This is a genomic window from Sphingobacterium sp. BIGb0116, from assembly GCF_024808035.1.
In the GTDB taxonomy this organism is placed as follows: Bacteria; Bacteroidota; Bacteroidia; order Sphingobacteriales; family Sphingobacteriaceae; genus Sphingobacterium; species Sphingobacterium paramultivorum.
Genome location: NZ_JANUDT010000002.1, coordinates 1 through 57,671 on the forward strand (window position 1 = coordinate 1; position 57,671 = coordinate 57,671).

The window sequence follows — 57,671 nt, forward strand, 5'->3', positions numbered from 1 at the left end:
AATGGTCAAGTTGAAGGCCAGGTAAACCGAATAAAAAACATCAAAAGGAAAATGTATGGGAAGGCAGGCTTTGAGTTATTAAGAAAAATGGTTCTTGCTAAATCAGCCTAATTCACCAAAATTGATGAAGAACCGCCGGATGGTGCCAGCTATTACGGTTCAAATGATGCCACTTTAGTGGTTTAATTTTCGCTCATCCATCCGTGTTTTTTACGGTTTGAATTGTGCCACTTTAAAAAGATCAAGAAAGAATTACCTTGTCGCTTTAAATACAGCGATATGGCCAACAGACTTGATCCGATAGACTGAAAACAAATACTCACGTTACATCTGGACGGTTACTGTAACCGTAAAATAGGTTCGGTTCTCGGTATTTCCCGCAATACAGTCAATACCTATATGCAGCTGTTTGCAGGCTGCGGCTACTCATTCAAGGAGCTTCTGGGTTTTGATACCGCTGTTTTATCCGAACTGTTTTCATTCCATACGACACTGGACGCTATCCGCCACAATGAACTCATGCTTTACTTTGAGGGGGGCAACAAGGCCCGGAATCATCCCGGCTTTACCTTTCTGTATCATTATCAGCAATATGTTGAGCTGGCGCAGAGCCATCTAGCTAAACGCAGTTTCTCGAACATTATCGTCGTAAGTATCCAAAAGAAAAAGCTTCAATGAAACTTCAAAATATTGCGGACGAAGAAATGTTCGTAGACTTTGTCGGGAAGACGCTGCAGATCATCGATAAACACACGGGAAAAGCTATTGCCGTAGAAGTATTTGTGGCCATAATGCCGTGCAGCCAGTACACCTATATCCAGGCATGCAGGAGCCAGAAGCGCGAAGATATGAGATCCTGTTGCACAGCTGCACTTCGTTTTTATGGTGGCTCACCCAAAGCGATAGTGTCCGACAATCTAAAGTCTGCAGTCAATAGATCGAGCAGATACGAAGCGGACATCAACCGTAGCTTCAAGGACTTTGCCCGCCATTATAACAGTGTCATCAATCCAACGCGTAGTTACTCTCCACAGGACAATGCGCTGGTTGAGCATGCGGTGCATCCCAATAGCATTAACAGAATCCGAGTTATTCAATTAATTCAGCATCATCATGAGTGAAGGAAATTTTACACGGAAGGTTATCTTATTGAATCAACTTCGGGAATATTTTATTAGGACAGTTTAAATTTAGAGCCTGTTTAAATTTTATTCAATTATCATTTTATGGCGGAGAATGTGACCATATTGAAAATATTAAAGGATGTTTAAGTTCGTTGAGTTTTAATTCTTTTTAAGTCCGGCAATCCCTATAATTTTCAAATGAAATAGAGGGTAGGAATTCAATAATGAAATAAATTTTTATATTAGTGACTAGCATGGCTTTACGAAATTATTAGGGAGTGGATTGACGTATTGCGTAAAGTTGGAACTTATGGACTATTTTATAAAAATTCTGCATACATTACGATGATCTTAAATATTACAACTAATTATAGAATTTTAAAAGAAAATTTAGGTATTGAACTTCCGGACTTTGTTGTCCTAACTGGTAGCAATGGCGCTGGAAAAACACAGCTATTAAGTCATATTTACGAAAATTCAGGTGGCTATTGGGAAAAATATGAAAATGAAAGAATGTCATCTATGAATCCTGATGATGTTCAAATGTTACATCCTTTAATAGATAGAAAAGGAAATATCTTAAATAATATAGTTTATTCGTATCCAGGTTTAAGAAATTATGAAAACTATTTCCAAAGTGAAGAGCCTCTTATCAATCAAATAAAGCAAGAATGGACTCAATTGGAACCATTATGCATCGGTTATCGCACTATTCGAAATAAATCTTTCGAAAGCGATGAACATGAACTTACCGAGTTAAATAATTCTATAGTTTCACTCGTAAAAAGTTTACAAACTGATAGTTCAAGATTTTCAGAGAGTAGTTTAAAAAAGGCACAATTATATCAGATTAAAGCGCTTAAAGAAGTTAGTTCAAAATCAGGAAAAGAAATATCTGAAATTAATTATATAGATTTTTTAATATTTTATAATATACCGACCAATATCTTTTCATCAGCTCTTGATTTACTATTTCATCAATTTTATCTTAAACAAAAATATTATCCGCTTTTAACCGAAAGTATTACAGCCCCTTGGGACACATTTAATCAAATTCTTGGTGAATCAAACTTTAAGTATAAAGTAGAATTCGTTCCATCCACTAATGAGGAATATCCGAGTTCAATCAAGTTGGTTGACAATCAATTAGGAGTGACTAGTGCTAATTTAGATGGGTTATCATCAGGTGAAAAAACAATCATAGCATTGATATTTGTATTATATCATGCATCCAGAAATGGTCAATTTCCACAGGTAATTTTATTTGATGAACCAGATGCCCATTTACATCCGTCATTAACGCAGCTTTTTCTAGATGTTATACAAAAAGTTTTAGTCGAAGAACAAAAAGTAAAAGTTATAATTACAACCCATTCACCTTCAACTATTGCATTAGCCCCAAATGATTCTATTTATAAAATGGACCGAATTTTAGGTTATCCAATTAAAGAAGATAGAAAATCTGCCATTGAAGAGTTGACAAATGGAATCACTTCTGTAACGGTTGAGGAGAGTAGTCTTGGGATTATCTATAATATTAAAAACGCAGATAATCATATTTTATTCACGGAAGGAATTACCGATAAAATAATTTTAGAAACTGCTTGGGAAAAATTATATCCAACAAAAGATAGAAATTTTTACATTCAGGATTGTTTCTCCGCAAATTTTCTAGGCGCACTATTTAATCAAGGTGACGAGTTGCCTGACGGAATTTTTCATCAATTTCCTCATAAAACGTTAATTGCGCTATTTGATTTTGATGAAAGTGGTTATGCAAACTGGAACCGTAAAAAATTTGCTAATTTGATAGAAGAAGATCCAGCGAAGTGTCTTACAAGACATAATAATGCGAATGGTTATTTAGTTCTTTTACCTACAACTAATAAAAAGTTAATCATGGATTTAGTTATTAAAGGCGGAAATGACACCTTTAAAAATGAATCTAAATTAACAATAGAATCTCTTTTTTTGAACTTTGAATTGCTTAGAGAGAAGTTCTTTACTGAGCAAAGAGTACTGGGGGGAGGAAGTTATTACACTTTCAACGGAAAAAAAAGGGAGTTTTCCCAATATATACGTTCTTTAGAACCTTGCTATTTTGAAGAGTTTATACCACTATTTGAAAAAGTAAATGTATTATTAAAGTGTTATTGACTACAATAAGACATTCTAAAAATGTTTGATAGAAGGAACAGTACTGCTCAACTCGATCCGAAAGATGAATCAGGGTATTTGGAGCCGGCTTTTCCTTCAGTGCCATTTGCAGAGCTTTAATTGCTCCTTTAGCCGAGAGCTGAGGGTGAAGTCAGTAGCCCATCATTTTTCTGAAATAAGCATCGGTAATGATTGAAAGATAATTGAAATCATAGCCTACTGAAATATACGTAATATCTGAAACCATAATTCATTATTACGCGTAGGTGCAGTTTATTTGCAGCGGTTCGCCGACAGCGGATTCAGTATTTCGGAACTGCTCCTTTTTTCCGATGCCGAGCTGGAGGCCTATCTTAATGCAGGCAAAGCGGAACAGGTAGAAAAAGGCCCCGCCGGATATTTCTTGTTATTGCTCATATTTTGTAAATGACTTTAAAAATTCAAAAAAATCTTTTGGTTCGATTTCTCCTTTTAGTATTCCGTTAAGATAGTTCTTTGATTCTCGGTCAAACTTCTTTGAGTTATAAGGTGAACCCTTAGCCGCAATAATAAAATTATATTTTGAAAGGTATCGTACACGTAATTTTGCGTTTTGAGCATTTCTTACCTCTCCACGAATTACTGTTGCTCCGTCATCATAATCCTCTCTTCTTATAGGAGTTGTCCAACCCAATCGATTTCTTATTAATCCATATTCTTCCGAGCTATATCCAAAACTATCTATATGCCGTTGTATGTCCTCTTTTGAAAAATTATATAAGCCTGTCTGATTTTCAGCTTCTACTTCTACGTAAACAAAATCCTTAAAATATGATTCTCCCTGATAAGCTGCAATTCTTTTAATGCTTAATTGATCAATATTTATTAACACTTTTTTCGATGCTAAACATTCAAATTTCTCAATGAACATCGCACTGCCCCCTCTAAACCACCAAATAGGATCACCTTCGGCTTCTATTGCACCATTACTATACATTAATGGCTTTTTTAGAAGGATCGATAATCTTTTCGTTGCTATCTTTGCATTGTCAAACCATTGAATTCCTCTAACACCAGGAAATGCTCCTGCCATTCTTATATGAAACAAAGAGGTAGAATGATCCGTAGCTCTTGGGAGCTCTTGAAAAGTTTCACCTGTTTCCTTTTTAGGACTTTTAAATTTTGAAGCTATTTGATTTAAAAATGTGATTATTGGTTTGAAAATTAGAATTAAATAGGCAAATACTAATATCATTAATATCCAAATTTTTATGCTTATGTCACTAATAAAGAAATCATATACTTGACTAAATACATTTTCAATTGAAAGTCCTGAAATTAGCGATTTTATTAGTGAGTACAAAGTAGTTAAAATAAAAGTCCCAATTGCAATAATTACTGCAGCGATTACTTTGCTCCACACAGGGTCTTTCCAATTTTCTTTAATAGTAAGTATTATTCTTTTCATTTGTAATTATCCCTAAAAGGTTAACTTAAAACATAAACTATTTTTTGTCATTATGCAGGATTAGAAAATGAGTTAAGGTTTACTAATCAAACTTGAAATATTAGGCATAGTGGGAGATGACTCTTCTTTTAACAAACCTGTATCGGACCTGCTGAAAAGAGATTGTAGAATGATTTTCCGTTCTTCTTTATCAAGAGCTCCATTCTCGATCATTGATAAATATAAGTATGTGAGTTTTTCTCTTTCTTCCGCATCGCGGGCTAGGTGATAATTGCTGAACATAAATTTTAATAATGCCCGTGCCACTACAAAAAATATAGACACGAAAATCACGAAAATTATAGACCAACGTACTGCAGCACCTTTGTCTCCATTGAATATAGATATCATAAGATCAGCTGGCGTGTGCCACAATAATAAGTATACAGCAAAAGCAAAAACTAATGAAACGGAAAGAATTCCCATTAACAACCAATTACCTTTTACTCTCAATTCTCTAGCACGTTTGGTCCAGTGTTTTATAGGCTCGTCTAATTCGACCTTACTCCGATAACTCGCCTGGATATTATCAATGTTATCTTGAGATTCTTTTCTAAATTTTTCAATAGCTCCTTTTTCACTAATAAACCAGTCCGCAACTGATTTCTCTTTTGACGTTTTAAATTCGTCAAGTTCATCAGTATGGACTTTAAAATCCTGTTTCAATTTGGAAATATGGGCTGTTAGCTCATTTTCATAATTATTAGACAATCCTTCAAATCTAGAGCGCAATCTATCGAAGGAGGTTTTCTCTTTAACTCGTCGATTGAAGATGTTAGAATTGTCTTGGTTACGAAATTCATAAGCCATAATCGTACCTTCAAGCGCATGAGTAGAATTAATAGATTGATTGCTACCAATGAAATAGTAGTATGCCGCGTCAACACGGTTTGAATTTGTCGAATTAAGAGATATTAAAAAGTCGACTTCAGGTGAATCAAATGGAAAGGGCGTGGTATTCCTAAGATTTTTAATACTACCTAGTATATCCCTATTAAACAATAAAATTATTGAACTTTCCGATTGGTTTTGGTTTTGAAGTTCTACCTTTATAAAATTCTGTAAGGAGACTAGTCTATCTTTGAAATAGTTGTAGCTACTATTAAGTAATATATTTGGACTTGTTGTTTTTATTTTTTCCCATCCTACAAACTGATCATAAAAATACTTATATATATTATAAAATCCTTTTAATTCAAATTGAATATTTAGATAAGGATAAGAAATTGTACAATTTAGATCATTTAGTCTCGCTAAAAAAACGGAATTACTTATTAAATCTCTAGCTTCTTGAAGAGGTAAGGCCATAAAAAAGTTTTTTGGTTAATATCATTGGTATTACTTTATAAATTTAATGAAAGCATCTATCTAAAACAAATTGATCATTTAGCCTGTATGACAATTTCGAACCGTTTGTTCCTCAACTCTTTTCATTATGTAAATAATGCCAGAAGTTCCGCCCGAGCCGTTATAGTTATCCGTTAAATCGAATGTATTTACTAATTCATAACCAATTTTAGACATATAGTTCAATATGGAGGCATAAGATTTTTTATTGGTCAATATTTCGGATAGCTTTTTACCTTCCGAGATCTGTTCATCTGAATCTCCTAGGTCAACTTTCACCTTTAGTTTTTTCGATAGGAATTTACCTTCCGCCCGGATATAAGTATAGGAAAAGGTTGTTTGTAGCTCGGTTTGAGAGTCTATTTTATAATGTGCCTAGCTTTTTCCAAGACAGCAGGTAAACAAAAATATGGTTAATAATAATTTATGCATGATAACTTTAATTAAAAAATCGCCATAAACTGTGGAGTCAATTACTTTTCTTATTTGTGCCTACCGTATAGATTTCCTGTTTTAGCGTTCTTATAGGTTCCTCCTTTATGAGAGCTGCCCTTACCACCTTTATATGTTCCACCATGACTAGTCGTATGTCTTTTCCCAGGATATTTTGTTCGAGCACTTAAATCTTGAAAAGATAAGGCGAGCACGATGAGTGTGCATATAGCAATTACTTTTTTCATTTATTTAATGGTTTCAAAATGAATATTAGTTATTAATACAATAAAAATACATGATTACTCAATTAATAGCACTATTCTGTCCTTTTCTCTTCCCCAGGAGACCTGCCACATTCTACCGTCTATTTGATCGAGAAGAATAAAATTAAAAATATTAGTAGTTGGATAAAGAAAAAATCTGCCATTCTTTTCTTCATCCTTATCTACTAAAAGTGTATCTGATAATGTACTTACAGATCTGTTTTTATTGCTTGTATCCCATTGAACTTGCCACATTTGTCCATTTCTTGTATTCAATTTGATAAATGTAAACATATTTTGTGTAGGGAAAAGCTTGTATCCAACTGTACTATCCGTAGAATTAATTTGAATAGGTGGACTAGATGTATTTTGTGCAAAAGATTTCGCTATATACAACAGCAAGAATAGTGTGATAAATCTTGTCTTCATAATGATTATATAATTATTTTCTCAATTTGACGAATAAGTAATTTCGCTTCTGACAGGGAACCATTATCTATTAATCTCTCCATTAGTCTATCGCCAGTTTAGAGAAGCTAGATCCTTTATTACTACTGCGAAAAGTAATATCATTAACGTACAAAAGAAAAGATGTCCCATTAAGAACATTGTCTGCTTTTTTCTGGGCTCTTCTTTGCCTTTAAAGGCCCTGCAACTGTAATATAAGCCAAGTGGGGCTAAAACTAAAGTAATGAGATATGGTATTGCTACGAGCGCTTCATAAACTATTTTAAAATTCTCATTTACTGATCTTAATAACGTTACTGTGAGGATTGAAATCAACAGTCCTATTCCATAGAATCTGAATATTTTTATTGATTTTTTTAGGTAATGTGTTTTCGCCACTTCAAACATATAATTTCTTTTTCGTTAAGCTCTGTAAAATCGAGATGCGCCGTATATATCTACACTGGGGATTTCGAATTTACTCAATCTTGATGCTGTTATCCAACTAGATATTAATAGGCTTTTCAGGCATAAAATCTTTTAGGCTATATTCTAATCCCGTTGCAGGTTATAATTTCTCGTTCCTATAATCAGCAACAAACTTTTGAAGAGCTCTTACAAATTCAGGATTATTAATCTCTTTTAAATCTCCATTGTCATCGGGAGATTGAATTTTGATAGACATACCGCTTTTGAGCAATCTTTTATACTCATTCTGTAGAGCTTGAGCTAATCCAGTAGAATTTCTTGGAATGGATTCAATTAGTTCAACGTTATCTACTTCTAGAATTTCACCTACTTCGTCCAATCTTTTTAAACTTGGTTGAGCAGTATTTGAATTCCATTTGCTTATTGTCGTGTCATCCACGTCAAGGTATAGAGCTAATGCTACTACTTGGAGTGGAGAATCTTTGATAGCTTTCTTTATATTATTGATTTTCTTCGACATATTTTAACCTAAAAAACTTGCATAATATTCCAGTTATTTGTATTTTTGTTTTAGCGATATGAAGATCACGGCAATTAGCCATGATTAACGATGTTTTTCTCTATCTGTAAACGACTAAATTACCCAGAGAGAACCGTGATATCGCCCCATGCTCAAAAAGTTTGTTACTTTTGTAATACTTTTATAATGCATGTGGGTGATTCGCGTTTACTTTAGAGGGTAGAGTCAAGTGTCTCGTGTAGACATAGACAATAAAGGCTAGTCACCTTCAGATCTAAAGTGCGGTCACCCCTTGCTTTTTTTATTCTCCGCAATAATAGAGTAACATCGTTCGACATAAAACCAAAAACGATTATGAGAACGAAACGAACAAACACCATCCAATACCCTCAATCGATCCAAGTTAGATTGACTAGGTATTGCCGCAAATCACTTTTAAAGAACATATTCCGCGCACCCGAATAGGTTGCGCTCAATCTAAAACAGGCTGTAAAAGAGCAATTAAAAGGGGAGGTGTTGACTTTCCTTAAAATGAAAAGACAGCTGAACCCTGTTCAGTTTATTTTCCCTCTTTATACGCCTGTCACCGACCTATTTATCAATATAATTGTATTAAAAGGTAATATTGGCCAATGATACAGCTTGATTTATTATTTGCACCTTAAAATTAAGCAAATTTTCATTCAGTCCAAACTTTTTACCTATAGTTTTTATTGCAATCCAATAGTGTTGTAGGTCGGTAATTACTTCTTTCCGGCAGGGAGCGCCATAATGAACCCTAATTTATGCCTTGAAATTGTATCTCGGCGCTTTTCGGACTTTTAATCTTATTTGTCCATTTCGTATAGGTCGCATTTGACCTGTGCAATGACAAGCTTTTTTAACGCGAAAAAATCGCGATGGGGGATGCTATGGCCTTATTTCAGCTAGCACCTCAGGGCTTGTCATACTTGATGAAACTAAATTATGAACCAAAAATCAAACAACCTGCTACCCTTTGAGCTAGCATGTTATGAAATATACGACAATGGATACGATCCATTAAATGCCATTCGGGAGTTCTGGTCCCAACATACAATCACCGACTGTCAGGAAAACCTATGGGCACTCTTTCAAAACTATAGAAAGTGTGCGGTACAGGAAGATGCTATGGATGCGAAGCAGATGCATGCTTTTTTGATGAAGCTGTGCCGGGTGCTAATGGCTTATTTCCTGGTACACTTCCGTAAAATCGAAATCGATGCGGTAGCATTTGCCTTTGCAGAATCTGCAGAAGCGATAATCGCAGATCTGGAAGCCAAGCAAAGGATCCATAGTTTCTTTAATAGAATTACTGAATAATACCTAATCCATAAGCAGATGATAAAAATATCAAAATCATTTTCGGCCTTATTGGATAAGGTAGTGAATATTCCAGTTATACAGATTACACTACTTGTAATCTTATTCATACTAGTTTCTATGTTTAGTTTATCGGCTCAGACGCCCCGCAAGGACAGCGGGGCGAAAGGGCTCAATGGACTAACCGCACTCAATCCAGGTGAGCCTATACCTGATGCTGTGTGGGATATGCCATTGGAACTTAATTATTTTGACGGCAAGAAAAAGACAGTAAAGCTGGCTGATTATAGAAATAAGCTGATCATACTGGATTTTTGGTCCACCGGCTGCGCTTCCTGTATCGAAGGAATCCCCAAAATGGAGCTCTATCAGCAACGCTTTAAAGATGATGTGATCGTTTTACTGGTGAATAGCAAGCGAAATAAAGATACAGCAAAGCGTATAAAAACAAGATTTGAAAAATACAGACTTGATTTTAACTATACGCCGATCTTGCCGACCATACTAGATGATACGGTGTTTACCACACTGATTGAACACAATACATTGCCACGCATAGCCATCATCAACAAGGCTGGTATATTTATAGGGACCAATTCCTCAGCGAGCCTGTCCGAACAGCATATAAAAACTATGCTCAAGACGGGAAAGCTGCCCTACGAAAGCGAAAAGAATATTCTTAATAAGGTGATCGACCATGTCGATATGCCCTTATTGATCGATACAGTAGGACTGAGCTATACCTCCACAATAGCGCGATATAAAGTAAACTACAACGGCATATATCCGAATGTTCACTATAAGAACGGGCAGACATTATTGCAAACGGGAAACGCTAGTGTAAGATCCATGTATCAAAATGCTTTCTCGGATGTGTTCAAAGATAAAATATATGGTACCTACGTCTTCCACAGTTCGGTGCCGCCCGAATTTAAAAAGCTGCTGAACGATCCGAATACCTATTTCTGGTATCAGTATTTTAACAAGGATTCGGTAGACAACTACAGCATCAACCAGGCCTTTCGCCGTGCATTGATCGATAACTTTGGCGTGGATATTAAACTGAAATTTGGTTTTCAGGATGTCTATATCCTAAAAATTGATCCCTCCAATAAAAATATTTTGTCCAAAGGCGGTATGCGAATTCATTCTATCGAAGAGGGGAGCTCTGCGCTGATCATGCAGAATGCAGGTCTCGTTGGCGTCGCTAATTTCCTCCGTACAACATTGGATAGGCCTGTCTTGGTGGAGGGAAAAAATTCTCCTAAAGTGGATCTCATGCTGCCTTCAAATTTTTATGACTTGGATAACGAAAGCAAGATCAGTCTCCTGGCGGAGAAAGGGCTTATACTTAGCAAAAGTAAAAACCTGCTCGAATATCCATTTTTTTATAAACCTATTGAATAAACGATAATGTTAAAATATATGATATCGGTTTTGTTATCCTTTTTATTGATCGGCATAGCAAAACCACAGCAAAAAGTTTGGGTAAAGGGCACCATTCTCTCCGAACGGGATAAATCGCCTATTGTGGGGGCCACCATCAAAGAACAGCGGAGGAACAATCAGGCTGCGAGTTCGGTTGGCGGAAAATTTTCTATGCAAGTGAATACTGAAGCAGATTCATTAATCATTAGCTACCTAGGCTATCAGACCCTTACTATAGCCACCAAGCAGCTTCTAACCCAACAGGTCATCCTATTGGCGCAACAGGACAATTATCTGGAAGAAGCCACGGTTAATACGGGTTATCAGGTGCTGAAACCCAATGAAATAACGGGAGCGGTAGATGTCGTCTCCAATAAGACCTTGAACGAACAGACGGGGACAAATATCCTGCAGCGGCTGCGCAATGTGGTACCTGCATTTCGCTACGACAATAATCCCGTCAAAAATGCGGACCTCAATAAATTGAACATTTCGATCCGGGGATTGAGCACGATCAACGGAAATCTCGATCCACTCATCGTATTGGATGGATTTATCTATGAGGGTGATATGGCCAATATCGATCCGAATAGCATCGAACAGGTCTCTATTTTGAAAGATGCAGCAGCCTCGGCCATTTGGGGTGCACGTGCAGGCAATGGAGTTATTGTGATAACATCCAAAAAAGGGCGGCTTAACGAAAGTGCCCGTGTATCTTTTAATTCCACCTTCATGCTGCAGGAAAAGTCGCCTTATACGGATCTATATAAAATGGACAATGGCACTTTCATGGATATTGAAAAGATGCTGTACGATAAAGGATATTTCAATTTTAACATCAATACTTTGAAATATGTTGCCATGACACCCTTTGTCGATCTTTTGGACAAGCGGGCGAAAGGTTTGATTTCCGTAGCGGATTCGACAAAATGGGACAATTTTTACAGAAGACAAAATGGAGCTCAAAATTATATGGACAATTTTGTGTCCAATGCGGTCACTCAGCAGTATGCTTTAAATATCAGTGGGGGTGGACAAAGCAATTCGTATAATTTTGGTGTGGGCTATACGCATGCAAGTACCGAATTGGCAGCAAAGACGAGAAAGCTAAACCTACAGCTCAACAATAGTTTTAGACCGACAGAGAAGATACAGATAGATCTCTCGGTATTATTTACCGATCAGTTGATGCGATCGGGCAAACCGGCATTCAGCTCCTTTGTCAATTCAGGTAAAGCAGTTCCCTACCTGAGCTTCTATGGACCGGATGGGGAACAAATTCCTTTTGAAAGGGAATATCGTAAGCTGTATCTCGATCAAAATTATTCAAATGGTTTTCTCGACTGGAATTATTACCCTTTGTCCGACTATAGAAATTCGCAGACCACAAATAAATTGCGTGAGCTGTATAGCAACCTCGCTTTGAATTATAAATTGACCTCTTACCTGACAGCCTCTTTGGCTGGACAGTATCAAAATCAACAGGTCATTGCCGAAGGACTGGATAATAGCGACAGCTATATCGCACGAAGAACGATCAACCAGTACATGCAGGTAGATAAGAATACCGGATCAGTGAAATATAATGTGCCTAAAGGGGGCATATTGCGCACAAACAATGGGACGGGATCGTCCTATACATTAAGAGGGCAGCTGAACCTGAATAAATCATGGCCGGAGCATCGTGTACTCGGCGTAATCGGTGCTGAAATGCGCGAGCGCTTGTACAAGGAGAACAGCCAAACGGCCTATGGGTATACGGAAGACCCTCTATTGACTGTACCCGTAGACTATGTCAATACTTATCCCATCAACCCTACAAACATCAATATGAACTTGGTCGGAGCGCCTTCTTTTCTCAAGCAGGTAAACCGCTTTGTTTCGCAATATGCGAATCTAAGTTATATCTGGCGGGATAGGTATGGGGTATCGGGTTCGTTTCGGAAAGACGGTGCCAATGTTTTTGGGGCCACCACCAATGACAAATGGTCGCCACTTTGGTCTACGGGACTATTTTGGGAATTGGGTAAGGAAAAGTTTCTTCAAGCACATCTAATCGATCAGCTGAAATTGCGCGCTACCTACGGCTATAGTGGTAATGTGGATCTCCGCAAGACCAAAGATCCCGTGGGCGGTGTATCGGTGGATCGAAACTCAAATCTGCCGATAATCATTATCTCTTCATTAAACGACCCCTCGCTCCGTTGGGAGAAAATAGGTACACTAAACATCGGGCTGGATTACGCGCTTTTTAATCGCCGCATATCGGGCTCAATCGACTGGTACAATAAAAATGGAGGGGATTTATATGGTTTATCTAATTATGATTATACATCATGGGGATACCAAGGTACGATCACTAAAAATATTGCTGCCATGAATGGCCGTGGTCTGGATCTATCCCTGAACACGGTAAACCTTGATGGTGTGATCCAATGGAAATCACGGCTGACCCTGAGTTTCAACAAAAATAAAACAACAAAGTATTACTCGACCACACCAAATACACTAAATACATTCATCAGCAATGGTTACGGAATCACGCCAATGGAAGGCTATCCGCTCAATGGTCTTTCGGCCTATAAATGGATGGGTGTAGATAGCAAGGGGCAGGGCTTGGGACTACTGGACGGCCAACCGTCGGCAAACTATAGTGCGATCCGTGCCAGTATTGCAAAGAATCCACTGAATTCGGAAAGTATGGCCTTTATCGGGTCGTCAAAACCACAGGTGTTTGGTAACCTCGCAAACACTTTTGCTTGGCGTTCTTTTGATCTTTCGTTTAATATCAGCTACGCTGGAGATTATTATTTCCGCAAACCCGTTACTTCTTATACGACTTTATTTTCCACGGGCACAGCTTATCCCGACTTTGAGCGTCGATGGCAAAAGCAGGGTGATGAGCTGACGACTGCTGTACCAGCCTTGTTTTATCCGGTCATATCCACCGCGGACAGTTTCTATGGCAGTGCGGATATCAACGTGCTCAAAGCTGATCATATCCGTTTAGAATATATCAATTTCTCCTGGCGGAATTCCCTAAAAATAAATAACAAGACCGTGCAGCTACAGATTTACGGCAATGTATCTAACCTGGGTATTTTATGGCGAGCAAACAAGGAACATATTGATCCGGAGTTTCCGTATCGCATAGCACCCACAAAAAATTACGCACTGGGATTAAAACTAGATTATTAAACGATTAGCGATGAAAAAGATAAAATATTATGTGTTTTTACTGGGACTGATGACGATCATGATAACCTCATCCTGTAACAAATTTCTGGAAGAAAAAGCAAACGCTTCAATGGTGGTGCCACGTACCTTAGAAGATTTACAACGTATATTGGACAATGCACAGAGTATGAATGCCAGTCTCTCCTCAATGAGCGAGGCGGCTTCTGACAACTACGCACTCACGGAGACACAGTTCAACAGTCTGCAAGAACAATACAGACGAAACTATATTTGGGACAATTACGAATACTATTATGACAACGACTGGGCAAAAGGGTATACGGTCGTTTACAACAGTAATCTTGTGCTTGATTTATTGAAGAAAATTGGCCGTACCGCGGAAAATGCCCAGCAATATGATCAGGTATTGGGATCGGCATTGTTCTTCCGTGCGAGCCAATATTTGAATTTACTCTGGACATACGCCAAAGCCTTTAATGAATCCACTGCAGATTCCGATTTGGGCATCGTGCTTCGTGAATCGGCAGACTTTAACAAAAAGTCCGTCCGTAGCTCCGTTAAACAATGTTATGAAAGGGTAGAAGCCGACCTATTGCAAGCTGCAGAGCTATTGCCTAGCATAGCAATACATGTTAACAGACCTGGGAAATCAAGTGCTTATGGTATGCTTGCCCGTTATTTTCTGTCGAAACGCAATTATGTGATGGTCGGTAAGTACAGTAAGCTTTTCTTGGAACACCGAAGTGAGCTGATAGACTTCAATGATAGTGACCAGGTAAATCAGAGTGCTACCTATCCATTTCCAAAATTCAATAAGGAAATTGACTTCTACCAGGAGTTGAGTGTAAGCTATTTGGCTTCCGCACGGGCGTTTGTAGATCCAGCTGTATACAAGACCTATGATGGGAATGATCTGCGAAAAGTGTTGTATTTTAAGGATAATGGAGCCGGAGTAATCAACTTCAAGGGGAATTACAACCCGGCAGAAATACTTTTTGCTGGTATTGCTACCGATGAGGTATTACTGATGCAGGCAGAAAGTCTTGTACGGTCGGGGCGAGTGAATGATGGCATCGCGTTGCTGAACAGGCTGTTGTTGACACGATATAAGACTGGCAGTTTCAAATCTTATGAGCTTAGCGACCCGAAGAGTGCTTTGGAGCTGGTGCTGAATGAGCGGCGGAAGGAACTCCTATTTAGGGGACTGCGCTGGATGGATATCAAGCGGCTGAACCTAGAGCAATCAAATATTTCAATCGTACGCAGTTTAGCCGGACAGGAATATACACTCAAACCCAACGAAAATCGTTTTGCCCTACCATTACCCTATGATATTATACTGGAAACGGGTATGCCGCAGAATCCGAAATAACCAATACGGCCCCGAAATGGGGCCGTTCAATGTGAAAATATTTGCAAATCAGAAATTAATCTCTGTTGATCGGATTAAATGGTGTCGTGCTACTACCACCAGTTCTGGTCGGAATATATTCGTTGGAAGAAGGACTGCTTTCTTGTGCACCAAGTTGAATTTTGGCAGGGTCCAATTGTCCGGTAGATGTTAAATCACTGGAATCGACCTCTTGCGCACAAGCTTTACTGTCCCCATTACAATCTTGACCGTTAGGTGTAGTTGTCCAATTGGACTCATCCTGTACTTGTGACGGATCCGAAGAATCACCATGGAAGTAAAGCATCACGCTGGCAAACGATTTGCTGGATAATTTTTCAACAGCTTTTGCGCCATTGAAACATACTGCGAAGGCTATCGCTAACATCATGTAGCCTTTGCGATTGAAGATACTAGTCATATGACTATCCTCCTTTCTGTACAGCAGACCGCTGTTATTTTTCTTTTTTAAATACTTTTTGGTCTGCGACAATTTGTGTTTATAATTTACCATAGCTTTTTTCTGAAACTACGGTCTGGTTATCCTATGCTGTAGCCGAATTACTGTAACCCCTCTACAAGCTCGCTCGGGAACGGGGCGCCCTGCATCGGGTAGTCGAAAGCATTCTTCGACTTTCCTCTCAACAGCGCTTGGACATGACCAATGACGATAACAATAAAAAATAGGAGGAACAGATTTATTCTGTTTTTATGTTGCTTATTTTGAGTGTTTTGAGCTATTTTGTGTGACGGTTTACTGCTGAGAAAAAATCCTACAAGGGATAGCATAAATAACAGCGCGTTTATCCAGAGGTGTGTGATCCGATTGACGTTGGTCAAAAAGCTGCTGCACATGCAAGGCGCATCTTTTAGTACGCCGAATACACCCAAGGCGATATAGATGCTGAAAATAAGAATCAAAAGAAGGGATACTGACCAGCCTAGATATTCCAGTTTCTTAAGCGGCATAAAAAGTAAGATGGCCAAAGAGATTTCCAGCATAGGCATCAACCAGGAAAGGACAGGCGCAAAGACGCCGATAATTGGTTGATGAACCAGCGAGAGCTCAAATGCATCATGGATCCATATCTTGTCCATGCCAACATAGAGCCAGAAGAAGATCATTCCGCATCTTAATAGTTGATAAGTCCAATGGTATATTTCAGCTCTTTTCATGTTATTAACGATTTATCTACCGCGACTATTTCCTTGCCCGCTCTTGCTTCCGTTTTCCGCGATCATCTTGTACCAAAGTTCGCGAGTAAAAAGCAGGTCAACTTGACTGAATCTGGAGAGTAGTATATACAGGTTTGGAATAATGAAAGGGTATAGCAATAAAAAATCCCCTCGGGAGGGGATGCTACGGTTAAATTTTCAAAGGTATTGTGGTGGCTTCTTGGATAATCTCGTCAATGAATGCCAGATATTCGTTTTCGCTTTTAAAATTTGGCGTAATTTTCCGGTCTACCCTGTAAAGAATATGATGGCGTATAAAGGCTTCTTCAAAAACAGAACAGATAATTACATATTTATGTGTCAGGTCAATCTTCGAAAGAAGATGATTTACTTCAAGATAATCACCGCCGCTGCTCAAGATCAGTATCTCGGCTTTAGCAGCAGACAGTTCCAGCGTTTCCTCACGAATTTCTATTAAACGTGGGTGTTTGGTGAGGGTTGTCACAATATCCACTTTTGATAGATTGATCATCTGCCAGGCCACATAGCTATAGCTCGTTTTAATGGGTAATGGCTGCCGTGGTGCCGCTATCTTTCTCGCATGGGACAACAGATAATAAAGCATAGCCTTTGGAGAATAAATGTTGCCAGCAGCATTTGCTGCCTTGAGTACCTCTTCATCAAGCTGATAATTTTCAGGGAAATAGGAGGCGGCCATCTCGATACAAATACGTAGCGGGCCATATTTCCAGGCTCTATATTTTCCACAGACTTTTCTCGCAATAATCATGCTTTTGTCAGCTGGCTCAGCTACAAAAAGTTGTCCGATCGCTCTGAAGAATTTTCCGGTTTTTTGAATGATTTGTTTCATGTTTTTAGGTTACTAGGTTAATTTAATAATAAATTTTATAAATAGTCTTGGGTATACCGCTTAAAAAACTCCTTCGCGGTCATGCCCGTTTTCTTTTTAAAAAAGCGTGCAAAACTGCTTGGTGACGCATAGCCCAGTTCATAGGCGATTTCATCGGTACGCATACCGTCTACAATATATTTCTTGGCGAGATCCAGCATAAATTCTACCTTCAGCTCTTGGGGACTCTGTCCATAGTAAAGTTGTATAAGCTGATGCAGATAGTCCATACTGATCCCGAGCTGCCAGGCAATATCTTCTAGTTTAAAATCCTGGCCATGCTCGGCTACTGCCTGCTTAATGGCTGCATGGGCTTCTTTGGATTTGATTTGGGATTCCGAAATCTTGTCATATTCTTCAAAGATCTTTTCCTTCGATAGCTGGATCAGTTTTTTGATACCCCAGAGGATATTGACCTCACTGTCGAGGTCGCCTTTCTTGATTTTTGACGCAATGGTTTTCATCAGTGAAATAGTCCTGATGCCAGCACGGAAATCGATGCTGCACCATGAATTCGGATCTTGTTTTCGATAGGCATGGATCAAGGGGTGAAGAAACTGGAAGGGACGCTCGTTGCCATCGCGGAAAATACTGCCGCGGAAATAAAAGTTAACGAGGGTATACCTTCCGGCAGGAACACGGATTTCATAATCACTTCTGGTTAAGTAGAAGTAGCGGCCGCGATTGCAAGAGATGCTGTAACTGATCCGCTTCTGGACATCCCTGATCTGAATAGCACGATCTTCTGTGAAGAGATAAAAGATATGCATATCCAAACGCGTCACTTGTACAGGAATGACAATATCGGCAGGCAGGTGCAGATCCAATATATTGATGTAGCCGAGCATGCCGTCAAACTGCTGCAGGCAGGCCTGCCCATTTCGGTTTTCGTAATGTTGATACTCTGCATTGGACATGCTTATTCGCGGCTTGAGCGAATCAGTTCTTGGACTGTGTGGATCGCCAAATACCTTTGCGAGATCGATCTGTAATATTTTCTTCATAATGGGGTATAGGTCAATATAATCCCCCCGGTCAGGATTTCGGTATGATCGGGGGAAATGGTTTTTGGATAACGTAGGGTTGGATTACTGCTGCGGACCGGTGTAGGAAATCCGGATAAACAGGGGAGTGAACATCATTGTCGCCACACCATCCTGCCATTCATCGAGGCCGTGAACCATGAGCTCCTTAAATTCTGGATCATCATCATCACCCTTGTCTTCTTTTTGAAATTGAAGTACGTTGCCCTGCATGAGATAATTACTGATAGCCGTGCCAAGTTGTTTCCGAAACCCATTGGGAAAATTGTAGAGCTGTATTACCTGATGGGGATCGAGGTTAAAATTTTGTTCCATCCAGGCTGCAAAATCGTCTTTTAGAAGTTGCATCTCTAGCGCGCGCTCCGCTAAGGGTAGCGCAAGAAGCGTGGCTACTTTTTGCGCCACACCTGCATTGTCAAAGTTCTCTTTCATACAAATTGTGTTTCTGCAAATATTTATTTAAATAGATCAAATTAGCAACCGCCCTGTCCTAACCTCCGGTATTTTGGAGGATAATCTTCTTTTGGACGATTGAATTTTGCTTAATATTTGATTTTATTTAGTAAATTGGGTGTGTAAACCAGTATAAACCTGAGCCATTTAAGAGAGCTTGACGTAGCATATGAAAGTATTAAAACTAACGGTGGAGAGTTTACTCATCTCCATGCTTTTTAATTTAATCGGAAATCACGGTATTTATTTGAATCGATTTTGGACACACACCTATTGGATGTGGACAGTGGCATTTGCTATTGCGATTGGTATTGCGGTAGTGTTCACGCAAATGTTTCTTAAAGCCTTTTGGACTTATTGGCAGAAGCAGTATCCTGATCTGATACTCATGAGCAAGGGGAGGATCATGACCAAGAGTATACCCAAAGGTCAACTCTTCTGTGCAATTCTTGCTACAACTATACCGATTTTATCGATCTATCTCTACATTATCTATTGTATCGCTTCGGTGCGCAGCGAAGATACGTACAGCTTGTTAAGAAGCTATCTCTTGCATTATATGCCTTTTATTGGTACAGGTTGTGTAGCCTACGTGATCTATGTTTTCCGTAACGGCAAATTATGGTGGTTAACAACTGAAAATGTGATGGCCTTGTTAGGAAAAGAGGTTATGTCGCAGGAAAACACAACAGATAGAGTGGGAACTATAGCGCCTCCAAGTGCAATGGATAGGACTATCGTAATCGGATCACTCTATGATGTGCTGTACAACCATTCGCCATTCAATCTTAATACCTTGCAGATGGATGCTGTACGTATGTTTGATGTTCCCTTTTATTTTTCCCAAAAAAGAAAAAAGGAAGTCATCCTGATCAATGGTACCCGTATGGAAGCCCATCATTTCATGCAGGAGCTGGAAGCTAGGGGGCTTGATAAATGGTATTTTCGCATCAATAAAACCTGTAGGGTAAATATGATGCTCGTCCGTCAACCGATATTGCCTAATGCCACTTACCTGGAGTTTCGCAAGGAAGTTTTTGACAGCCTCAAGTTGAATATGACGGAATTGGAGATCAGCAACCTGCTGCAGATAACCGAATGGATGCGCAAAGAAAAAAAACTAAAGGATTTTTTGGATAACGTCAATAACCTGGAGCATGAGGGATGGGATAACCTTATTCGGCTCAATTGAATCATCCCATTTTATAAACTTAGATAGACCGAGCGCAGTAGACAACAGGTCTGCTGCTGAGCTGGATTTCGGCGGTTAGTCGAGCTAACCTTACCCGTTTATGTTTTTTGTAAAAGGATCTCCTGATCAACAGGAGATCACGCCTCGTTTTGTGTCCAATGCGACAGGTATTCACCTAAAAATCCACTATTCTTTTCAATTAAAACCAGGCATCGGATATACGCCCTTAGAGGCTAAGCTGGACCGTATCCTAGACCTGCTGCAGGAACAGCACTATACGGAGCTCCACAAGCTGACAGGTACGATGACCATCCACGAAGTCGCCTATTTTTTGAGCAAAAGTGTGCGCACTATCGAGCGGCGTATTGCCAAGGGCCTGCTCAAGGCCACCTATAAAGAGGGCAATGCGGATCTCTTTCTCAAAAAAGATGTGGTGCAGCTGTATGTGACTGAATATAAAAAATGACCGCGGCAAATGCCTTAAATCCCTACACTATTCGTACCTGCTTCGTATTGTCTTCGGGGCTGCATGTAAAAGCAGCCACCGTTAATCCGTTGCTGAACAGTATTTCCCTGTTCGGAGACTGGTGAAGGTCTGTCGAGCATCTGTACAAGATCTATTGCTGATCCGAAGCAGGTACGGAGCTGGTCCGAAGCAAAGGCACGAGACTGCTGCTCAAACCCGTATTTTTTGAAGTGCCAGACGACGGTGTGCATGGAATATGTCCGATTGCAGGGGCTTGTTTTATAGCGGCTATCGTATAGTCTCCGACAGGTCTCCGGCAAAATCCGGGCTACCGCCGACGAGTCTCCGCCAAGCTGCTTTGTGCTATTGACAAGGGGCTATGTGATGTAGTATGTTTGTCGAAGTAAAGCAATACATACCGGTATAAATGAAAGCTTTATGGGATTTAACTTTTTAAAAAAATAACAACATGGCAACAATCAACAATGGTGTAATCGGAAGAGCAAGTGGTAAAGTGGGCGCGGTGATCGCCTCGTCCTGGAAATCCATCAACTACCTGAAAGGCCTGCCCAAAAAGCGGACGAAAGGGATGTCCGAAGAACAGCTGATCCAACAGGACCGTTTCCTGAAAATATCTAAATTTCTGATGCCGATTACGCCGATTCTGCAGGTGGGGTTTGGGCTCTCCAAAACCGAAAAGATGACGCCCACAAACGTGGCACTGCAGCTCAATATCGCACAGGCGGTAAGCGGTACTTATCCAAACTTTAGCTTGGATTACAGCAAGATCGAAATCAGTACGGGCTCTTACCTCAACGGCGGCGGCATGGAGGCTGCTGTGGATAATGGAATTCTTTCTATCTACTGGGATACCATCCTCAACAGCCTGTACAAGACCAAGGCCGATGATCAGGTCATTATCTTGGTCTATTCACCTGAAAAAGATGAATTTATGACAGCACCTACACCGCCGACCCGTGCTGCCGGTACGATAGATATCCAGATTCCGGCCCACCTGCTCGGTGGCAAGGGGCATGTCTGGATCTTCTTTACAGACCGCAAGGCCGAAAAGGTATCCAAAAGTACGTATTTGGGCGAATTTGACCTGGCTTAGTCGCTGAAGAATTAATTGAACGGGAGGAGCATGTGGCTCCTCCTGATTTTTGAACACAAAACGATAAGACATGCTGGTGATTTCTGAGTTTAAAAAGCAGGTTACAGATCCGACACGTAGGGAGGCTGCGCAGGAGCGTTTTCGGCTGGCACGCCGGTTTTTAAATCCGCTGTACCCGCTCATCCGCAAAGGTTTTGCCCACAGCAAGTGCACGGTGCAGGCGGCTTTTGGCCGCGCCATGTCGCATACGCTGACGAATGTGATACAGGGCGAATATCCGGATTTTGAGTTAGTGCCCGCCCTCGCAAAAATCAGCAATGGCATGCTGTCTCCGCTCGCGGTGAATACCTGTGTACGTACGTCCAATACGATTCAGCTGAGCTGGGATGTAACCGAATCCAACATCAAAGATTATAACCAATGGGATGACCAGGTCATACTCTGTGCTTATGATATTATTGGCGAGCAGGCAGCCATCAATGAACAACAGGTGCTGCGGAAGGATCTCCAAATGACGATCGAGCTGCCATCCATCCTGCATGATCGGCCGGTGCACCTGTACCTTTTCCTACATGATCGTGATGAAAACCTGTATTCCAGAAGTCAGTACCTCGGTCTTTTCTAATGAATAGCTAGCGTATGAAATCAACGATAAAAGTTCTCCGCACAAAACAGGGCAAGCATAGCACGTTGTCCGAGATCTACCTGAACAATCAGTTTGTCTGCTACGGACTGGAGAATATTCCGCGCCCCGTGAAAATAAGGGGCGAAACCGCTATACCTATCGGGCATTACCCACTGGGTTTTAATCGCGAGGGGGCAATGAATGGCCATTACTACGACGCTTACCCAAAAATGCACCGCGGTATGCTGGAGATTGGAGCTATACCCAACTTTAGCTATGTCTACTTCCATAAAGGAAATAGCTACAAAGAGACCGCCGGCTGCATTCTGGTAGGCGCACAATATGTACTGGAGGATGGTGATTATCGCCTGCTAGCCTCGGGCGTCGCCTACAAAAAGTTCTATCCGCTAGTGGTCGAACTGCTGCTGCAGGGACTGGTCGAAGTACAGGTCGAATGAGCAGAGGTTTCTGCTATAAAACTGATCATCCTTAAAAAAGTAAACATGAAAAAGATCTTTAATAAAGTAGGACAGGTGCTGCAGCTGCTATTGGCGGCACCTGTAAAGCTGCCGGGTAAGGTGGAGAATGTATTAAAATACCTGGCTTTGGGGCTTGGTATCGTAGAAACGGTATTGGATGAGGCTAAGCCGCAGCCAGAGGTGGATGATGGCAAGGAGCTGCAGGAAGGGAAAGACACTCCGGACGATGGCGAAAGGAATCAGGTGGCAATGGATGATACGATGTCGGCAGCTGAATCGCCTACCGATAAGGATGCTTCGGTGGGCGTCAGGGAGTATAAGTCCGTTAAAAATGGAAGCGAAGATACCGTAGAAAGGAGCGCGATGGATGAAAGTGAATGATATCCGCGTCTCGGCCATCGGCGGTACCATCTGTTCCATTTGGGCCAGTATCTCGCTGGGGGATGTATTGCAGACCGCCCTGACGGCAGCCTTGGGTACCTTGGTCAGTTTCGCTACAAGTAGGTTATTGGCGAAATTGGGTAAACGGAACAGATGAGTAGAACAACAAGGCGCACGAGATTGTGCGCCTTGTTGTAAAGCAACATCTTCATTTGTAAGGCAAAATCCTCAATTTTTATTTTCTCTTCATTTCCGAAAATAGCCGATCCACATCTTTCTTGGCGAATAGCCCAGTCCCTTCGGCCATCGTCGTGGCCGAGCCACAGGCGATTCCCATTTGAAGGACATGCTCCAGATCTCCCTGTTGGGCTAAAACAGACACCATTCCGGCAACCATACTGTCACCTGCGCCCACCGTACTGCGTACCTTTACCAGTGGGGAAGGTAGCTGGATTCTTTCTGTTTCTGAATACAATATAGCGCCCTGGGCACCCAGAGAAACCACGATTAGCGTAGCCTTCCCCTGCGAAATTAGCTGCTGGGCGGCCATATCCAGATCGGAATGCCCCAATTCCTCTTTTCCCACAAGCGCAGCAAGCTCTCCGGCATTCGGTTTGATTAAAAAAACACCTTCCTCCAATGCAAGGCGAAGTGCATCGCCAGATGTATCAATTAGTATTTTACTACCCTTCGTTTTGTACGTATTGATCAGTGATCGTATAAATTCGGGTGGCACCCCAGTCGGAATACTACCGCTGATAACGACAAAATCCGGAATATACGTTAGTTCCTCAATCGAAGTCCTAATCCCCTCCAGCTCGTTGGATTCAAACTGTTCTCCTGGAAACCCGAACCGATATTGCTGATTGGTTGCGCTGTCAACCACAATAAAATTTTCGCGGGTCTCGCCATTCACCCGGATTGGATCTATAGCAATATCTTCCAGCTTCAATAAGCTTTCGAGCATACTGCCTGTCTTTCCCCCGGAAGTAAAAAGAGCAGTTGAAGCCAGACCAAGTCTTTTCAGGGCACGAGATACGTTGATTCCTCCGCCACCAGGCTGGTATATAGGCTTTTCACAGCGTAATTTCTTTTCAGGAACGATATGTTGTACGCTCGTACTCTTGTCTACGGATGGATTCAGGGTGATTGTTAAAATAGATTTTGCCATTTGTTTACATTATAACTGTAGTATATTCACTTTACTGCCTGCTGAATACTACCAATTATATAAAAAATAGTTGATATTATATAACCTATAATGGATTATAAATCAGAACTTTGTTTATACTATTCGATCACTTCGAAGGTTTAGCCATCCTAACACAAATTCGGAGATAGGGGTGGGTGGATGTCGAAATTTTAAACAAAAAATTAGATATCATGAAAGCGGTTAAGTATTTTGTAGTTATTTTTTTCTCTATTTTCTGCACTGCGATCTGCGCACAGAATGTCAACATAGGTGCAGAAATTACTGCAGCACTAGAGAACAATACATATCTTTCCAAGCTGAATTATCCAAAATCGGTTTTCAGGTTCTATACGGATAATTATTCAGGATATCATTGGACAGATAGTCGGCAAAGGCAAGAACAATCGAAAATAGCGCTCTTACTGCTGACGAAGGCTGATCACTATGGCCTCTCACTGTCCGATTACCATCTAGAAGCACTTTCTTTGGAAAAATTAGAACAATGGGCAGATTTTCCCTCCGAAAAAAATCAGAAGGAAAGAACGCTCTTTGATATACTGCTCACAGATGGCCTAATTACCTTTATTAATGACCTTCACTTTGGAAAATATAATCCATTATACCAAAAAACTCAGATTGATACCAGCAGGATCAATGGATTTTGTGCAGATGAAATATTATCGACAGCGCGAATGCACACGGATTTCCAAGGAGCAATACTTAAGGCCCAGCCTAGTTTAAAAGCCTATAGTGATCTTCAGACTTATCTAGATCGTTCACACACGGCAAATGATCGTATTGTTTCTCAAACCGAAATGGGTAAGATCATCATAAATATGGAACGCCTGAGATGGATCAATACGCAAAGCGCCTACTATATTATGGTCAATATCCCTTCATATACATTGGAGCTTCATCAGGGCGACGAGATGTTCGGCTTTAAGATTGTGGTAGGAAAGTCAACAACAAAAACACCTGTTTTGGAAAGTGAAATCAGTTATTTTTCAACGGCACCAGACTGGCGAGTTCCGCAAAGTATTTTCCGTAAGGAAATGCTACCCGAAATGATGAAAGATAGGAGCTACCTAGCTGATCATAATTATTCGATCTATGACGGATCAGGTAATAAAGTCACCGTAAATGCATCAAAATTGAGACAGATCAACAACAGTCCTAATAATTATAGTGTAAGGCAATCCTCGGGTCAGGACAACGCATTGGGTGCCGTTGTCTTTAGATTTGAAAATCCCTATGCCGTATACCTGCATGATACCGCTCAGAAACAATTTTTTGATCGCGAGAAAAGGGCGCTCAGCCATGGCTGTGTACGTGTGGAAAATGCGGATCGTCTTGCCGCCATGCTATTGGCTTACGATGGTTCAGAATATAAAGTTTCAGAGCTGGAAAACGCGATACTATCTTACGAAAAGAGAGATTTTGTGCTGAGTGAGCCCGTGCCTATTATAATTACATACCTGACCTGCCTTATAGAAAACGGAAAGCTTATTTTGTACACAGATATTTACCAATTTGACAGATCGCTGGAAGGCAAATTTAATCAAAATAGATAACGGAATGAGGACAGCATAACATCGCAGCTTATATGAGCTATGTCTAAAATAAAAAGATTACTGCTTAGTCAAAAATAATAATGATCGTCGTAAAAGACATCAAAATCCGATGAATTAAACTGATTGATATAGAAACACATGAGTATTTATTCTTTTAAGGTACCTATTTTCTGATTTTTTGGAATATCTTAAAATATTGGAGAAGGGTACCAAAAGTTAGTCGATGTTTGTCTCATAAATATTTTGAAACAAATTGCCAGGCAAACATGTTTGTTTTATAGCTACTTTGTTTTTGTGATAGATAATTTAGCCTATTTATTATTTGTCCTATTGGACCAACAGACATGAAGATTATCATTCAAAATATGGTGAGCCGTCGTTGTAAAATGATGGTAAAATCCGAACTTGACAAATTGGGGATAGTCTATACATCAATTGAATTGGGCGAAGTCAGATTAGCACAGCCTATTTCTGAGAATATCAAACTAAAGCTCCAGGAAGCATTGCATCGATCGGGGCTGGAATTGCTCTACGACAAGAGAGCCGAATTGATCGAACGGATAATCAGTATTATTGTCGAAATGATCCATTATTCCAAAGAAGTCCCGGAAGTTAATTTTTCGACTTTATTGAGTGACAGGCTAAAAAAAAACTATCATTATCTGGCTGAGATATTCTCCAAAACAAAGGGGATCACGATCGAACATTTTATCATACTGCATAAAGTAGAAAAAATTAAGGAATTGATCCTTTACGGGGAATTGAACCTCACAGAAATATCATACCAGCTTCATTATTCGAGTGTATCGCATCTCTCCAGGCAGTTTAAGCAGGTCACGGGGCTGACACCTACATTTTTCAAAAAGCTTCCACTAAGAAAGCGAACAAACCTAGAAGATCTTTAATACTCCTCAGTCTACCTACCAATTATACAACAATCCATGCGAATTGTATAACCTATATTGTTTTATTAATCAGAACTTTATTAGGAAGCAATAATCTAGTTGTTTCGTAAATTTTAAGCTGATGAAAACAGATGCAGAATTGCAGAGAGATGTCGAGCGGGCAATCCAATGGGAACCCCAGTTGCATTTGGCGGAAATCGCTGTTACGGTTGATGAGGGAATTGTTTCTCTCGCTGGTTATGTGGACAGTTATGCAAAAAAACTGGAAGCTGAAAATGCCGCAAAAAGAGTTCATGGCGTGCGGGCATTGATTGAAAATATTGAAGTTCAATTTCCAACTAACTGGGCAAAAACGGATGCTGAAATCGCAAATGAGGTGTTGGCTTCTTTGCGGACTGCCTGGCTAGTTCCGAAAGACAAAATCGGGATTAAAATTGAAAATGGATGGGTCACATTGGATGGTGAACTGCAATGGAATTATCAACGGGAAGCGGCTAAACATGCTGTAATTTACCTTATGGGTATCAAAGGAGTAACCAATAATATAAAGGTTAAATCCGATACGAACAGCGCGATTGAGAAAAAAGATATTGAAGATGCTTTAAAAAGAAGCGCTATTGACGGTAGTAATCTCCTTGTGATGGTTTCAGGCAGCACGGTAACCTTAAGTGGAAAAGTAAATTCCTGGTATCAAAAAGAAGAGGCAGAACGGATCGCATGGAACACCCCTGGTATATGGGAAGTGAATAACGAGCTATCTATTGATTATGAATATGCCTTTAGTTAATAAGAGATTGTTTATAAGAACAATCCAATAGAAAAGAGCCACCATATATACATAATACTAAATTCAACTATATTTAAGAGCATCCGTAAGCGAGATGCTTTTAAGTATATTGTTCAACAACTGTTAACTTGATCTTTCATGCTATCCATTAGTGTTTTTGAACTACTTTACTAAAAGTGCGGCACTCATCCTATCTCTTGTCTACGATATTCTTTTATGATCGGTAAAGGAAACACCTCTAATGGTATCATGCCGTTTTTTTATTTGAGCTGTGTACGCTATTAAATCCTTTGCAAAAATTATTCTATTTAAGAAAATGAAAACTTTAACACTAGTTCTGATTGCCATAATGACCTTATTGGGGTGCAATCAGTCCGCCGACAGGCGAGCCACAATGGTAAAACAAGAAACCAAAGATATCGAGACTGGCTCCGATACGGTTAAAACAAAAAGAATAGCAGTCTGGCACCGATTTAAACTGGAGTCTGACAGTGCTATTGCGAAAATGGACAATGACCTTTTGAATCTACAGGCTAAGTTGGCCAAGGCAAATTCGAAAGATAGGGCTAAGCTCGATGACGATTATAACAAATTAAAAATTGAAATCGCAAGATTGAAGGAGAAAATTCGCCAAAAGAATGTAGCATTCGACAACGATATGCAACATGCTAAAGATATGACATTACAAGAAAATGAACAGTTTAAAAAAGATGTGAAAAATGATATTGATAAACTCGGAAAATCTGTCGATCAGCTTTTTAAAGATGACAAAAAATAAGCATTATTACTAGATGCTGATGCACTGAATATGATAGCAAGTAATAAAAAGCTATTGGACGAAATTTCTCCAGAGACAATTATTACACCTCATATCGACAGAGTTTGACAGGTTGTTTGGTGAACATCAGAATAACGATGAACGAATAAACACGGCCCTAGAGAAATCAAAAGAATCGATGATCATTACGGATATTATTAAAAATTTTGGAAATGGATTTAAGAAAATAAGAACGTAAATTATTTACAACCATTCCCGAAGATTTTGTCGGAAAATTACAGATATAGAAAATTATAAAATAAGATGGAAACCAGCCATATAAGTAAAAAGGAAATTTTACCTGGCGAAGAAATACAATGTAAGGACATCAGAACAGGTATTTTGAGTTTGCTGAAATCGGATTTTCCGGATATGTATAACGATGATTATATTTCTATAGATGAATTAAATCAATATAGAAGGCTTTATCTTACTTCGCTTGTTGTTCAGGAACGAGGAGAACTGGCGATTATAGATAAGGATGTAATAACAGCGATCCGAAACAATTCGATTCTCTCCGAAGATATACAAGAAGAGTTGGAGGCACAGCTAACTGTAGGTCAAAAACTTGCTGATAGCGTTGCAAGATTTGGAGGAAGTTGGATATTCATCATTACCTTTTTTTCATTTATCCTTGTATGGATGATTGCTAATATTATTGTTCTAAGCAGGCAACCCTTTGATCCGTTTCCTTTCATTTTGCTCAATCTCCTGCTTTCCTGTTTAGCAGCAATTCAGGCTCCGATCATTATGATGAGCCAGAATAGGCAGGAGCAAAAAGATCGTGTCAGGGGCGAACATGATTATAAGATAAATCTAAAAGCAGAACTGGAGATAAAACTGCTCAGTGAAAAAATAGACCATCTGCTCATTCATCAAAGCAAAAAACTGTTGGAGATACAAGAGGTACAAACAGATTATTTGGAAGATGTACTAAAAGAGCTAAAGAAAAAATAGCTGTAATCGTCGCGCACCCCGACGATGAGAACTTATACCACTGAACTGATAAATCCCGTTATGATAAAGATCAAACCTCTACAATACAAAAACGTTGCATCATTTCTCTGACCGACTATGTACCTTTTGTGGGACCTGAGCTTTTTTGCAAAGTATAATTGAGCTTTTTTACCAAGTTGAATAAAAAGGGTACCGCTAAATTTGTGCTATAAATAATAACAAAATGAAAACAGTCAATACGATTTATAGCAACGGGGAATTTGTAAGCCCGCACGGAACGGAAATTTATGACCTCATCAATCCGTCTACGAATCAAAAGATTGGTGAAGTCACTTTAGCAGATGTAACCGACACAAAAAATGCCATTGCAGCAGCAAAAGCTGCCTTCCAGACATTTTCAAAATCCACCGTTTCGGAACGTATCGGTTATTTAACAAAACTGAAAACTGCGATTGAAAAGAGAAGGCAGGATTTTATAGATGCGATGATTGAAGAGTACGGCGGAACACATCAATTTGTCACCATGAGCAACGCACATACCGGAGCCTGGTTTGACAGCATGATCGAAGTGCTTAACACCTTTGAATTTGAACGGACAATTAACGCCGCATCGGTGCGATTTCAGCCTGTCGGTGTTGTCGCGATTATTACGCCCTGGAATGCCAGTAACAGTTCGGTGGCCAGTAAAGTCGCTACCGCAATCGCAGCAGGATGTACCGTAGTCGTCAAACCCAGTGAAATGAGTGCTTTGCAGACGAATGTGCTCATGGAAGCTTTTCACGAAGCCGGTTTACCAAAAGGTGTTATCAATGTGGTAACAGGTCTCGGAAATGTAGTGGGCACGGAACTTACCGAGAATCCCGGAATTGCCAAAATTTCATTTACAGGTTCTACAGCCGTAGGAAAATCCATCGCTAAACGGGCGGTCGATACCATGAAACGCATTACGCTCGAACTGGGTGGAAAATCGCCGAATATTATACTGGATGATGCAGACCTCGATAAAGCAATTCCGATGGCCGTATACGGCGCTTATATGAACAGCGGGCAGGCCTGTATAGCGCCGACAAGACTCCTGGTGCCGCAACATAAGCTCGATCGGGTAAATGCCCTAGCAAAGGCCACTGCAGAAAGTATGGTTGTCGGCCTGCCACAAAATGTAGATACCAATATCGGACCGATGGTTAGCGTGAAGCAGTTTGATAAAGTACAGCAGTATATAAAAACGGGAATTGAGGAAGGGGCAACCTTGTTGACCGGCGGATTGGGAAAACCTGAAGGCCTGGAGGAGGGTAATTTTGTGAAAGCCACCATTTTTACAAATGTCAGCAATGCGATGACCATTGCGCGGGAAGAAATTTTCGGTCCCGTTTTGTGTATTATTACTTATCAAACCGAAGCGGAAGCCATAGAAATTGCCAATGATACGCCTTATGGACTAGCTGCCTACATCTCATCGGCGGATAGTGAAAGGGCAAAACGTGTGGCCGCAGAGATCGATGCTGGGCGGATCTGTATCAATGGATTCAGTCACGACCCATTGGTTCCGTTTGGCGGATTCAAGCAGTCGGGCATTGGACGGGAATATGGTGTATATGGTTTGCAACCTTACCTTGAAATCAAAGCCGTACTAAGCTAAATTTTTATACATTTGACAAAGCGTTGTCGTACGCACGGCGCTTTGTCTTGATCGATAGTCTTATGATAGAAAATTCGGATATTGTCTATTCCTGTTACCACCAGGTGAGCAGAAAAGGGGAAAATTTTGTGGCTCAGCATACGATTTCATATCAGCTGTCGGGAAGTTTTATATTGTCCGACAATAAAGACAAGCATACTGCGCATCCGGGCGATTTTCATCTCATCAGAAAAAACCAGCTGGTGAAATTTGCAAAGATTCCACCACCAAACGGCGCCTGTGAAAGTCTGAATATCTACCTGAGTGACGAAACGCTAAAGAATTTTGCGAATGAGTATCAGCTGAGATCCGAACATTCAACCGTAACGGAAGCGCTGGTTAAAATTGATGTCAATGCGGTTCTCGAAAATTTTATCGTGTCGCTGAAGGCCCTTCTTCAAAGTAATTTGAATAATAAATCACTCACCGACCTCAAAATCAAGGAACTTTTACTAATCCTCCTTCAGACGAAACCAGCGCTCAAAAATATCCTGTTTGATTTTTCTGAACCGCATAAAATAGACCTTGAGGCCTTTATGAATCAGAACTACAGGTATAACGTCAATTTAGAGCGTTTTGCCCGTCTAACAGGTCGGAGCCTTGCTACTTTCAAACGCGATTTTGAGAAAGTTTTTCAAACCTCGCCGCACCAGTGGATTCTGAAAAAAAGACTGGATGAGGCACATTATCTGCTAAAGGAAGAAAAGCGGTCTGCTTCTGATATCTTTGTTGATCTGGGCTTTGAAGATCTGTCGCATTTTTCCCATGCTTTTAAGAAACAGTTTGGCTACAGTCCGAAAAGCCTACCTAATACCGAAAAGCCTACCTAATATTTAGAGAACTAAGCGGCGTTCTGAACTTCTTTCTTTATTGATATACCCCTTAAATTGGCTCCGTCACTTGGTTTAATTTTGAAATACTCGATCAAGGATAGCAGTGATAAGACAGCAATTAACTGCAATGCCAAACTAAAATCCCGCATCTGATAAACCGTATCCTGATAATAACTGCTTGCCAGGTGTAGCGTCACTGCACCTAGGGCGATACCCATACCAAGTGCCATTTGTTGTGCCGTATTATACAGTGTATTTGCATTGCTCATCTGTTCGTTTGGCACGTCTGCGTAGGCCAGGGTATTTAGACTTGTAAATTGGAGCGAGCGTGTAAGGCCCGAGAAAAAGAATACAATTGCCACAAGCCAGATCGGCGTTTGTATGGAAAGCAGGGAAAGTCCGGCGGTTACCAGTGTTAAAATAATCCCGTTGCCGATCAGGACCTTGCGGAAATCATACCGCCGTGTTATCCACATGGCTACCGGTTTCATACTCATACTACCGAACATGTTGGCCATATAGAGGAGTCCGGCGTGAAAAGGGCTCAGTCCAAAACCCAGCTGTAACATAAGGGGCAATATAAAAGGAGCAACATTGATCACCATACGGGTAATGGAGCCTGAATATACCGTAATCCGGAAGGTTTTTACGTTCAGAATACTATAATCAATCAACGGATACTTGATCCGTTTGGAGTGCCAGATCGAAACGGCCATCAGCGCAAAGCTCGCCACAATTGTCGCAACTGGTTTTGTATAATCGCCTTTGGCTGCGCCGATCATTTCAGTTCCCAGCATAATTCCGGCAAGACCGATACCGCTGATAAAAAAACCGATAATATCAAGGGGACGGTTATTTTCGGAATCCATCGCTGGAATAAATTGATGCACTGCCCACAGCGCAAATACACCGACGGGTATATTGATAAAGAAAATCCAGTGCCAGCTAAAATAGGTTGTAAAAAATCCACCCAGCACTGGGCCGATAATAGGGCCTAATAACCCAGCCCAGGCAATATAACCGATCGCTTCAACCAGATCTTTCTTTTCGGTGTGCTTGAGTACAATAAGACGTCCCACCGGTACCATGAGGGCTCCGGCAGTACCCTGGCAAATACGTGCAATGACGAAAGATGTTAGGTTGGTACTCAGTCCACATGCGATTGAAGAAAGTATAAATCCGATAATCGCCAAATTGAAAACTTTTTTTGCGCCGTAGCGGTCGGCAATCCAGCCGCTGATTGGAATAAATACAGCTAACATGACGGTGTAAGAGGTAATACCTGCACTGAGGTGTACAACATCACTCTCAAAATCATGTGCCATTTTGGGTAAGGCCGTCGATATCGCTGTGGTGTCAAGCATCTCCATAAGTAAAGTGCCACCTACAATGAGCGATATGATGCGCGATTCTTTCTTCATCTTGCTCTTCTTAAATCCCGAACGGGAAACATTTGCGACAAAAGTAAGCCTATCGTAAAAAAGAAAAGTCATTTAAAGGCAATTAAATGACCAACATGCCCGCGTATGTGTTTGCTAAGAACCGAAGAAAAGAACTTATAATATTAACAATTTTTACATTACTGAGCTGGAAGCCGTACCTTAAATGTGGTTCCGCCCGCTGAATTGCTCTCCACGGTGATATGTCCATTATGCAGTTCTACAATTTCACGGCAGAGATAAAGGCCTATGCCGAATCCAGAGATTGTTCCGACCTTATCTTTTCCTGCCCTGTAAAATCGCTCGAAAATCTGATCCCGGTCTTCTTCGGCAATACCCATACCCTCGTCACTGACAAAAATCTCTACATCCTGATTTACCGTGGGCAAATAGCCAAATGTAATCTGGGTTCCTATCGGCGAATATTTGGCCGCATTTTCCACAAGATTTTGGACTACCTGCGAAATTTTATTCGGGTCAGCATCAATGGATAGACTTTGCGTCAGGTCAGCGACGATCTGATGGGAGTTTATCCTCAATTTAAATTCATCTTCAAGTTCGGCAAATAATTCCTTCAGATCAAACACTTCTCTTTCTATCATCATTCTGCCGGAGTCGAATCGCGAGATGTTCAAGAATCCATTGATTAAGTTCTTCATATTGCGAACTTGTCGAAGGGATTTCATTGTAATGTCTTGATAACTCGTGTTTGCTGTAAGGAATGCCTGACGCTGCATCAATTGAAGATAGGCGTTTATAGAGGTCAGGGGTGTCTTCAGTTCGTGGCTAACGATGCTAATGAAATCATTTTTCCGCTGTTCCTCAGCTTTTTGTTCGGTAATATCCCGTAAAGTACCGTTCAGACTTACTGCTTTTCCCTTGGCATCGTAAAATACTTTACCACGTGCCTGCACGAGTCTAACGTTCGGGTACTGCGCATGGACAATACGGTATTCAATAAAGTAATTGCCGTCCGACTTTTCGCTAAGAGCATCAGTTATGGCAGCCATTACACGTTGCCGATCCTCTTCTATGATGGAAGAAATAGCGGCTGATAAATCCAATTGATCCACATCGGCTAAACCAAACCATGATTTTAACAGGGCATTTCCGGAGAACAGATTATTTTTGGGCTCGTAATAGAACGTCGCAAGCTCTCCGGCATCAATAGCCATGGACAGCATTTGTTGATCTTTTTCACTTTTCCGCCGTTCAAGGACTTGGTCGGTAATATCTTCAAGGATAATCAGAATTCCAGTGACTTTGTTGTCAGTTGAAAAAATAGGTTGATAGATCGAGTTTACGATAGCCTCTCGCAGTCCGTCATTGTGACGTAGCAATATGGAGAGTTCATTGTTTGTTTTCCGTACGCCTTTTTCGAACGCTTCCCGGAGCCACTGGTTCATGGGCTGGCCTTGCAGTTCGGGCCTTGCGATTTCGTGGGGCCGGCCCTGCACATCCGCTAACCGATGGTCCCAGATTTTTAATATTGTCGGATTGGCTATGTCAATAATAAGTTCCGGCCCCTTAAGCATCGCTATGCCAACCGGTGCTTGCTCAATAATTGTCCGCACTTGTTCACGGCTTTCTGCCAGAAGGTGTAAGGAACTGTTGAGCTCATCATTTGTAGCGGTCAATTCTTCGAGCGTTGCCGCCATTTCCTCCATAAGCCCTTGTTCCTTTTTTTCTTTTTCCTGTATCTGTTGCTGATGCCGCCTTCTTAAAGTAACATTGCGGGCGGTGTTTAAAATACACCAGGTTTTATTGTTTTGGTCTAATAGGGCTCTATATTCATAATCGAAATAGTCAGTCACCGGAACACCGTTTTTAACGAGTCTGGCTGGTGCCTCGGTAACGGAATAGGATTTGCCCGTACGCCAAACCTCTTGCAGAATAGCTAAGAACGGCTGGTCTTCCAGTTCGGGAATAGCACTGATCAGCGCTTTGCCAATAACGGATGCGTCTTTGCCCCAAAGGGAAAGCATGCCTTCATTGGCAAACTGAATGGTCATCTCTGTTCCAGTATAGATTGACGTCGGCTCTGGAGAACAGCTCAGTGCCTGTAAGATAAGGTCTTCGCCAAATGAGGCACTACCAAATTTTTTCTTGATGTCCATTAGACCAAAGATAAAGAATACATTCTATAGGGTAACACATTATCTTCCGCTTTGGGAAGTAAAGTCTTGAAGAAAGCCGAACCGTCTGCTTTCTTTATGAAAATCCTAGCGAAAAGTTGCTTAAGGCTTCGCATAAGGTAATCGTTCAATCCGGCTTGTGGTATGATAGCTGTCAAGACCGCTAGAGGTAACTGTCCCGGCTTCTTCGATATCGATATAACCATCCTCTTTTAAACAGTTATCGGGCACGAAAGCTGTTTTTATTTGGCCGATGATCAATGTTGTGCCGTTCAGCTCAATGGCTGTTTTCTGAACAAAGCTGCAGGCGAATTTTATTTTGCTTTCTTGGACAAAAGGGACCGGAATATTTTCCAGGTATTCAGGGCTTAGTCCGACCTGTTCAAATTCGCTAACACCTTTTGGATATTTTGCACTACATTGGTGTGCCTCATGTACAAATTCGGGTGAGACATGATTAATCGTATACCATTTCTGCTCCAGGATATTATCCAGGGTGCTGCTAAAATCTGTCGCCGGCCGAAGTATAATGCCACAGAGTGCCGGATCTGCGCCCAGGTGGAACAAACTGCTGAACGTGGCAAGGTTTTCATTTCCGTCCCTGTTTTTTGTACCGATCAATACCAGGCTTTTAAAGCCGCCCAGCGAGTTTATAAAATTAGCTCTGTATCTTCTTTCAAATGCAGCAATTGTGTTCTCATTATAAATCATCGTTTATGAATTCTTATTTTTAAGGTTTAGCTATTCTATTAATCATGCCCCTAAATATGAAGCCGTGAAAAGGCCATACGGCATACCAATAGAGCCTTCCGGCAAGGCCCAGGGGCCTAAAGGTCGCGGTCTGCAGCAGGATATTATCTTCGATTTTAAATTCTAGCCATGCTTCTCCAGGAAGTTTCATTTCGGCATAGAGCAGTAATCTTTTCGTGGTTCTATCGGCGATCAGTACGCGCCAAAAATCAAGTGCATCACCTGCAGCCAGATCGCTTTTATTTTTTCGCCCTCTCCGCATACCCACTCCGCCGACCAATTGATCCATGAATCCACGGATTTTCCAGAGCCAGTTGCCATAATACCAACCAGAATTTCCTCCAATGGACCAGATTTTGGTCAATGATGCTTCACTATTGTGGAGGGGAACCGAGCGGACATCCTTAAAGCAACCATAACTGGGCACTTCCAGCAGCCTGCTGAGGCCGCCCGATAAAATGTGACTGGTCTGTGCGTCTTTCCAGCTGGAAACCACATTGTCGCTTTCAATTTTTTGAAAAGCTAATTGGATGGATTGCCTGTAATTGATCAACGTAATACCGAGTTCGTCCGCTAAATTATTGGGTTTACAGATCACTTCTACTTTCATGCTATCGACCAGGTTTTTGGCCAGGTTATAGGACGTCGAGGTAACAAAATAGAGCCAGTAGGAGGAAAGCCGCGGCGTCATGAGCGGGATAACAAAGATTTGTCGCCTAAGTTTTCGTTCGGCAGCATATTGCAGCAGCATCTCTTTGTAGCTAAGGATGTCTGGCCCCCCGATATCATAGCTTTTGTTAAAGGTGTGCGGGTTGGCGATAACACCGATCATAAATTCGATCACGTTGCGTATGGCGATAGGCTGACATTTCGTCTGCAACCATTTGGGCGTAATCATAACCGGGAGTTTTTCCACAAGATCCCGAATAATCTCGAAAGATGCGCTTCCCGAGCCAACGATGATACCGGCCCGCAAGGTGGTGATCGGAATCCGTCCGCTGGCCAGGATGTTTTCAACGTTTCTTCTCGAGTCGAGATGCTTCGATAAGTGATCCGAATTAATAATTCCACTCAGATAAATGATCTGTTGCGCGCTGGTTTTTTCCATAAAGTTGCGGAAGTTGGTCGCACATTGCGCTTCCATTTGCTGGAAATCACCTGACTGCGTCGCCATGGAATGGATCAGGAAATAAGCAATATCAATTTCAAGTGTAATTTCTTTCAGACTTTCGTTATCCAGGAAATCGACTTCAACAACTTGAACATGCCCCGGAATTGCCGAGGTATCAAAACGATTCTTATCTCTTACACAACAAATAATTTCATGTCCCTGTTCTAACAACACAGGCAAAAGACGTTTTCCAATATACCCCGTGACTCCGGTCAATAGAATTTTCATAGCCTGATTTGTTAAGTTCAGCTGTTATTTACTGTATACAAATATACCAAAATGCAGCCTAATTTGTTTTTATTTGGTGTGTTTTTATTCTAATACAGCAAGGCGCACGCTATTGATCTTTTATTTCTTCAGTAAGCAAAACTTTAATTGCAACATCATGTGTACAGCGTTTTTGGCTCTGCCCTGGCTTCGGCCAGCTCCAGTGGGGGATAATAAAGGCGCACGAGAGCGTGCGCCTTACAGTTTATGAATGCAGTTTTTGACAAGCTGCTTTGGTGGAAACACTTAACTTCTGATTTCCCTTCGCATAAAAATGTAATAGGACCAGGCAAAACAAATCATCATGGCTGCACAGAGTCCACTGACCTGTGGCCAGACCATCAGAAAACTTTCCCGAAAGGAAAGCGGTGAGGGGATGGCACCGACCATCTGTTCCATGGAAATGGGACCTAAGCTGCGTACAGAGGGCATCAATAGGGTCGTGGTGGCATCGGTATAGAGCTGGCTCGGTGATAAGCGGAGCAGATTTAAGATGAGCTCATTATAGCCGATGTACTCCTGCTCCGAAATATAATTGGGGTTGGGCAAAAAGGGGCGTATTGCCAGATTGACCAGGATAGGAAAGAATACCGTAAAAAACAACCAGATGCCGATCGCGGTAAGTGCTGAGGTGGCCGGCTGGCGAAAGCGTATCGACAACAGGATGGAAAGGCTCAGCCAGAAGGCAACATAGAGCACACTGATCAAGGTAAAACCGAAGATACGCAGCAACTCCTGGGGTTCTATCCGGACACCTGTACTCAGGAGACCGCCGCCGATCATCAGCATGACCAGCGCAACAAATAATGTGCCCACCACGGCCAGTGGCGCCAGAAATTTGGCGAACAGCAGGTTGTCTCGGTAAATTGGCTGCGCCAGCAAACGGGTGAGTGTTCCGTTGTTGTATTCTGCATTGACGGCGTCAAAACCCAGGGCTATGCCTAGTAGTGGCGCTAGAAAGTTTAAAAAAACATGAAATGGCGGAATGGAATTATCCGTTGTGGTCAGTAGCTTGAGATAAAGAAATGACTGATCAGGATCGCGCATATTGCTGACAGCGTCTTTGAGCCCCATGGATGAAACATAGAGGGATGCGCCGAAAGTCAGTACGATGAGCAGGATCAGTATAATAAAACGCCAGCTGCGGATATGTGCCGCAATTTCTTTGCGGACCAACACCTGCATCGGAAAGGATGGCCGTTTATTGGTATCTTTTGAAGAAACCCTTGGATTTTTCATAGGCATTATCTGTAGTTATGCTGTTCTCAAAATATGTATTATAAATATCGTCGAGCTGGTAGTCGTTGCGGTTCACGGAAACGATATCAGCGCCATTGTTTACCAGCATGCGTACCACTATTGCTGTCATATCACTGTCTGTCTTTAGTTCGATCGTAAATCCGTTCACTTTAAGATTACGGAGTCCGGGCAGGGCCTTTAATGCTTCTTCAAACCGTTTGGGGTCGCCCTGGGCATGGTCAAGGGTAATGACGGTACTGATACCTTTCTGCTGCTGCAGGTTTTGGGCAAGGCTTTCGAGCGATCCTTCAACCAGTAATTTTCCGCCAACAAAAATACCCACCCGATCGCATACACGCTGCACCTGGTGGAGGTGGTGTGAAGAAAGCAGTACCGTTAGGTTATGCTCCCTGCTGAGCTGCTTGATGAGCTCAAGGAATTCGTCAACACCCTTGGGATCAATGCCCAGTGTAGGCTCATCAAGGATGGCAACCTCGGGAGCCTTGATCAGCACTTCGGCCAAGCCTAGACGTTGTTTCATACCGCGGGAAAAAGCGCCGGTTTTTTTATGCATTTCCCGTTCGAGCCCCACGACATGTAACATGTCTTTTGCAGAAGCTTGTGCATAGGATTCTGTGAGACCATTTAATCTGGCAATAAAGCTTAGGTTTTCCAGCGCTGTCATATCCGGGTAGAAACCTACGTTGTCGGGCAGGTAGCCGACTTTTCGTTTCACGGCGATCGGATTGCGCGTGGCATTATGGCCACAGACATAGGCTGTGCCGGAAGTGGGTTCGGTCAGGCCCAGCATCATGAGGATGCTGGTTGTCTTGCCGGCACCATTGGGGCCGAGCAGGCCAAAGATCTCTCCGGGATAAATGTGCAGGTCCAACTGATCTACGGCGGTTACTTTGCCATAGCTTTTTGTCAGGCCTGTCAATAGAATGATAGGATCCTTCATCATGATAATCTTTTTGTAGCGCCCTTATCTGCGGCCGTATTTGCGGATGAGAAAATACACCAAACCAATGGCCAATACAATGACAAGCATACCGATCCACCCAGAAAGCAAAGAAGTTTTCACAATCATACGGAATGAAATGTCGGCGCTGCTGTTGGATGATTTGATCTCAAATTTGGAAGCATAGTCACCGGCAATAGTTTTGTCGGGAACTTTTAGGTTGACTTTGACGTCAATAGATTTACCTGCTTCGAGCTGTTTGATGTTCGACGGATCGAAGCTTGCCTCCCATCGGCTGGGTAATTGGGACGTCAGTTCCAAGGTATTGAGCGGCAGGGTGCCCGTGTTTTTGACTTTAAGTAGAATTTCTTTGCTGCTACCAGATACGACTTCGTCACTTAGCCGCCCACTGGGGGTGGTCAACTCAAGGGCATAGGAGCCTTTGATGACTGCTTCGAGCTCAAGCTTTAAGGTATCGGTTGAGGATATAGCCCGTATCGGAATTTTATATTTATCGGGCTTGGCCGTGATCGGACAGCTGATTTCAATGCTGATTTCCTGTGCCTTATTGGGCTGCATCTGAAGGGAAGTCACTTGCGAGCCTTCTACGCGGTAGCTAATCTGCCATCCATCGGGCAGCTGGGCATTCAGGTTGTAGTTAACCAATTGAGCGGATCCGTTGGTCAAGGTCGTCGTATAACGAAAAGGTTCGTTGCTGGGGGCCTCAATATTGATGAGCCTCGCTTCGAAACCGGATTTGAGGGGCTTCAAGGCTTGCCCCGATAGATAGAAACTGTTAGCCAGCACAATAAGTGCGATAAGAAATGGCCTGAAAGAAAAACGTCGGTCTGTGTTTGTAATTAGTAATTCTGTTAACATGATCCAATAACTAAAATTTATATTTAAATAGAATATTAGCTTTTAAAAAATGTCGGTTTGGGTATCAGCTACCTTTTTGAAAAACCGCACCCAAATTAAAAATCAATTTGATAAAAATCAAGATTGAAATAAAAAAATAGTGTAAAAAAATTGTGTTTAAATGGTCTATAGACTGATAGCTTGTGTTGTATGCTAAAGTGCACTTCCGTCAGTCAAAGTTTACTGAGCGGAAGGTTTTCTTGATGATAATCTTGGTATTCTCGGCCAACTCATCCAGTGTACAGTGGATGGATCGTAATTGTGTCCTCTGAATCGTAGCGTCGCTCAGGAGAAGATTAATGCGAAGACGTCTGCTGTCTGAGGCTTCAAGCTCACCGCGCAGTTCATCAAACAGTTCATGAATAATCTTTTCGCAGCTTTTTTGGTCAAAACTGGCGATAGTGATATAATGTCCGTGGCTGTACATCTGTAATTCAATATAGTAATTCGACGTTTTCATAATCTTAGTATTAAAGACTGAAAAAATAGGTTAGCCTCCCGTGGAGGCTAACCAGTAAATTTGCTATTTGGATCTTTAGGATATTTCGATCATCCGCGGTTCTTTCTGTTTGGCTTCTTCTTTCTTCGGTATTGTCAATCGGAGCATACCATTCTCATAGCGTGCCTGAATATTGTCCTGATCGACAACCTCCTTCTGAAGTTCGAAGCTGCGTTGGAAAGATTGGTAGCTGAACTCCCGGCGTGTGTAGTTGTCGTGATGTTCCTCGTTTTGTTCTTCCTTAGCCGAGGATATGGTCAAGAGATTGCCGTCGAGTGTCACCTTAAAATCGCCTTTGGCCATGCCAGGTGCGGCGACCTCCACTTCGAAGCTTTCTGCGTTTTCCTTGATGTTGACTGCAGGAACGGTGGTACTTGTTGATGAGTAATTTTTGTTGTCCCAGTTTAAAAGCTCACGGTTAAAATTATCAAACATGGGCGAAAAAAGTGAAAAATTGTTCCAGTTTCTTTTTGCAAGTTTCATAGTAACCTCCTTTTAATGAAGTATAACAATAATTTAAATCTATCAGCCGGCCGACTGTATTAAAAATCTCACAAAAAAAGTACCGAGCTTAAAAAACTGAAATTTTTGCAGCAAAACTGTCAAATTTTACCTGATAAATTGACAGAAAAGATAGACGCTCTGTACAACATATCGAAAATTTGGTGGAATCTACCAACTTCTATGGCACATAAAGGCCATAGGGAAGGGACAAAGAAATGAAGCGACGCACTAATAACTAGGTTATTTTGACAAGGCCTCCAGCACTTTTAAATGCGATCTAAATGCTGTCCAGAAGCTCCGAAACTCGTTGTATTGTATTTTATATTCCTTGCAGGTCTGCTTCACAATCCTATTGAGCGCAGGATAATGAACATGGCTGATCTTTGGAAAAAGGTGATGTTCAACCTGAAAATTGAGACCGCCAAGCAACCAGGTAAGTACCTTGCTGCCCGTAGCAAAATTTGCGGTGGACTGAATCTGATGAATCATCCATTCTTCTTCGACCTTTGACTGGTCAATGGTTTTGAATTCGGTTTCTTCCACCACATGGGCCAGCTGGAATACTGTGGCCAGACTCATACCACACACCGTACCAGAAATCAGCAAACCGATAAGTGTGGGCAGCCACCCGACGAAAATGATCGGAATAATGACAAATAAGCTGAAGTGAATTAGCTTACTGACCCAAAAAATAATACGCTCTTTGACCGGAAAATGAAATTGCTCAGTTTTATGTCCCATGCGCCCACGGAAATATTTCTCATAATCCTGATAAAAGATCCACGCTAAATAGGAGATTCCATAGAGCAGCGGAAAATAAAAACGCTGATAGCGATGGTGTTTCCGAAGTTTCTGGTCGTGGTGTATACGCATAAACTTTACTTCGATATCGTGATCTTCGCCATCGATATTTGTATAGGTGTGGTGTGCAATATTATGTTTGAGCTTCCAAAAGTAGATATTGCCGCCCAGAAGATTGAGCGAGTAGGAGAGCACAGTGTTCAGGTTTTTATTGTCTGAAAAAGAATTGTGCCCAGCATCGTGCATAATGTTAAAACCAATCGCAGCGAGGTTAGCTCCGAAAATGATACATAATGCTATTGCAATACTCCAATGCAAAGGTGCGAATACCAGAAGGAGATACAATACCGCAAAGCTGATCAGGAGGATAGCGGCTTTCAGATAAATCTTACGATTCCCGGTTCTTGGCTGAAGTGAATTTTGAAAATAGTTATTGATTTTTTGTTTTAACGTTTTGGAGAACAATGTATTTACATTGCTGAATTTTACAGACTGGGACATTTGGATTTTTACTCGAGAAATATGCTTAATTTTTATTACGTTCGATCTTGAGCGATAGAACAATGTAAATATACGCTATAAAATTTGAAAGATCGCGGTAGTAAAGTTAAAGATTGTTAAAGGTCATTCTGCCATCCTTGATTTCCCATGGCCGGGAAGATACACCTTTTGAATTTTTGAAGCCTCCGGTATTTATTCCGCGCCGACATATCCTGCTTCCTAATTAACTATTCCATATCAATTTGCCGGAGCGCAGGTTTCTTTAAATGTAACACACAATTCGCACTAAAATTTATTTTATACTGTTTTGTCAGTTAAACGATTGTCTGAACGCTAAAGGTGAAAAATTGGTTTTTTTCTTAAACAGTTTATTGAAGGATTGTGGATGTTCAAAACCGAGCTTATAGGCAATTTCGGCCACGGAAAGGCTTGTCGCCGTGAGTTGTTCCTTGGCTTCTTCAATTAACTTGTCGTGAATGTGCTGCTGTGTGTTTTTACCGGTAACTGAACGTAGTAAATCGCTTAAATAGCGTGCTGATACATGGAGGCTTTCGGCTAAATACTCTACGGTTGGAAGCCCTTGTTTTAAAGTTTCTTCGCTGTCGAAATAATCGTCCAGCAATTTTTCCAATTGGGTCAGCAGCGCATGGTTAACGGCTTTCCGAGTAATGAATTGACGCTCATAGAAACGGTTGCTGTATTGCAAGAGCATATCAATTTGCGACAAAATAATGTCTTGGGTATGCTTGTCAATATGCTGATATTCTTGTTCGATTTTAAGAAAAATTTCTATAATGTCTTTTTCTTCGCGTTCGGAGAGATGTAATGCTTCGTTAAGCGCATACGAAAAGAAATTGTAGTTTTTTATTTTAGTGGCCAGGGGGTGGGTATACAAGAAATCAGGATGGAATAGCAGCATGTAACCTTTTCCGCATTCGACATTCATCTTTCTGATTTCGGCAATCGTCAACGATTGAATCTGCTTGGGCGCAATAAAGTTCATTGTTCCTTTGTCGAAATCGTAATATTGTTGGCCGTACTTTATTTTTGCAGTAACATCTTTTTTCAGCGAAATACTGTAGAAATTCACGTAGAACTGCTCCCAGATGTCGCTTTCATCGGGTTTTATTCCAGCTACATCAATTACACTGACGAGCGGGTGTAATGGGGCCGGCAAGGACAATTGCCGATGAAATTCGGATATGGAATTGATACTATGCATCCTTTTTTTGTTATACAAATTTACAAAAAACAACTGCCTCGCAAGGCAGTTGCTGATTTAAAAAATTAGGCCTCAAATTGTTTCGCGATTTCTTGCCTGAAGGCTTCTTTTCCGATTTGTAATCGTCTTTCATAGAGTGCATGTGCATCTTCGCCTGCCAGATAACGTACCTGATCTTTATTGTCCGTGGCGGCTTCATACACCACTTGGGCAATTTGCTCGGCAGTGGATGCATTTTGCATCATCAGACCCATTTGTTCGAACAGTTTGTCTTCGATGTCCTGATAGTCGGAAGTTCGGTTTAGATCCAAAGAACGACCTGCAAAATCTGTCGCTATTCCTCCCGGAGCAACTGTTTTGATGGCTATTCCAAATTTTTTCAGTTCAAAGGACATGCTTTCGCTCCAGCCCTCCAGGGCGAATTTTGTCGCATGATACATGGAATTTAGCGGGAATCCCATAAATCCACCAATCGATGTGGTCGAGATAAATAAACCACTTTTCTGTGCCTTAAAATGGGGAATAAAGGCTTGTGTAACCCGCAATACACCCAATAGATTCGTGTCGATTTGACGAAGTATTTTTTCGTCGCTCAACGTTTCAAAGGCACCCATTAACCCATAACCTGCATTATTGAAAACGACATCAATGTTACTTATAGCGATTGCTTTTGCTACAGTTTCTTTGATCTGGGCAGCATCGGTAACATCTAATTTTAATAGCCTGATGTTTTCGATCCCGGTAAGTTCGGTTTCATTTTCGGGATTACGCATGGTTGCGATCACATTCCAACCCGCCTGTTGAAATAATTTGGCAGTTGCTTTTCCCAAACCGGAAGAAGCCCCTGTAATGAAAATTGTCTTTTGCATGCTGTTATTGTTTGATTCCATACCACAAATGTCTAAAGAAGGCATCGGATACCTGTTGCCAAATTGAGCTTGATTGTAGCCAAAATGACGAAATCAAAATGTGTGAAAAAAATCATCGCCAATGGAGCGGAAAATTCATCGACTTTGGCACGATTATTTGTTGATATTCGTTATAAAAATAATGCAATGTTAAGCTGATTTTTGCTCGATTTTATACTTTTTATCGTATTCGTATTGGCGTAATTGCTGTATTTTAAAAATTTTAGAAGATCTATATTTATGCAAGGCACAATTGACGGGATAAGCGGGGAACCACATCGTTCACAGGTGTTCCGTTTAACTTACAAAGGACAGGATTATCAGCTGGTGTTGTTGAAAAAATCTTTATCAAAGCTCGATACGGAATTGCCAATTTCGCTTGATGGAATTGATCAAAAAATCGTAAAAAAAGGCGACCACTGGTTTTTTGAAAACAGGCATTCAGATCAGCATTTTGCGACAGAAATCTGGCGCAATTTATCGCTTCGATATCGCCTCTAAGATCAAAAGTCTGCTGTATGGTGGCCCGCAGCTCAATATACAGCAGATTTTAAGGATGCTATCTTAGCTTGTAGCCATCTTCCGTCTAAACTCCAATGGTGAGAGCTCCGTTTTCTTTTTGAATAAACGATTGAGTGACTGCGGTTGTTCAAAACCCAGCTGATAGGCAATTTCGGCAACGGAAAGCTCCGACCTGGACAGCAGATCTTTCGCTTTTTCAATGAGCTTATGTTGGATATGGTTCTGCGCACTTTCACCGGTTTGCAACCGTAATAAATCGCTTAAATAGTTTTTCGACATATTCAGCCGCTCAGCAAAGTAACCCACCTGCGGCAAACCCTTGTGTTCGGTTTCGGCTTCAAAATACTGATCCAGCAATTGTTCAAACCGGCTTACCAAGCGCACATTGTGTACCTTCCGTGTAATAAACTGCCGGTTATAAAACCGCTGCGAATACACCAGCACCAGTTCGATGAAACTGACAATGGCATCCTGGCTATAGCGGTCGATCGGACTGTCATATTCGCTTAAAATCCCTTTTCCGATATTTCGGATCTGCTCTTTCTCCCGGTCGGACAGAAAAAGTGCTTCGTTGACTTCGTAATCGAAAAAACTGTAGCTGCCGATTTTGTTTGCCAGGTCATAGGTGCGGATAAAGTCGGGATGGAAAACAAGGGAATAGCCTACTTCGGCATGGGCAGTATCGGCATCAACACTGATCGTCTGCCCGGGTTTAAAGAAAGTCATCAGGCCTTCCCGGAAGTCGTACTGATGTGGGCCATACCCCAATACGCATTGCGCATCTTCTTTGATGGAAATACAGTACAGGTTGAGCTGAAAGGTGGTCTCGACCGTTGGATGTATATGCTTGTTTTTGGAGAAATCCGTGATGCTAAAAAGCGGATGCTGCGGTTTGGGCAACCGTAGCGCTTCATGATAGTCAGCGATACTATTGATCCTGATCAGTACGGGTTCTTTCTTTGACATGCTTTTTTTGCCTGTTAAATGATAGACTAATTTAAGTAAAATGCCATGCGCTTTCTGCTCGCATGGCATTTATATTTTTTAAGATTGCAGCGGAATACTTACATCGCGGGATCCGGTATCCAGTCCGACCGGCAGAATAGCCTCAATGCGTTGCAGCTCTTCGGCGGTCAATAGAATGTCTGTAGCTGCGATATTCTGCTCCACATAGCGCACTCTTTTTGTCCCTGGTATCGGCACGATTCCTTTTTGGATCAGCCAGGCAAGGGCCAGCTGCGACGAGGTAACGTCTTTTTCTTTTCCAATCTGTTCGAGTTCACGCACCAGATCGAGGTTTTTATAAAACTGCTCGCCCTGAAACCTCGGGATAAGCCTGCGGAAATCATCTTCGGGGATATCGTCCGGCGACTTGATCTCACCCGTGATAAATCCACGGCCCAAAGGGGAGTAGGCGACCAGGCCTATACCCAGCTCCTGTGTCAGATCGTATACGCCATTGGTCTCCACCTCGCGTCCGAATAGGGAGATTTCATTCTGCACAGCCGTGATCGGGAACGTCGCATGTGCCTTGCGGATCTGCTCGGCACTGACTTCCGAAATGCCCAGGTACCTGACCTTGCCCGCTGTGACCAGCTCGCCCATGGCACCTACGGTTTCCTCAATGGGTATGCTGGGGTCGGGGCGGTGCATATAATAGAGGTCAATCACATCGGTATCGAGGTTTTTCAGCGAGCGCTCGATAGACTTTCGGATATAATCTGGCCGACCATTGATACGCCAGGTCACCTGGTCGTTATCATCAATCTCAAAGCCGAACTTGCTGGCGAGGATATAGTCGTTGCGCTTGCCGCGTATGGCCCTGGAGATCAACCTTTCGTTTTCAAAGGGTCCATACAGATCGGCCGTATCCAAAAAGTTGCCACCCAGTTCCAACGATCGGTGGATGGTAGCTATGGATTCTTTTTCGTCGGCCTTGCCGTAGATATCGCCAGTGGACGCAAAACTGCTCATCCCCATACAGCCTAAGCCGATCATTGGAATTTCAAGTCCCTGCGTGCCTAATTTTCTTGTTTTCATCTGCTTCTTATTTTTGTTACCCAAAATTACGAAGCAGAGCCTGCAGCATGCTTACCCCAATTACGGAAACTTGTAACCGAATTACGGATCTAATCGCTAATTAAGCTACCCTGAATTTATCGTTATAAGCATCTTCCAGGTACTGTCCCAACGTTCTTGTCCGTTCGGTATCAATGGTACTGATGTACCGATGAAACATCTGCTCGGTACTGTGACCTGTAGCTTCCATCAATAGCGGAGTAGGGATTTTACCGTAAAAATTCGAGGCAAAGCTTCTTCTTCCGATGTGGCTCGTGATCGCTTCCCATTTTTGGACAAACATTTCTACCGCCCGGAAGCCCTTTCTTTTGCGGACTTTGACGAGGCTATTGATACCGGCAAGTTCCGCGACTTCTTTGATCTGCAGATTATACTTTTGCGCAGTAAGCTTCTCGGGAAATACGTTTAAATTGCCCGACAATATGGTCAATGGTACCGGATGTAAAGGCAGCAGAATTTCTTTTTGCGTTTTCTGCTGGACAAATGAGATACAGGGTTTTCCCTTGATTATCTCGAGGTTCTGGATATCAAAATTCATGAAATCTGAAATGCGCTGGCCGGTGTAGCAGCTGATGATCAGCCAGTCCCGGGCTGCCTGTAGTCTTGGAGGGACATCCGTTTCCTTGAGTTTTACCAGTTCATCCTCACTGAGGGTGACAAATAGATTAACTTTCTTTTCCTTGGGAAGTTCAAGTTCATAAACGTAGGTTCTGACGCCTCTTTTCTCCAAAAAATTGAGCACCGTGCGGACAAAATGTATGGTGCGGCCGATCGTACTTTTATTGTATTCTTCCAGCTCGCCAAATTCAAGGAACTCTTTGACAAAGGATGCATTGACTTCGTGCAGTAAAAGGTGTCTTTTGCGATGGCCTTCAAATCGCTCAAGCAAATGGAGGAATACCCGGTAACGCTTGGAAGTCGGTTCGGAAATAAGGTGGGCACGGCTCCGGATATAAGCTTCCACATAATCTAGAAGGCTGTTGGCGGGGCGACAAGTCTTTGTGCCATCACAATTTTCTTTTATGATCTTGCGGAGTTTGATATGCGAAATTTTGCTGTTTTTTACCGCCACATTACTCAGGTATTCGGCGATTCCGATTTTTAGCCTATCGAGCTTGGCATTTAAATTTTTATTTTTTTTGAGGTAAATATTGTGGGGTCGCTGTTTTTCAAAATCCCATAAATCCGGACAAATTTTAAGGGGAGTATTGATCACATGTTCCGTCTGAGAATCATCAAGGATCGTGAGGGATATTGTTGAAAAAGGGGAGGAATATAGCAGCGTAAATTTGAAGTTTATCATTGGACTTGAATCTAATTTTCTGAAAATAAATATATAAGTTTTCCAGAGAAGTCCAATTCAGACTACAGTTCCAATAATCAAATGTAACTATTTTACCTTACAAAAAATAATCTAATAAATATTATTAAAAACTACACCTTAATCGCTATTCATTTCATGACAAATCCTATTCAGACAGATAATTTCATTTTTTTATCCTTTATGAATCAGTTAATTAAAAAAAGTTGTAGTCTGAATTGGACTACAGTACTATGTAACTAACGCATATATTTCAAACTTAAACAGAATCGGAAATGAAGGATCAATTAAAGGCCAAACGAGAATATATAACACCTGTAATTCATGCAACCAGCGTGGAGATGGAGAATGCTTTCGGGGCTATACAGATTACTTTCGTACCAGAAACTGAACAGGACTATTTGCCATTGGATATTTTGCAGAAGGGAGAAGATGGGAACTGAGATTGGAAGAAAAATAAAAATAGCATTTGTGGACGATAGTCTCTTTCAGCGGACGCTCATGAAAATAGTGCTTGTCAACAATGAAACATTTGATCTACGTTTTAATTGCAGCAACGGACTGGAGCTCCTGAAAAAACTCGAAAGTACCGCCGAGCTGCCCGACGTATGCCTTGCGGATCTTAATATGCCTGTAATGGATGGACATGAGGCCGCTCTTCATATCCGCGATCGGTTTCCATCGATTAAAGTATTCGGGTATACGACCACAGATAATATCACCGAACTTGAACGGTTTAAGGCCAACGGTGCACTTTTCATTTTCAGTAAAACCAACCTGAGAATGACATTGGACGAAATTAAATATTGGCTTGATGATGACATCCGATCTCCATTAAGCAAAGGATAGATACATAGCATAGCTCATTTATGGACAGTAAAGCGGCTGAATTTGAAATTATACCTTTAAAGGAATGGCAGCAGCAGCGGTTTCCCTACTGGTATCATGGTCAGGATCTTTTCACTATCCTGATACCATTTGACGACATTGAGATCCGCCTGGAGAATGATTCTTTTTGCATGGAAGGCAATACGCTCATTTTTATTGGTCCGGCGAAAGATTTTACCCTCAGGGGATCGGGCACTTCGAACGGGTATCTGATCCGCTTTACTTCACGGTTTTACGAAAGGTCGGCCCTGGATAGGACATTGATCAATTCGGGATTATTTTTTGACAGTGAAAGATTGCTCAAGGCCGTTAAAAGCCGGATAAAACAGGAAGAGATGAAGATGCAGATTATCGGAAATATCCAAGGTTATCAATCAAGAAACGCCGCGGTGACTTCGCTGATCGTGCACAACTTCATCGAGTCGGTCCTTTTACAAGGGATATGGGAAACAGATTTCGATAAGGAACTCAGCAGGGGTAGGGACAGTACGGTGCAGGGATTGGCCAACCGTTTTTCCATACTCGTACACAAACATTATAAAGAAAATTGCAACGTCAAATTCTATGCAGACAAACTACATATTACGCCAAGAAAGCTAACGAATCTATGTACAGAAGTCTGGAATAAAACGGCAAAGAATGCCATTATCGACATCGTTTTGAAAGAGGCGCTGCGCTATATTGAAAATACGGATCTTTCTATTTCCCAGATCTCCTATGAAATGGGGTTTTCAGAAGAGTCCAATTTTCGGCATTTCATCAAAAAACATTCGGGTTCCAATCCACTGCAATACCGTGGAAGAATGCGAAAGGCCAGCGGTCCATATGCGCATTAGCAGCTGTTTTTTTGTGCGGATTCGTGTAAAAAAATACTGGAACGAATCCCTTCGCCCCAGTGTCCATTAATATTATATTAAATAACAACCCGCAAAAAAGTTGTTATCCAAAAGTAGGGCGATAAAAGGTGTGAAAGTATGTGAATAGCGGCATTAAACGTGTAAAAAGTGGAAACCGAAAGGAGTGTGGGGGTATGTATAGCGGATCGAAGAAAATGAGATTGGGGCGAGAAAGTAGGGGCTGATTCGGTATTTAATAGAATACTTTAAAATAAATTAAATTATGGAAAAATTTGAAGATCAATGGCAGGATGGTGATGCGGATGTGGGACGTAAGATTAGAGAAGCCACATTAAATGATGAAGAGATCGGCCGATTAAGGGAGAAGCTCAAATCACTTCTGGGAAAATTTGCCGAGCATAAGTTGGTCGAAGGTGAGCTGCATCCATTCTTTAGGGATCAGAAGGTTCAGGATGAATACGATCATACGGTTCTTCTGATCGAAAAGAGACATGCCGAGATAAAAGGGCTGTTTTCTGTTAAAGATAACTGAAGCTTTTTTAAACGATTTCAATCTTACTCTTGTCTTTCTATCAATCCATTTGATGGATAAATAGTTAGAAAAGACCGGCACATCTTTGAGGTTTCTGGTCTATTCGTTCTAAAATAACCTGTCGATCTATGGGCTCGGCAAGATTGAGAACTTAACAAGCAAGATTGAAAAAGTAAAAAGACAACCTATGAACGGATTGAATAAAAATATGCTGGGCGGATTGATCGGTGCACTCGTCCTCAATATAGTGCACAGCGCTGCCAAAAGATTTGATTCCCAGTCGCCCGAAGTAGATAAAGTGGGTGAGGAGGCGATGAAGAAAACAGTACGCTTCGCCGGATTTAAACCACCCCAAGGTAATACGCTGGTAGCAGCTACATTTGGCGCCGATGTGGCCTCAAATACCATGTTATATACGCTTATCGGCTATGGCGGTCAGAAAAATAGGCTGCTGAAAGGAGCCTTGCTCGGTACTGTGGTAGGGCTCGCAACATTGACTATTCCGGAACAGGCCGGACTCGATGCCAAACCCATAAAAAAGACCAATCGTACGAAGTTAATGACGGTTGCCTGGTATGTTATCGGTGGTATTGCAGCCGGACTGGCCATGAAAGCGATGGAAAAACGCTAAGTTTTTTATAGCTCGGGCTTTGATACACCTTTTTAGGTACTATACGCTACACGGCTACGGTTCAACGGTAGTTAGCTGCTGTGCGGTAGCGCCATTTTATTGAACTGATTAGCCAACTGTTGCGAATATGAATTAATATCCAGCGGATTGTAAATGTGATTAGCTAAATATTTATCAAGAGCAGAAAACAACTGACAAAAAGTGTAATTTACATTAATATCAGGTCTCAAGATCAGATTTTAATCGTTTTGAAATCGCTAAATTAAAACAATCATGATGAGAAAATATGTTGGTATAATGCTCTTTTTTATTGCAGCAGCGGGTAGCCTACATGGGCAAACGCTGACGACGAAATTGATCCCGATGCGTTTAGCTGCAAGTTTTGACCGCGTAAAAGAGGGCATCCCCGATATGTCCGGTCAGTTTGTCGACAGCAAAATTAAAATCACAGCGCTGGGAAGTACAGATTCGACTGCCCGTTTTGAAATCGAGGAGCAGGGGATAAGCATTGAAACGGTTGTGGATAACGAAAAAGAGTACCATAAATTGGTCACGACTGCGGCAAAAGATGTTTCCAAACCAAGTATTCATATGCTGTATACGTACTCGTTAAAGAATAAAAAATTGAAAGTACCGCCGCCAAGAAAAGTCTTTTTCTCTCCGGAGTATGGGGTAATCTGGACTTTGACGTTAAAAAAAATAGCAGAAAAGGAAACCGAAGTTGTACTTAACTACAAATCACTATCGCCTGCATTTGCCGAGAAAATCGAAAGTGAATTTGAAAGCGACAGCTATTACAGCCACAAAATCGTAAAAATCGACGTCAATGATAAGCGAATGAATCACCTGATCAAGGAGATTTTGATCAATCAGATGCATGTCGACAGGGATTATCCGGCGCCAACCTATCCCGCGCGCAATTAATCATTCCACATGAATTGAATTTTATCTATGGCTATTCCATTTCTTTACCCATGATAAAGTGTGTAAACCTTTATTTTATGTAATTTCTTTGCCGCTAACTGGGTAGCCGGATCGGCTCCCTGCGCCATAATTTGTGTATACGATAGTTTAAATGCAGTTTATTCTTTCAGTATGGCACTATTTGTGTGAATGTATTTGAACGATATTTCCATATTTTTTGATTTATTTTTACACAATTAGTTAATTATGATGCGCAACGATCAGTTTTTGCTGCCGATACTTGATATGTCTCCCTTGGCAACTGCTATATACAGCAGCCCCGATCTACATATAGCCTACGTCAATAAGTCTATGCTAGAAACCTGGCGAGCTGATAGCAGTATAGTCGGCAAAACGTTTTGTTCATGTTTTCCGAGTTTTCATAAAGAAGGATTTTCATCCATATTGAAAAATGTTTGGAAGACGGGAATCACGTACACAGCAAAGGATACTCCAGCAGATATTGTCTGTGGAAATCAAGTTGTAAAGCGCTATTTTGATTTTGAATACAAAGCTCTCCTGGATGATAATGGGAATACCTATGGCATTCTTCATTCTTCCTGGGACGTGACCGAGCGAAAGCTAGCTTATGACATTGCCGAAAGTCAAAATGAGCAGCTGATCTTTAATAGAAAGCTTGATGCTTTTGCAAATACGTTATCTCATGATTTAAAAAATCCATTGTCAGTTCTAAAATTGGGAAATCATTTTTTGAGCAGAAACATTAACCTGCCACAAGATGTTAACCAAAAATGGTTTGAAAACATGAACATGGCTATACAGAATATCGAATCTATACTTGATAAAAAACTCCAGCTAAATAAAATAAGAGACCACAAACCTGTGATAGAGTACTTGGAGATGGATAAAAGAATGATGGAATGGACGGAAGAAGTCAAGTTGATATATCCAAATTCGCAGGTGAAATTTAAATTGGGAAAGCTTCTCGCACTGCGTACAGATGCCAATGCTGTTTATCAGATATTTTTTAACCTTATTTCAAATGCCATAAAATATGCGGCACAGACAGCCGATGATTATCTTCATATCTACAGTGAGGAGACAAGTAAAGGAATTGTATACTATCTGGAAGACAATGGCGTCAGTATTCCCGATGTAAACCTTAATCTGGAGTTTATGGCCCATGAAAGATTACATCTCCAACCCGATCAGGTTTCAGGAATAGGCCTTCCTCTGGTAAAAGAGCTTATCGAGCGTTTAGGTGGATCTATTAATATTTCCAGTAAAATAGGGACAGGAACCGTTGTTCGTTTATTTTTTCCTACAATGCAACTCAACTGAAGTTTGTAAGGATTGTAGGTTAGCCGTGAATTTATATCTACCCTTAATTTGGTTAGAAATATCCACGATTCAACTACAACTGACCGCTCGTAGATGTGGAACTTTGTCCTGTTACATTTAAACTAATTTTAACATGCAGACAAATGAAATAGAAGTAGCCCTAGTTACAGGCGCCAATACGGGTGTTGGTTTTCAGATTGCCAAAGCTCTTGCTGAAAATGGATATCATGTGTTTGTTGGGTCAAGAGATTTAGAAAAAGGAAAGGATGCCGCCAATCAGATAGGAGGTGAAGCGCATGCCATTCAGCTGGATATTACCGACAATAATTCAATCAGGAATGCTGTCAGTAAAATAGAAAATGAGTTTGGGTACCTTACTTTGCTGGTCAATAATGCGGCGATTTCAAACGCAGGGATCCCCGGTCGTACGATGTGGGAAATTCTGAGTGCGCAGAAGGCAAGCGTCACATCCATAGCTGAAATGCGCCAGGTTTGGGAAACCAATGTCTTTGGCACGCTTGCCATAACACAGGCCTTGTTGCCCTTACTTCGGAATGCAAAACAATCTAGAATAGTAACCGTTTCAAGTTCTCTAGGCTCACTAACCCTGAATGCGGATCCGGACAATGCATTTCGTAGTGGATTTGATGCCGTATATGGCGCTTCGAAAACCGCTTTAAATGGTGTTTTCCTTTCTTTAGCAAATGAATTGGAAAATACCAATGTTAAGGTACATCTGGTAAGTCCGGGTTTTACAGCGACAGCCCTGAATAACTTTGAAGGTACAGATACAGTGGAAGAAGGCTCACTTGAGCCGATACGCGTGGCACTGGCGGAAGATATACCCAATGGAAGCTTTACGGGACCGGCTACCTATCGCACAGAACAAGGCGGTCAAGTGCCGTGGTAGAATTACACAAAGGAAGACCTTTAGCTACAAGCTAGAGGTTTTTTTATAAATTTAGTGTATGAAAAAGAAAGAGGATAAGTTAAAACGCTTTATATCTATATCCGAGAGTCACGAAGCTTTTGGCCTACCAAAACCGCAGCATCCCCTGATTAGCCTGGTCCATTTCAATCAGGATAATCCATTCAATACCGCTATGGCTCCAATATACGATGTCCTGAGTTTCTACAAGATAACTTTTATAACAAAAAACAGCGGAAAACTCAAGTACGGCAGGGGGTACTATGATTTTAATGAAGGAAGTATGCTTTTCTTTGCGCCCAATCAATTGGTGGGCAGCACAGAATATAATAGGGATACCTATGCTTATCTGCTGCTGATCCATCCTGACTTTTTTCTGGGTTCCGCTTTAGCCCATAAAATTAGGAAGTACGGCTATTTTTCCTATTCTGTGAATGAAGCGTTACATCTATCTGATCAGGAAAGAGAAACGATGATAGCGATCTTGAATTTCATGAAAAATGAACTTGACAATCGGATAGACGAATTTAGCCAAGAAGTCATTATATCGCAGGTGGAGTTAATGCTGAGCTACGTCAACCGGTTTTACAAGCGGCAGTTCATTACGCGAAGAAATATAAACAATGATATTCTAATGAAGGCAGAAGCGCTGTTGGATGATTATCTGGATCATGATCATTCGGTAATTCAGGGAGTTCCAACGGTCCATTTTCTTTCGGAGCAGTTGAATGTGTCTGCGGGTTATCTAAGCGATATGCTACGCTCGCTCATTGGCCAGAGCACGCAGCAGTATATCCACCATAAACTTATTGAGCGGGCAAAAGAGAAATTATCAACGACACAACTTACCGTAAATGAAATTGCTTACGAACTGGGTTTTGAGCATGCACAAAGTTTCAGCAAACTGTTCAAAAAGAAAACGGCTCAGACGCCACTGGAATTTAGAGGGATGTTTAAGTCAAAGGAAGAAGTTGAGTAATTAAGCACCATAATCTTGGTCTACAAGATATAAAACACACTAGACACTTTTACTTTATTAAAACAAACACTTTATGCGCTATGCGTGTTTTAAAATGCATAAAATCACAAACAAATGACTACAGAAATTAAAAACAGAATAAAAGAAGTATTCGAAAAACAGAAAGACTTTTTCGGCACGCAAGCAACGAAGGAAATCACATTCCGTAAAAGACAGTTGCAAAATTTCCGTAAAGTTTTTGCGAGTTATACGGATGCGATCTGTGAAGCAGTGAATATCGATCTTGGAAAAAGCAGGGCAGAAGCAGAGTACGTCGAAGTTCAGATTGTTCTCGATGAACTCGACGATATGATCGAAAATATGGAAGAATGGGCAAAACCAACCTATGTCAAATCAAAACCGCATGCTTCGGGAGCGGAAGTCATCAGTAAGTACATTTATGAGCCCTACGGTGTAAACTATATCATAGGTCCCTTTAATTACCCGGTGCAGTTGACTTTTAGTCCGCTGATCGGTGCCCTGATGGCCGGAAATACGGCTATCATCAAACCTTCTGAAAACACGCCCCATGTTGCCCAGGTTATTGAAGATATTGTTAGCGAAGCTTTTGATGAAAAATATGTTGCCGTTTTTCAGGGCGCTATTGAAGAAAATACCTATCTATTGAGCCTTCCTTTTGATTACATCTTTTTTACGGGAAGTCCGAATGTTGGCAAAATTGTCATGAAAGCCGCTGCCGAACAACTGATTCCGCTTACACTGGAACTGGGGGGGAAATCCCCAACGATCGTGCACCATGATGCGGACATCGAAAAAGCAGTTCAGCGCATTTCTGCCGGCAAATGGATCAATTGCGGACAGACCTGTGTTGCTCCGGATTACGTTTATGTGCATGAATCTGTGAAGGGCGCCTTTATCGAACAGTTAAAATCTTATCTTAAAGCTACATACAACGACGAATCTTTAGGGAAAATCGGCAAGATTGTAAGCCAGCATCAGATCGGGAATTTAGCGGGATACCTGGATGCCGCTCCCGAAAAAGTTATTTATGGGGGAAAATATGATTTGGAAACGCGCCATTTTGAAGCAACTTTGATGGACGATGTCAACTGGAATGATGCGGTGATGCAGCAGGAAATTTTTGGTCCGATCCTTCCTATTTTAGCTTACAGCAATATTGATGAAGTACTGAAAGAGATCAATAGCAGAC

At 41.3% G+C, this 57,671-nt stretch carries 59 protein-coding genes (1 of these 59 running past the window's edge); 32 read left to right on the plus strand and 27 right to left on the minus strand.

Annotated features, from left to right (window positions below; genetic code table 11):
* Nucleotides 1-399 precede the first annotated feature (399 nt).
* The 3 genes from M2419_RS06275 (at nt 400) to M2419_RS06285 (ending at nt 3,281) form a co-directional block, all read left to right on the plus strand.
* Nucleotides 400-678, plus strand: coding sequence for a hypothetical protein (locus M2419_RS06275; RefSeq protein ID WP_259254539.1), 279 nt, complete (start codon nt 400-402; stop codon nt 676-678).
* Nucleotides 675-1,121, plus strand: a complete 447-nt coding sequence (locus M2419_RS06280; protein ID WP_259254540.1) for a DDE-type integrase/transposase/recombinase — start codon at nt 675-677, stop codon at nt 1,119-1,121. Before M2419_RS06275 ends, M2419_RS06280 begins: the two co-directional genes overlap by 4 nt.
* Nucleotides 1,122-1,469: 348 nt before the next feature.
* Entirely contained in the window at nt 1,470-3,281 is a 1,812-nt protein-coding gene (locus M2419_RS06285; protein WP_259254541.1) for an AAA family ATPase, read from the plus strand.
* 406 nt (nt 3,282-3,687) lie between these two features.
* On the opposite strand, the gene M2419_RS06290 is transcribed toward M2419_RS06285, so the two are convergent.
* The 5 genes from M2419_RS06290 to M2419_RS06310 all read right to left on the minus strand — a co-directional run bounded on the left by M2419_RS06290 (nt 3,688) and on the right by M2419_RS06310 (nt 8,208).
* Entirely contained in the window at nt 3,688-4,728 is a 1,041-nt protein-coding gene (locus tag M2419_RS06290; RefSeq protein WP_259254542.1) for a hypothetical protein, read from the minus strand.
* 72 nt (nt 4,729-4,800) lie between these two features.
* Nucleotides 4,801-6,075 (minus strand): DUF6161 domain-containing protein, encoded by a 1,275-nt coding sequence (locus M2419_RS06295; RefSeq protein ID WP_259254544.1) that lies wholly within the window; start codon nt 6,073-6,075, stop codon nt 4,801-4,803.
* Nucleotides 6,076-6,153: 78 nt separating this feature from the next.
* Nucleotides 6,154-6,393, minus strand: a complete 240-nt coding sequence (locus tag M2419_RS06300; RefSeq protein WP_259254545.1) for a DUF4177 domain-containing protein — start codon at nt 6,391-6,393, stop codon at nt 6,154-6,156.
* 455 nt (nt 6,394-6,848) lie between these two features.
* Nucleotides 6,849-7,241, minus strand: coding sequence for a hypothetical protein (locus tag M2419_RS06305; RefSeq protein ID WP_259254546.1), 393 nt, complete (start codon nt 7,239-7,241; stop codon nt 6,849-6,851).
* Between the two features lie 586 nt (nt 7,242-7,827).
* Nucleotides 7,828-8,208, minus strand: a complete 381-nt coding sequence (locus tag M2419_RS06310; protein WP_259254547.1) for a helix-turn-helix transcriptional regulator — start codon at nt 8,206-8,208, stop codon at nt 7,828-7,830.
* Between the two features lie 966 nt (nt 8,209-9,174).
* Here M2419_RS06310 and M2419_RS06315 point away from each other — a divergent pair.
* Genes M2419_RS06315 through M2419_RS06330 form a run of 4 tightly spaced genes read left to right on the plus strand, consistent with a single transcriptional unit; the run spans nt 9,175 to nt 15,547 of the window.
* Nucleotides 9,175-9,549, plus strand: a complete 375-nt coding sequence (locus M2419_RS06315) for a hypothetical protein (RefSeq protein ID WP_259254548.1) — start codon at nt 9,175-9,177, stop codon at nt 9,547-9,549.
* Between the two features lie 18 nt (nt 9,550-9,567).
* Nucleotides 9,568-10,956: a TlpA disulfide reductase family protein gene (locus tag M2419_RS06320; RefSeq protein WP_259254549.1), complete on the plus strand. Its 1,389-nt coding sequence runs from the start codon at nt 9,568-9,570 to the stop codon at nt 10,954-10,956.
* Between the two features lie 18 nt (nt 10,957-10,974).
* Nucleotides 10,975-14,175: a SusC/RagA family TonB-linked outer membrane protein gene (locus M2419_RS06325; protein WP_259254550.1), complete on the plus strand. Its 3,201-nt coding sequence runs from the start codon at nt 10,975-10,977 to the stop codon at nt 14,173-14,175.
* A gap of 10 nt (nt 14,176-14,185) precedes the next feature.
* Nucleotides 14,186-15,547, plus strand: a complete 1,362-nt coding sequence (locus M2419_RS06330) for a RagB/SusD family nutrient uptake outer membrane protein (protein ID WP_259254551.1) — start codon at nt 14,186-14,188, stop codon at nt 15,545-15,547.
* A gap of 55 nt (nt 15,548-15,602) precedes the next feature.
* Here the strand turns inward: M2419_RS06330 and M2419_RS06335 are convergent, their stop codons facing one another.
* The 5 genes from M2419_RS06335 to M2419_RS06355 form a co-directional block, all read right to left on the minus strand.
* The gene (locus M2419_RS06335; RefSeq protein ID WP_259254552.1) at nt 15,603-16,079 is read right to left on the minus strand and encodes a hypothetical protein; all 477 of its coding nucleotides are present in this window, start codon (nt 16,077-16,079) and stop codon (nt 15,603-15,605) included.
* Between the two features lie 47 nt (nt 16,080-16,126).
* Nucleotides 16,127-16,741 (minus strand): MauE/DoxX family redox-associated membrane protein, encoded by a 615-nt coding sequence (locus M2419_RS06340; RefSeq protein ID WP_259254553.1) that lies wholly within the window; start codon nt 16,739-16,741, stop codon nt 16,127-16,129.
* 190 nt (nt 16,742-16,931) lie between these two features.
* The gene (locus tag M2419_RS06345) at nt 16,932-17,612 is read right to left on the minus strand and encodes a hypothetical protein (RefSeq protein WP_259254554.1); all 681 of its coding nucleotides are present in this window, start codon (nt 17,610-17,612) and stop codon (nt 16,932-16,934) included.
* A gap of 35 nt (nt 17,613-17,647) precedes the next feature.
* Nucleotides 17,648-18,655, minus strand: coding sequence for an AraC family transcriptional regulator (locus M2419_RS06350; RefSeq protein ID WP_259254556.1), 1,008 nt, complete (start codon nt 18,653-18,655; stop codon nt 17,648-17,650).
* An 84-nt stretch (nt 18,656-18,739) separates the two neighbouring features.
* The gene (locus M2419_RS06355) at nt 18,740-19,126 is read right to left on the minus strand and encodes a hypothetical protein (protein WP_259254557.1); all 387 of its coding nucleotides are present in this window, start codon (nt 19,124-19,126) and stop codon (nt 18,740-18,742) included.
* Between the two features lie 190 nt (nt 19,127-19,316).
* Between M2419_RS06355 and M2419_RS06360 the strand changes: the two genes are divergently transcribed.
* Both M2419_RS06360 and M2419_RS06365 read left to right on the plus strand, forming a co-directional pair.
* Entirely contained in the window at nt 19,317-20,339 is a 1,023-nt protein-coding gene (locus M2419_RS06360; protein ID WP_259254558.1) for a hypothetical protein, read from the plus strand.
* A gap of 100 nt (nt 20,340-20,439) precedes the next feature.
* Nucleotides 20,440-20,805 (plus strand): hypothetical protein, encoded by a 366-nt coding sequence (locus tag M2419_RS06365; protein ID WP_259254559.1) that lies wholly within the window; start codon nt 20,440-20,442, stop codon nt 20,803-20,805.
* A 14-nt stretch (nt 20,806-20,819) separates the two neighbouring features.
* On the opposite strand, the gene M2419_RS06370 is transcribed toward M2419_RS06365, so the two are convergent.
* On the minus strand, nt 20,820-21,056 hold the full coding sequence (locus M2419_RS06370) for a hypothetical protein (protein ID WP_259254560.1): 237 nt from the start codon (nt 21,054-21,056) through the stop codon (nt 20,820-20,822).
* A gap of 218 nt (nt 21,057-21,274) precedes the next feature.
* Here M2419_RS06370 and M2419_RS06375 point away from each other — a divergent pair, with 218 nt between their 5' ends.
* From M2419_RS06375 to M2419_RS06395, 5 genes are all read left to right on the plus strand, one after another.
* Nucleotides 21,275-21,919: a DUF6266 family protein gene (locus tag M2419_RS06375; protein WP_070561184.1), complete on the plus strand. Its 645-nt coding sequence runs from the start codon at nt 21,275-21,277 to the stop codon at nt 21,917-21,919.
* Between the two features lie 70 nt (nt 21,920-21,989).
* Nucleotides 21,990-22,544: a DUF6266 family protein gene (locus M2419_RS06380; protein ID WP_259254562.1), complete on the plus strand. Its 555-nt coding sequence runs from the start codon at nt 21,990-21,992 to the stop codon at nt 22,542-22,544.
* Nucleotides 22,545-22,558: 14 nt separating this feature from the next.
* On the plus strand, nt 22,559-23,002 hold the full coding sequence (locus M2419_RS06385) for a DUF5675 family protein (protein ID WP_259254563.1): 444 nt from the start codon (nt 22,559-22,561) through the stop codon (nt 23,000-23,002).
* Between the two features lie 45 nt (nt 23,003-23,047).
* On the plus strand, nt 23,048-23,404 hold the full coding sequence (locus tag M2419_RS06390) for a hypothetical protein (RefSeq protein WP_259254564.1): 357 nt from the start codon (nt 23,048-23,050) through the stop codon (nt 23,402-23,404).
* Nucleotides 23,391-23,561, plus strand: coding sequence for a hypothetical protein (locus M2419_RS06395; RefSeq protein ID WP_159726295.1), 171 nt, complete (start codon nt 23,391-23,393; stop codon nt 23,559-23,561). Before M2419_RS06390 ends, M2419_RS06395 begins: the two co-directional genes overlap by 14 nt.
* Nucleotides 23,562-23,639: 78 nt before the next feature.
* Here the strand turns inward: M2419_RS06395 and M2419_RS06400 are convergent, their stop codons facing one another.
* Entirely contained in the window at nt 23,640-24,575 is a 936-nt protein-coding gene (locus M2419_RS06400) for a 1-phosphofructokinase family hexose kinase (RefSeq protein WP_259254565.1), read from the minus strand.
* A gap of 212 nt (nt 24,576-24,787) precedes the next feature.
* On the opposite strand from M2419_RS06400, the gene M2419_RS06405 reads away from it, so the two are divergent.
* The 7 genes from M2419_RS06405 (at nt 24,788) to M2419_RS06435 (ending at nt 32,141) form a co-directional block, all read left to right on the plus strand.
* Entirely contained in the window at nt 24,788-26,167 is a 1,380-nt protein-coding gene (locus tag M2419_RS06405; RefSeq protein WP_182331762.1) for a L,D-transpeptidase family protein, read from the plus strand.
* A 344-nt stretch (nt 26,168-26,511) separates the two neighbouring features.
* A complete protein-coding gene (locus tag M2419_RS06410) occupies nt 26,512-27,072 on the plus strand; it encodes an AraC family transcriptional regulator (protein ID WP_159726317.1) in 561 nt (186 codons plus the stop codon).
* Nucleotides 27,073-27,193: 121 nt separating this feature from the next.
* Nucleotides 27,194-27,859, plus strand: coding sequence for a BON domain-containing protein (locus M2419_RS06415; protein WP_259254567.1), 666 nt, complete (start codon nt 27,194-27,196; stop codon nt 27,857-27,859).
* A 316-nt stretch (nt 27,860-28,175) separates the two neighbouring features.
* Nucleotides 28,176-28,637, plus strand: coding sequence for a hypothetical protein (locus M2419_RS06420; protein ID WP_182331764.1), 462 nt, complete (start codon nt 28,176-28,178; stop codon nt 28,635-28,637).
* Between the two features lie 303 nt (nt 28,638-28,940).
* Complete coding sequence (locus M2419_RS06425) at nt 28,941-29,633, plus strand: DUF1003 domain-containing protein (RefSeq protein ID WP_182981857.1); 693 nt, start codon at nt 28,941-28,943, stop codon at nt 29,631-29,633.
* 223 nt (nt 29,634-29,856) lie between these two features.
* Nucleotides 29,857-31,272: an aldehyde dehydrogenase family protein gene (locus tag M2419_RS06430; RefSeq protein WP_259254568.1), complete on the plus strand. Its 1,416-nt coding sequence runs from the start codon at nt 29,857-29,859 to the stop codon at nt 31,270-31,272.
* A 62-nt stretch (nt 31,273-31,334) separates the two neighbouring features.
* Nucleotides 31,335-32,141, plus strand: coding sequence for an AraC family transcriptional regulator (locus tag M2419_RS06435; protein ID WP_259254569.1), 807 nt, complete (start codon nt 31,335-31,337; stop codon nt 32,139-32,141).
* A gap of 11 nt (nt 32,142-32,152) precedes the next feature.
* On the opposite strand, the gene M2419_RS06440 is transcribed toward M2419_RS06435, so the two are convergent.
* The 12 genes from M2419_RS06440 to M2419_RS06495 all read right to left on the minus strand — a co-directional run bounded on the left by M2419_RS06440 (nt 32,153) and on the right by M2419_RS06495 (nt 45,420).
* Nucleotides 32,153-33,637: a DHA2 family efflux MFS transporter permease subunit gene (locus tag M2419_RS06440; RefSeq protein ID WP_259254571.1), complete on the minus strand. Its 1,485-nt coding sequence runs from the start codon at nt 33,635-33,637 to the stop codon at nt 32,153-32,155.
* A gap of 86 nt (nt 33,638-33,723) precedes the next feature.
* A complete protein-coding gene (locus tag M2419_RS06445; RefSeq protein WP_259254573.1) occupies nt 33,724-35,700 on the minus strand; it encodes an ATP-binding protein in 1,977 nt (658 codons plus the stop codon).
* 120 nt (nt 35,701-35,820) lie between these two features.
* Entirely contained in the window at nt 35,821-36,429 is a 609-nt protein-coding gene (locus M2419_RS06450; protein WP_159726329.1) for a flavin reductase family protein, read from the minus strand.
* 19 nt (nt 36,430-36,448) lie between these two features.
* Entirely contained in the window at nt 36,449-37,867 is a 1,419-nt protein-coding gene (locus M2419_RS06455) for an SDR family oxidoreductase (protein ID WP_259254575.1), read from the minus strand.
* Between the two features lie 285 nt (nt 37,868-38,152).
* Complete coding sequence (locus M2419_RS06460; RefSeq protein WP_259254577.1) at nt 38,153-39,145, minus strand: ABC transporter permease; 993 nt, start codon at nt 39,143-39,145, stop codon at nt 38,153-38,155.
* Nucleotides 39,108-40,109 (minus strand): ABC transporter ATP-binding protein, encoded by a 1,002-nt coding sequence (locus tag M2419_RS06465; protein ID WP_310441216.1) that lies wholly within the window; start codon nt 40,107-40,109, stop codon nt 39,108-39,110. Before M2419_RS06465 ends, M2419_RS06460 begins: the two co-directional genes overlap by 38 nt.
* A gap of 21 nt (nt 40,110-40,130) precedes the next feature.
* Nucleotides 40,131-40,985, minus strand: coding sequence for an NEW3 domain-containing protein (locus tag M2419_RS06470; protein ID WP_088161807.1), 855 nt, complete (start codon nt 40,983-40,985; stop codon nt 40,131-40,133).
* A 208-nt stretch (nt 40,986-41,193) separates the two neighbouring features.
* Nucleotides 41,194-41,484, minus strand: coding sequence for a hypothetical protein (locus M2419_RS06475; protein WP_182331784.1), 291 nt, complete (start codon nt 41,482-41,484; stop codon nt 41,194-41,196).
* Nucleotides 41,485-41,559: 75 nt separating this feature from the next.
* Entirely contained in the window at nt 41,560-42,006 is a 447-nt protein-coding gene (locus M2419_RS06480; protein WP_153848215.1) for an Hsp20/alpha crystallin family protein, read from the minus strand.
* Nucleotides 42,007-42,267: 261 nt separating this feature from the next.
* Nucleotides 42,268-43,329, minus strand: a complete 1,062-nt coding sequence (locus M2419_RS06485; RefSeq protein WP_182331786.1) for an acyl-CoA desaturase — start codon at nt 43,327-43,329, stop codon at nt 42,268-42,270.
* Between the two features lie 310 nt (nt 43,330-43,639).
* On the minus strand, nt 43,640-44,551 hold the full coding sequence (locus M2419_RS06490) for an AraC family transcriptional regulator (RefSeq protein WP_259254578.1): 912 nt from the start codon (nt 44,549-44,551) through the stop codon (nt 43,640-43,642).
* A 65-nt stretch (nt 44,552-44,616) separates the two neighbouring features.
* Complete coding sequence (locus M2419_RS06495) at nt 44,617-45,420, minus strand: SDR family oxidoreductase (protein ID WP_075994843.1); 804 nt, start codon at nt 45,418-45,420, stop codon at nt 44,617-44,619.
* Nucleotides 45,421-45,699: 279 nt separating this feature from the next.
* Here M2419_RS06495 and M2419_RS06500 point away from each other — a divergent pair, with 279 nt between their 5' ends.
* Complete coding sequence (locus tag M2419_RS06500; RefSeq protein WP_112376336.1) at nt 45,700-45,960, plus strand: hypothetical protein; 261 nt, start codon at nt 45,700-45,702, stop codon at nt 45,958-45,960.
* A gap of 63 nt (nt 45,961-46,023) precedes the next feature.
* Here M2419_RS06500 and M2419_RS06505 read toward each other — a convergent pair whose 3' ends face one another.
* The 3 genes from M2419_RS06505 to M2419_RS06515 all read right to left on the minus strand — a co-directional run bounded on the left by M2419_RS06505 (nt 46,024) and on the right by M2419_RS06515 (nt 49,363).
* Nucleotides 46,024-46,947, minus strand: coding sequence for an AraC family transcriptional regulator (locus M2419_RS06505; protein ID WP_259254580.1), 924 nt, complete (start codon nt 46,945-46,947; stop codon nt 46,024-46,026).
* A gap of 78 nt (nt 46,948-47,025) precedes the next feature.
* A complete protein-coding gene (locus M2419_RS06510) occupies nt 47,026-48,021 on the minus strand; it encodes an aldo/keto reductase (RefSeq protein WP_259254581.1) in 996 nt (331 codons plus the stop codon).
* A gap of 100 nt (nt 48,022-48,121) precedes the next feature.
* Nucleotides 48,122-49,363 carry a site-specific integrase gene (locus tag M2419_RS06515; RefSeq protein ID WP_259254583.1) on the minus strand — a complete coding sequence of 414 codons (1,242 nt, stop codon included), beginning with the start codon at nt 49,361-49,363 and terminating at the stop codon, nt 48,122-48,124.
* 293 nt (nt 49,364-49,656) lie between these two features.
* Between M2419_RS06515 and M2419_RS06520 the strand changes: the two genes are divergently transcribed.
* The 10 genes from M2419_RS06520 to mdlD form a co-directional block, all read left to right on the plus strand.
* Nucleotides 49,657-49,824, plus strand: coding sequence for a hypothetical protein (locus tag M2419_RS06520; protein ID WP_259254584.1), 168 nt, complete (start codon nt 49,657-49,659; stop codon nt 49,822-49,824).
* Nucleotides 49,814-50,230 (plus strand): response regulator, encoded by a 417-nt coding sequence (locus M2419_RS06525; protein WP_153848205.1) that lies wholly within the window; start codon nt 49,814-49,816, stop codon nt 50,228-50,230. The genes M2419_RS06520 and M2419_RS06525 overlap by 11 nt, the downstream gene beginning before the upstream one ends.
* Nucleotides 50,231-50,250: 20 nt before the next feature.
* On the plus strand, nt 50,251-51,105 hold the full coding sequence (locus M2419_RS06530) for a helix-turn-helix domain-containing protein (protein WP_153848204.1): 855 nt from the start codon (nt 50,251-50,253) through the stop codon (nt 51,103-51,105).
* 283 nt (nt 51,106-51,388) lie between these two features.
* Nucleotides 51,389-51,658, plus strand: a complete 270-nt coding sequence (locus tag M2419_RS06535; RefSeq protein ID WP_153848203.1) for a hypothetical protein — start codon at nt 51,389-51,391, stop codon at nt 51,656-51,658.
* Nucleotides 51,659-51,845: 187 nt separating this feature from the next.
* Complete coding sequence (locus M2419_RS06540; RefSeq protein WP_153848202.1) at nt 51,846-52,289, plus strand: hypothetical protein; 444 nt, start codon at nt 51,846-51,848, stop codon at nt 52,287-52,289.
* A gap of 273 nt (nt 52,290-52,562) precedes the next feature.
* Nucleotides 52,563-53,213, plus strand: coding sequence for a transcriptional regulator (locus M2419_RS06545; RefSeq protein WP_153848201.1), 651 nt, complete (start codon nt 52,563-52,565; stop codon nt 53,211-53,213).
* A gap of 246 nt (nt 53,214-53,459) precedes the next feature.
* Nucleotides 53,460-54,554, plus strand: coding sequence for a PAS domain-containing sensor histidine kinase (locus tag M2419_RS06550; protein ID WP_259254585.1), 1,095 nt, complete (start codon nt 53,460-53,462; stop codon nt 54,552-54,554).
* Nucleotides 54,555-54,687: 133 nt separating this feature from the next.
* The gene (locus tag M2419_RS06555; protein ID WP_153848199.1) at nt 54,688-55,464 is read left to right on the plus strand and encodes an SDR family NAD(P)-dependent oxidoreductase; all 777 of its coding nucleotides are present in this window, start codon (nt 54,688-54,690) and stop codon (nt 55,462-55,464) included.
* A 58-nt stretch (nt 55,465-55,522) separates the two neighbouring features.
* Nucleotides 55,523-56,461 (plus strand): AraC family transcriptional regulator, encoded by a 939-nt coding sequence (locus M2419_RS06560; protein WP_259254587.1) that lies wholly within the window; start codon nt 55,523-55,525, stop codon nt 56,459-56,461.
* 114 nt (nt 56,462-56,575) lie between these two features.
* Nucleotides 56,576-57,671: the 5' portion of an NAD(P)-dependent benzaldehyde dehydrogenase MdlD gene (gene mdlD, locus M2419_RS06565; RefSeq protein ID WP_153848196.1), read on the plus strand. 224 nt of this gene lie beyond the right edge of the window; only the first 1,096 of its 1,320 coding nucleotides appear in the window; the start codon lies at nt 56,576-56,578; its stop codon lies beyond the right edge, outside the window.

Excerpts from the sequence above, each read along its gene's own strand:
- M2419_RS06275 (WP_259254539.1), top strand. The coding sequence starts at position 400 with ATGCAGCTGTTTGCAGGCTGCGGCTACTCATTCAAGGAGCTTCTGGGT.
- M2419_RS06280 (WP_259254540.1), top strand. The coding sequence starts at position 675 with ATGAAACTTCAAAATATTGCGGACGAAGAAATGTTCGTAGACTTTGTC.
- M2419_RS06285 (WP_259254541.1), top strand. The coding sequence starts at position 1,470 with ATGATCTTAAATATTACAACTAATTATAGAATTTTAAAAGAAAATTTA.
- M2419_RS06290 (WP_259254542.1), bottom strand. The coding sequence starts at position 4,728 with ATGAAAAGAATAATACTTACTATTAAAGAAAATTGGAAAGACCCTGTG.
- M2419_RS06295 (WP_259254544.1), bottom strand. The coding sequence starts at position 6,075 with ATGGCCTTACCTCTTCAAGAAGCTAGAGATTTAATAAGTAATTCCGTT.
- M2419_RS06305 (WP_259254546.1), bottom strand. The coding sequence starts at position 7,241 with ATGAAGACAAGATTTATCACACTATTCTTGCTGTTGTATATAGCGAAA.
- M2419_RS06310 (WP_259254547.1), bottom strand. The coding sequence starts at position 8,208 with ATGTCGAAGAAAATCAATAATATAAAGAAAGCTATCAAAGATTCTCCA.
- M2419_RS06315 (WP_259254548.1), top strand. The coding sequence starts at position 9,175 with ATGAACCAAAAATCAAACAACCTGCTACCCTTTGAGCTAGCATGTTAT.
- M2419_RS06320 (WP_259254549.1), top strand. The coding sequence starts at position 9,568 with ATGATAAAAATATCAAAATCATTTTCGGCCTTATTGGATAAGGTAGTG.
- M2419_RS06325 (WP_259254550.1), top strand. The coding sequence starts at position 10,975 with ATGATATCGGTTTTGTTATCCTTTTTATTGATCGGCATAGCAAAACCA.
- M2419_RS06330 (WP_259254551.1), top strand. The coding sequence starts at position 14,186 with ATGAAAAAGATAAAATATTATGTGTTTTTACTGGGACTGATGACGATC.
- M2419_RS06335 (WP_259254552.1), bottom strand. The coding sequence starts at position 16,079 with ATGGTAAATTATAAACACAAATTGTCGCAGACCAAAAAGTATTTAAAA.
- M2419_RS06340 (WP_259254553.1), bottom strand. The coding sequence starts at position 16,741 with ATGAAAAGAGCTGAAATATACCATTGGACTTATCAACTATTAAGATGC.
- M2419_RS06345 (WP_259254554.1), bottom strand. The coding sequence starts at position 17,612 with ATGAAACAAATCATTCAAAAAACCGGAAAATTCTTCAGAGCGATCGGA.
- M2419_RS06350 (WP_259254556.1), bottom strand. The coding sequence starts at position 18,655 with ATGAAGAAAATATTACAGATCGATCTCGCAAAGGTATTTGGCGATCCA.
- M2419_RS06355 (WP_259254557.1), bottom strand. The coding sequence starts at position 19,126 with ATGAAAGAGAACTTTGACAATGCAGGTGTGGCGCAAAAAGTAGCCACG.
- M2419_RS06360 (WP_259254558.1), top strand. The coding sequence starts at position 19,317 with ATGAAAGTATTAAAACTAACGGTGGAGAGTTTACTCATCTCCATGCTT.
- M2419_RS06365 (WP_259254559.1), top strand. The coding sequence starts at position 20,440 with ATGTTTTTTGTAAAAGGATCTCCTGATCAACAGGAGATCACGCCTCGT.
- M2419_RS06370 (WP_259254560.1), bottom strand. The coding sequence starts at position 21,056 with ATGCACACCGTCGTCTGGCACTTCAAAAAATACGGGTTTGAGCAGCAG.
- M2419_RS06375 (WP_070561184.1), top strand. The coding sequence starts at position 21,275 with ATGGCAACAATCAACAATGGTGTAATCGGAAGAGCAAGTGGTAAAGTG.
- M2419_RS06380 (WP_259254562.1), top strand. The coding sequence starts at position 21,990 with ATGCTGGTGATTTCTGAGTTTAAAAAGCAGGTTACAGATCCGACACGT.
- M2419_RS06385 (WP_259254563.1), top strand. The coding sequence starts at position 22,559 with ATGAAATCAACGATAAAAGTTCTCCGCACAAAACAGGGCAAGCATAGC.
- M2419_RS06390 (WP_259254564.1), top strand. The coding sequence starts at position 23,048 with ATGAAAAAGATCTTTAATAAAGTAGGACAGGTGCTGCAGCTGCTATTG.
- M2419_RS06395 (WP_159726295.1), top strand. The coding sequence starts at position 23,391 with ATGAAAGTGAATGATATCCGCGTCTCGGCCATCGGCGGTACCATCTGT.
- M2419_RS06400 (WP_259254565.1), bottom strand. The coding sequence starts at position 24,575 with ATGGCAAAATCTATTTTAACAATCACCCTGAATCCATCCGTAGACAAG.
- M2419_RS06405 (WP_182331762.1), top strand. The coding sequence starts at position 24,788 with ATGAAAGCGGTTAAGTATTTTGTAGTTATTTTTTTCTCTATTTTCTGC.
- M2419_RS06410 (WP_159726317.1), top strand. The coding sequence starts at position 26,512 with ATGAAGATTATCATTCAAAATATGGTGAGCCGTCGTTGTAAAATGATG.
- M2419_RS06415 (WP_259254567.1), top strand. The coding sequence starts at position 27,194 with ATGAAAACAGATGCAGAATTGCAGAGAGATGTCGAGCGGGCAATCCAA.
- M2419_RS06420 (WP_182331764.1), top strand. The coding sequence starts at position 28,176 with ATGAAAACTTTAACACTAGTTCTGATTGCCATAATGACCTTATTGGGG.
- M2419_RS06425 (WP_182981857.1), top strand. The coding sequence starts at position 28,941 with ATGGAAACCAGCCATATAAGTAAAAAGGAAATTTTACCTGGCGAAGAA.
- M2419_RS06430 (WP_259254568.1), top strand. The coding sequence starts at position 29,857 with ATGAAAACAGTCAATACGATTTATAGCAACGGGGAATTTGTAAGCCCG.
- M2419_RS06435 (WP_259254569.1), top strand. The coding sequence starts at position 31,335 with ATGATAGAAAATTCGGATATTGTCTATTCCTGTTACCACCAGGTGAGC.
- M2419_RS06440 (WP_259254571.1), bottom strand. The coding sequence starts at position 33,637 with ATGACTTTTCTTTTTTACGATAGGCTTACTTTTGTCGCAAATGTTTCC.
- M2419_RS06445 (WP_259254573.1), bottom strand. The coding sequence starts at position 35,700 with ATGGACATCAAGAAAAAATTTGGTAGTGCCTCATTTGGCGAAGACCTT.
- M2419_RS06450 (WP_159726329.1), bottom strand. The coding sequence starts at position 36,429 with ATGATTTATAATGAGAACACAATTGCTGCATTTGAAAGAAGATACAGA.
- M2419_RS06455 (WP_259254575.1), bottom strand. The coding sequence starts at position 37,867 with ATGAAAATTCTATTGACCGGAGTCACGGGGTATATTGGAAAACGTCTT.
- M2419_RS06460 (WP_259254577.1), bottom strand. The coding sequence starts at position 39,145 with ATGAAAAATCCAAGGGTTTCTTCAAAAGATACCAATAAACGGCCATCC.
- M2419_RS06465 (WP_310441216.1), bottom strand. The coding sequence starts at position 40,109 with ATGATGAAGGATCCTATCATTCTATTGACAGGCCTGACAAAAAGCTAT.
- M2419_RS06470 (WP_088161807.1), bottom strand. The coding sequence starts at position 40,985 with ATGTTAACAGAATTACTAATTACAAACACAGACCGACGTTTTTCTTTC.
- M2419_RS06475 (WP_182331784.1), bottom strand. The coding sequence starts at position 41,484 with ATGAAAACGTCGAATTACTATATTGAATTACAGATGTACAGCCACGGA.
- M2419_RS06480 (WP_153848215.1), bottom strand. The coding sequence starts at position 42,006 with ATGAAACTTGCAAAAAGAAACTGGAACAATTTTTCACTTTTTTCGCCC.
- M2419_RS06485 (WP_182331786.1), bottom strand. The coding sequence starts at position 43,329 with ATGTCCCAGTCTGTAAAATTCAGCAATGTAAATACATTGTTCTCCAAA.
- M2419_RS06490 (WP_259254578.1), bottom strand. The coding sequence starts at position 44,551 with ATGCATAGTATCAATTCCATATCCGAATTTCATCGGCAATTGTCCTTG.
- M2419_RS06495 (WP_075994843.1), bottom strand. The coding sequence starts at position 45,420 with ATGCAAAAGACAATTTTCATTACAGGGGCTTCTTCCGGTTTGGGAAAA.
- M2419_RS06500 (WP_112376336.1), top strand. The coding sequence starts at position 45,700 with ATGCAAGGCACAATTGACGGGATAAGCGGGGAACCACATCGTTCACAG.
- M2419_RS06505 (WP_259254580.1), bottom strand. The coding sequence starts at position 46,947 with ATGTCAAAGAAAGAACCCGTACTGATCAGGATCAATAGTATCGCTGAC.
- M2419_RS06510 (WP_259254581.1), bottom strand. The coding sequence starts at position 48,021 with ATGAAAACAAGAAAATTAGGCACGCAGGGACTTGAAATTCCAATGATC.
- M2419_RS06515 (WP_259254583.1), bottom strand. The coding sequence starts at position 49,363 with ATGATAAACTTCAAATTTACGCTGCTATATTCCTCCCCTTTTTCAACA.
- M2419_RS06520 (WP_259254584.1), top strand. The coding sequence starts at position 49,657 with ATGAAGGATCAATTAAAGGCCAAACGAGAATATATAACACCTGTAATT.
- M2419_RS06525 (WP_153848205.1), top strand. The coding sequence starts at position 49,814 with ATGGGAACTGAGATTGGAAGAAAAATAAAAATAGCATTTGTGGACGAT.
- M2419_RS06530 (WP_153848204.1), top strand. The coding sequence starts at position 50,251 with ATGGACAGTAAAGCGGCTGAATTTGAAATTATACCTTTAAAGGAATGG.
- M2419_RS06535 (WP_153848203.1), top strand. The coding sequence starts at position 51,389 with ATGGAAAAATTTGAAGATCAATGGCAGGATGGTGATGCGGATGTGGGA.
- M2419_RS06540 (WP_153848202.1), top strand. The coding sequence starts at position 51,846 with ATGAACGGATTGAATAAAAATATGCTGGGCGGATTGATCGGTGCACTC.
- M2419_RS06545 (WP_153848201.1), top strand. The coding sequence starts at position 52,563 with ATGATGAGAAAATATGTTGGTATAATGCTCTTTTTTATTGCAGCAGCG.
- M2419_RS06550 (WP_259254585.1), top strand. The coding sequence starts at position 53,460 with ATGATGCGCAACGATCAGTTTTTGCTGCCGATACTTGATATGTCTCCC.
- M2419_RS06555 (WP_153848199.1), top strand. The coding sequence starts at position 54,688 with ATGCAGACAAATGAAATAGAAGTAGCCCTAGTTACAGGCGCCAATACG.
- M2419_RS06560 (WP_259254587.1), top strand. The coding sequence starts at position 55,523 with ATGAAAAAGAAAGAGGATAAGTTAAAACGCTTTATATCTATATCCGAG.